The sequence below is a fragment of the Streptomyces sp. PR69 genome, assembly GCF_026420845.1.
Taxonomy (GTDB): domain Bacteria; phylum Actinomycetota; class Actinomycetes; order Streptomycetales; family Streptomycetaceae; genus Streptomyces.
The window spans coordinates 1-57671 of the sequence record NZ_JAOWCB010000023.1 but is presented as its reverse complement, the minus strand read 5'-3'; the positions used below and the strand labels follow the sequence as shown (position 1 = coordinate 57671).

The following is a 57671-nucleotide window of genomic DNA, read 5'->3' as shown; positions in this document are numbered from 1 at the left end:
GGCCCTGTAGTCGCCGAGCTCCAGCTTCTGGTCGCTCCAGGCCCCGAAGCGCGGATTGACGTCGATGTCGAGCGACTCCGCGGCGGCGGTGAAGGCGTCGTTCAGCTTCTGCTGGCCCTCGGGGGTGTTGGTCGCGCCGATGGCGGCGGCCAGCTTGTTGACCATGACATCGCGGCGTACGACATCGTCGATCTGGCCCGGAGCGACGCCGCGCTGCTGCAGATACATCGCGGCCAGCTGATCGGCCCCGCCGGCCTGCCGCTCCAGCGCGGACCGCGCCTCCTGCACCTCCTTGCGGGTGACCTCCACCCCGGCGTCGTCCGCGGCGCGCCGCACCACCTGGTCGACGATCAGGTCGTACAGCTTGGCGCGGGTGAGCCGTCCGCTGTCCTTGATCAGCTGCGCGGACTGCGGGGAGCGCTCCTGCGCGGCGCGCACCTCCTTCACCTGCGCCTGCACGGCGGCCACCGGGATGCGTTCGCCTCCGACGACGGCGGCCGCGCCGGGGTGCGCCTCATTGCCGCAGGCGGCGAGCAGGGGAGCAGCGACGAGAAGCGCGGCGGAGACGGAGAGCGCGGTGCGGCGACGGCGGTGCAAAGGGGCCTCCTCAGGAGATTGTGCGACGGTGCACAAAGCCTTGCGGTGATCGATGGTAGGCAGTCTCAGTGGTGTGGGCCACTGATTCGACCAACGATTCGGCCACCGGTTCGGATGTGCCCGCCCCGACCCTCACCGCCCGTTCACCCGCCGCTCACGGCGATGTCAGCGGCCCGACCGGAAGTCCGCCCTAAGGTCGGCCGGTGACCACGCTCTCCGTCATCGTCCCCTGCTACAACATCGAGGCGTACGCGGCCAACACCGTGAGAAGTCTGATGAACAACGCTCGGGAGGACTTCGAGTTCATCTTCGTCGAGGACTGCTCGAAGGACGACACATACGACGCCCTCCAGGCGCTGACCGAGCGGCTGCCGCGCAGCGCCGTCATCCGCCACAAGGAGAACCAGGGCCTCGCCACCGCGCGCAACACCGGGATCGACCGGGCGCAGGGCCGCTATCTCGCCTTCCTCGACGGGGACGACTGGCTGGGCCCGGGCCATCTCGCCGCGCTGACGGACACCGCCCAGCGGCTCGGCGTCGACTTCGTCCGCACCGACCATGTCCAGGTCACAGGCGTACGGCGGAGTCTTCACCGGGCTCCGGAAGGGCGGCGCGACGAGGTGCTCGACCCGCGCTCGTCGATCCTCCCGGACCATGACTCGACGATGGTCGACTACCCGTACGCCTGGGCCGGGATCTACCACTCCCGGCTGCTGGACAAGGGACTGCTGCGGTTTGCCGACGGGCTGCGCACCGCGGAGGACCGGCCGTGGATCTGGCAGCTGCATCTGCGGGCCGCCTCGTACGCCGTCACCCCGCTGCACGGGATCTTCTACCGGAGGGGTGTGGCCACCTCGCTCACCCAGATCGGCGATGTGCGGCAGCTGGACTTCATCCGCGCCTTTGACCAGGTGCTCAGCGAGGTCGAGGCCGATCCGGAGGCGGACCGCTTCCGCACGAAGGCGATTCGCAACTACTGCGCCATCATCGCCCACCAGCTGAAGGAGCAGCGGCGGTTCGAGCGTCCCGTGGCGCGTGAGCTGCGTATCCGGGTCGGCGCTGCGCTGCGCCGCATCCCCGGCGCGGAGCTGGACACGGCCCTCGCCGGACTGGACGAGGAACGGAGCACCCTGTTGAGGAAGGCCGCCGCGGCATGACCGTGCAGATATTCAGCGCCGCCGGTCCCGAGGCCGCGGCCGTTCTCACGGCCTCGTTGCGCTCCGGGCTCTTCGGGCCGCGCTCGGAGCACCGCCGGGTTCTCGTCGTCAGCGATGTGTCGCCCGCGCCGGAGCTGAGCACGCCGCTGGACCGGCTGCCCGGATCCGGGGTGCTGACCGAGCAGTTCGACGAGGTCCGCTCCTGGAACGAGACGATCCATCCGCACCATCCGGCAGGCTGGTCCCCGCGTCACCAGGACATCCCGCTGTGGGAGAAAAGCCTGCGGCTGGCCTGGCGGCTGGGCGGCGAGCGGGTGGAGGTGGTGTGCGACTCGGTCAGCGCCGATCCCTCGCGGGCGATCGCCGCGATCTTCGCCGACAGCCCCGTGCATGTGTACGCCGGGGGGCTCACGGCCTATGGGCCGACGCCCAGCCGGGTGCGGCTGCCCCTGAGCAGCCGCATCCGCCGGCTCCTCCATGTGGATCTGGCGCCCGGGGTGCGTCCGCTGCTGCTGTCGGAGTGCGGTGTGGAGCCGGTCGCCGTTCCGGAGAGCGCGATCCGGGCGGTGCTGAGCGAGCTCGGCGCGGCGGCCGGGGCCGATGCGGGCGGCTCGACCGCTCTGCTGCTGGGTCCGGCGCCGTCCGTTTCCGAGGGGCTCGGCCATGATGAAGCGCAGGCGCTGCGGCTGAGGATGGTGCGCGCCGCCGCGGCACTCGGTCATCGTGCGATCGCCGTCCAGCCCGGTCCCGGCGACCCTGCCGACGCGGTGTCCGCGCTGGCGTCCGCGGCCGCCGGGCTGGAGGTGACGCTGACGGCGCTGCCCGCCTCCGTGCCCGCCGAAGCCTTCTATGAGCGGGCGCGGCCCGCCCTGGTGGTGGGCTGCTCCCCTACGGCGCTGCTGACGGCGGCGGCCCTGTACGGCATCCCGGCCGCCCGGGTCGGGACGGAGCTGCTGCTGGAGCGGATCGCCCCCTACCAGCACCCCGACCGCGCCCCGCTGACCATCGCCGATGTGCTGCTCCCCGACGCGGAGACGGACGGGCGGCGGGCCGGACAGCCGGTCGATCTGGCGGACGCGTCCGCGGAACAGTCCCTGGAGGCGCTGTTGCGGGCGGTGGCGTACTGCATGCAGTCCGAGTCGTACCCGCATCTGCGGCCGGAGGCCGAGTCCCTGCTCGCGGTGCTCCCGCCCGACCGGCTCACCCGCTACTTCAAGCGGCATCGGCTCACCGGTCTCGGCCTGCCGGGCGGGCGGCCGGTGCGAGCGGCGGCGCTGCGGCGTCATCCGGCGGTGCGGAAGGTCGTCCGGAAACTGCGGTGAGGCCCTCGGCCCGGCTGCCGTGCCGGTCTCCGCTGTCGGGCCGCAGCATGATCGTACGGGAGACGGCGAAGGTCACCGGGATCGCCGCGGCGGCCGCGAGCAGCGGGGCGTATCGGCTGCCGAAGTGCAGGACGTCCACCAGGAGGTAGACGCCTGCCGTGGTGACGGTGAAGTTCGCCAGGTTGGTGAGGGGAAAGAGCAGGAACTTCCGCCAGGTCGGCCGGGTGCGGTAGGTGACATACGACGTCAGGAAGAACGAGCCGACCATGCTCAGGGCAAAGGCGGCGATATGCGCGGCTATGTACGGCAGGACGGCGAGCAGCGCCAGATAGCAGCCGTAGTACGTCCCGGTGTTCACCACGCCCACCAGGGCGAACCGGACCAGCTGGGCCTGGACCGTCATCGGCGTACGAGCTCCTCATGGGTTCGGCGGGTTCGATTGGTTCGGCGGCTGCCGACTGGGGAGGCCCGTGTCGGCGGCCTGCACCAGGAAGGGCGGAGGGCGTTTCACCTCATATTGAACCCCGGGGGCACGTTCCGGGCGTACTGCTCGCGTCGGCGCTCACGGGCGCTGCTGCGTTCTGCACGCACATGCCTTCGTCGCCGTGCCGCCATGAAGACTTCACCCGCACAGCACTCAAGTGTGGTGTGTGCGGCAGGAGTTCACGCGTACGTTCCCGGCATGCCCTCTCTCCTGCGCAGCCGCCTGTCGAAGCGAGTCCTCCGCCCCGCCGTCAGTCTCGTCGAGCAACGCATAGAACAGCGTGTCAATAAACGTGTGGAACGCACCACACAGCCGCTGCTCGGCGAGATCGAGGCGCTGCGCCGCGAGCTGGCCGACATGCGGAACCGGCAGCACGCGCTCGGGCTGCTGCTCGACAGCACCGGCCGCGGCACGCACCGGATGCCGCCCGCCACCGCGATCGACGCTCTCGTCCGCGAGATACAGAATCTCGGTGAGGGCGGTGAGCACGCCCGCCGCAGCGTGGTCGTCGCCTATCGCACGGTGGTGGCGCTGGAGGCGCTCGGCGTCGGCCGCCTCGCGGGCTCGACGTCCAACATCTGCGGCAAGCTGGCCACCGTGCCGCTGCTGTCCCCGCCGAACGGCAGCATCCTGGAGATCGGCACCCTGTACGGGCTGTTCGCCACCGCGCTGCTGCGGATGGTGCACCGCGCCGGCATCGAGCCGGATCTGACGATCGTGGACCCGCTGGCGGGCCTTCAGCTCCAGCCGGGCGCCAAGCAGGGCGCAGACCCCACGGGGACGCCGGTGCGGGAGGACGTCGTCCGCGCCAATCTGGCGCTGGGCGCGAGCCGCGCGGCGCTTGAGGCCCGTATCCAGCAGGGCTTCTCCTCCGACCCCGAAGTGCGGGCCGCGGTCTCCGACCGGGCGTACGGGGTGGTCATCGTGGACGGCGACCACTCCATGGAAGGGGTCACGGCCGACCTGGAATGGGTCGAGGAGATCGTCGCGCCGGGCGGGATCGTGGTGCTCGACGACTACGGCGACAACAAGTGGCCGGGGGTCCAGGAGGCGCTGGACAAGCATCTGGCGGCCGGGGAGACCCGGCTGAGGATGCTGGGACGGGTCTCGACGTCGGCGTTCCTGCGCGCCGAATGACCTTCAGCACACCCGCCATTCAGAAGGGGAACCAATTCCGCGGCCCGCTCCTCGAAATGACGACGTCACGAAGGAAGCATGAAGCGCAACGCGAAGAGCCGGTGGCCTTTTCCCCTTCTCGCGCTGTCCGGCCTGCTGGCCACCGGCTGCGCGGGCATCGGCAGTGAGAAGACATGCACCGCGATCGGCGGCGAGTCAGGGGTCGCGGCGGCCTGGGAACCAGCCGACTTCGCCGCCTCGGCCTCTGGGACTTCACCCGCGGACCCGAGGTCGCTCGTCGCCGAGCTGTGCGCACATGAGATCTGCGAGACCAAGACGGTGGCGAAGGCCAGCGGCGATTCGTCGCCCCTGCTGAGCAGCGTGGTGCTCGACGAGGACACCGGCGAGGGGAGCGTGCCGGTGCGGTTCACCGTGACCTCGCAGGACGACGGCAGGCGTGTGCTCTTCGACCAGCGCACGGATGTCGAGCTGCGCAAGTACCAGCCCAGCGGGAGGGACTGCCCCTCGGCGTTCCTCCGAGCCACACTCACGGCTGCCCCAGGGCAGGGACTGGCCGTCAATCCCGTCTCAGCGACGTCCCGCGACTCTCGGTCGTGATTCCGCACTGCCGACGGAACTGCTGTGCCTTGAATGACCTCGCGTTGTGGGGTCGCGGCGGGGCTACCCTTGTCGTGAGGTGAGTGTCGATGACCACAGGGTTGGCTGACAACATCCGGAAGTACCGGCGCACAGGCGGACTGAGCCAAGAGGGATTGGCCGAAGCGGCCGGCCTCTCCCTGAGCACCGTTCGCAAGGTGGAGCAAGGCGGAGACGTGCGCGTCGAAACGCTGCACGCCCTTGCCCGCGCGCTGGGCGTCTCCACGTCGGCGCTGTTCGCCACCGAAGCGCCCCGATCCGTTGTCGGCCCCCAGGACGATGCCAACCGGCGTCATCTGGTGGAGCTGCGGCGCGCACTCATGCCACCCATCGGGCTTGCCGCCCCCCTCACAGCGGCCCCGGAGGAACCCGGGGGACTGGACACGACGTGTCAGCAGGTTCGGGACGCTCGGGCACTGTATGAGCAGGACCGGTACTCATCCGTTGCCAAGTTGCTCCCCCCGCTGCTTCGCTCGTCTGAGGCAGCGGTGAACGCCCTTGAGGGGGAAGAGCAGCGACTCGCGATGACGGCGCGCTCACAAGTGCTGTTGATGACCGGGCAGTTCCTCACGCAAGTACGGCAGTACGACATGGCGTACTACGCGCTGGCGGAAGCGATCCGGCTTGGGCGGGAGACCGGTCAGACTCTCACAGCGGCTACCGGGGTCGTCGGCATGTGCTGGTTGCTACTGAGGCAAGACCGTTTCGACGAGTGCGAGCAACTTGCCGCGCAGACAGCAGCGGAGATCGAACCCCGGCTGTCTGAGGCCGCTGCGGATCATCTGGCCGTGTGGGGTGAACTGTGGCTGAGAGTTGCGGCGTCCAGCGTCCGCAACAACCGGCCGGACGTGGCGCAGGAGGCCCGCAGGATGGCAGCGACGGCAGCAAGTGCCATGGGCCGCGAAGACAACGGGTTCCCGAACCACTGGGGCGGATTCGGTCCGGCCACGGTGGAGATGAAAGCGATTGAAGACCTCTCGCTGACTGGGGACCAGCGCGGAGTGCTGCGGCGCTCCGACGAAGGTCCGGTAAGCCCCAATGGTTTGCGCAGTCTCGGCGGGGTCACCTCGAACAACTGGAACCGTCATCGGCTGGACGTGGCCAAGGCGTACGTTGCGACCGGTGAACATCAGGAAGCCATGGCTGAATTGATGCAGATCAAACAGCGCGCAAATGGCTGGATCACTCATCAGCCCATGGCTCGGTACGTCATGGCCGACATCCTCAAGACCCGCAAGCGGACACTGACGGAAGAGATGCGCAGCATGGCGGCTCACCTCGGCGTCGCCGGCTAAGCACTGCGGAGCACAGCGGTTCGCCGCACCAGGCGGCTCAACTGCCCTGCTTCGCATGTTGTTTCAGCCCCCATGCGCTCGTACGGTCCCCTTTACGTGCCAGCGGTGAGGGGAACCGTAGTCATGCGGAGAACGGAAGGCGACAGGCAGCGGCGGCAGAGCCTTGCCGACATTGCTTCGGGGCACCATGCGCGATTGCTTCCATGGACGACGGAAGGCGGCAAACCGTGCTTCCTGAGCACGCACAGCGAGTCGCGCGGAATGCGCCTGCCCGTGCCGGATGCCGAAGCGGACGAGGACCACTCCGAGAGCCCCGATGAGGTTTGCGCATGAACACACGTGCCGTATACCGCTTCGTAAGCCATTCCATCCGGCACGCACCGGAAGGCGGGATCACGTTCGAAGCCTTCTGCGCGTCCGGCTGTGACGAGGAGTCCGGACCGCAGAGCGAGCAAGATGCCGCTCAGGACTGGTGTCTTCGGCACACCGGCCGCACAGGACACAGCCCCCGGTCACCGTCATCGACGCCGGGGCCACCGCCTCCACGGTCCCCCCGGCCCGTATACGCACCCGCAGCCACGGGTCGTGCGGCAGGCCGTCCGCCTCTCGGGCGCGGTGCGCATACTCCTCGATCAGCGCCTCCGGCTCCAGACTCTTGGCGCTGGGCCGCACGGGCGCGAGCAGCTCGCCGAAGCCGAGGCGCCGTACGTTCTCCCGCATCGCCGCCAGCATCCGGCCGGATATCCCCTGCCCCAGCCGGTCCCGCGCCACGGTGATCTCAATCGCGCTGACCGTGTCCGGCTCCCGCCCGTGCCGCAGGTCGGAGAACGCCCACAGCAGCACCTGGTCCCATCCCCGCTCGGGCAGCACCCCGCGCCCCTCGGCCGCCATCCGGAACGGCACGCTGAACCCCCGGGCCACGACGCGCCCTTCAGGGTCGGTCGCCACCAGCACATACTCCGGCAGGTCCGCCATGATCCGCCCGACGTTCGCCCAGCCGACGGGGTCGTGCAGCATGAACTCCGGCCAGGTGTCGAGCATCTCCCACACGGGGGCGGCGAGCCCGGGCCGCTTTCCGGAAGGCTTCAGCCGGAGCACTGCCGGAGCATCGCCTGCTTGTCCGCGGCCGTGACGGGCAGCTCGTACTTGATCGCCACCTGCGCGAAGCGCACCGCGTACGAGCAGCGGATCCGCTTGTTCGGCGGCAGCCAGGACGCGGGCCCGGAGTCCCCCTTGGCGCTGTTGGCGGGACCGTCCACCGGCAGCAGGTTCAGCGGATCGTTGGCCAGTTGCTGCCGCTTGGCCTTGTCCCAGCGGGCCGCGCCCAACTGCCAGGCGTACGACAGCGGGACGACATGGTCGATCTGCACGGAAGCGGCCTTCTTCTTCGTCCAGTCGAGGGTCTTGCCGGTGTACGGGTCGACCAGCTTCATCGACACGACGACGCAGTCCGACCCGGAGCGGAGCCGGATGTCCGTGCCGTCACGGGCGAGCAGGTCGTTGCGGGTGTCGCACCCGTTGCGCGCGAGCGGGATGCCGTCGGCGCTGTCCATCCACGCATAGCCGAACTTGTCCCGCTTGTAACCGGTCTTCGGCCCCCGCCCCTTGGTGCGCACCTTCTCGATCAGCTCATACGCCCCCGAGTCCATCAGCCCCTTCGGTATCGGCCCCAGCCCGGGCTTGGTCCCGTCCGGATTGTCAAGCGGACTGACCCCACCGCCCGCGGGGGCCTTGGCGGCGTCCTTGGCGTCTTTGCCGCCCGTGTCCCCGATATCCGTGCAGCCTGCGAGCAGTACGGCGGGGACGAGGACGGCGGCGGTCATGGCGACGGTTCGTTTCACGCCGCGCAGCTTATGAGCCCTGTCGCGGAACTAGCGAGGCGGCGGGGCGATGCGCACGCGGGCGCCGCCCTCGCGCAGCGCCGCGACTTCCTCCTCGTCCACGCCGGAGTCGGTGACGATCTGGTCGAACGCGTGGAGCGGGGCGAGCAGATAGGGGGCGCGGCGGCCGAACTTGGCGTGGTCCACCAGCAGGATCGAGCGATCGGCGCATTCCATGAACGCGCGCTTGACCTCGATGGTCGACTCCGACCGGTGGTAGCAGGCCCCGGCGCTGACCGCCGTGGTGGACATGAACAGCAGGTCGGCCCTCAGATTCCGGATGGCCTGGGCGGTCTGGTACCCGAGGCACGCCTCCTGGAGGGGGAAGTAGCGCCCGCCGAGGGTGATCACCTCGATTCCCTTGACGGCGCCGAGGGTCCGGACGAGCGGGAAGAAGTTGGTCACCACCGTGAGCGGTGCGGCGGCGGCCAGGTGGGGGTGGAGGGCGAGGGCCGTGGTGCTCTCGTCGACGAAGACGGTCTGCCCGCGGTGGAGTGATTCGGCGGCGACGGCGGCGACGGCTTCCTTCTCGGCGTTGAGCGCCGCCGTCCGCTCCCGCACCCCCGCCTCCAGCAGGGCGGAGGGGTTGGCCGTCGCACCGCCCCGGACCTTGGTGAGCCATCCCTCCTCGGCCAGGGCGTCCAGGTCCCGGTGCACCGTCATGACGCTCACCTGGAGTACCCGGGCGAGGTCGTCGATGCGTGTGAAGCCCTGGCGGAGCACCTCACGACGTATCACATCGCGCCGCTCGTTGAGACCGAGACCGGGCCGTTCGGTGTCCTCCGCCGCGACGGATCTCTTGTCGTCCATGCACTTCAAGGTACCTGCCGGAGGGCTCGGCGGGCACCGGTGGGCCTCATGCGCATTGCGAAGACATAACAGAGAACCCCACAAGGCTTGTCAGATTTAACACTGGCGAAGTTATATTTCACATAACCCGCTGGGTGGCGCCGCTGAACACCGGGCCTCCCGAGGCAGCCGTCCCCCCGCTCCACGAAAGCGGCCGGGACCGGTCTGACACCGCGGGCTCCTCATCCACCAGGTCCGGGGCCTTAAGACACCGCTCCCCACGGCCGCACACCACGTGCAGCGCCCCGGCCACGCCCCAGCCGCTCCGGCGGCGGCGAAGGAGAATCCGATGTTCAAGCACCGCGCACTGAAGGCAGCAGCAGGCGTGACGGCGGCAGCCGCCCTCGCCTCCCTCACCGCGTGCAGCGGCGGCGCGTCGGGCTCCGGCTCGGAGAAGATGAAGATCGCCTTTCTGATGCCGGACATCGCATCCACCCGCTACGAGCTGTTCGACAAGCCGCTGTTCGAGGCGAAGCTCGCCTCGCTCTGCGCGGACTGCGAGGTGGTGTACGCCAACGCGAAGGCCGATCCGTCGACACAGCAGAGACAGGCGGACTCCGCGCTCGCGCAAGGCGTCAAGGCGCTGGTGATCGACCCGGTCGACTCGGCGGCGGCGGTGACCGTCGTCGGCAACGCCCAGGCACAGGGCGTGCCCGTGATCGCCTACGACCGCCCCATCCCCGGCGGCAAGGCCGACTACTACGTCTCGTTCGACAACGAGAAGATCGGCCAGATGATCGCCCAGTCCCTCGTGGACCACCTGAAGGAGAAGGACGCCAAGGGCGGGCTGCTCCAGGTGAACGGGTCCCCCACCGACGCCGCGGCGGGCCTGATCAAGAAGGGCATCCACAACGCCGTCGACCCGAGCGGAATCGAGCTGCTCGACGAGTACGACACCCCCGGCTGGGACCCCACCAAGGCACAGAACTGGGTCAGCTCCAAGATCACGCAGCACAAGGGCAAGATCGCGGGTGTGGTGGCCGCCAACGACGGCACGGCAGGCGGCGCGATCGCCGCCTTCAAGGCCGCGGGAGTCGCCGCGGTGCCCCCGGTCACCGGCAACGACGCCGAGCTGGCCGCGGCGCAGCGCATCGTGGCGGGCGAGCAGTACAACACCATCTCCAAGCCGATCAGGACCGTGGCGGAAGCGGCGGCCGAGATCGCCTACCAGTTCGCCAAGGGCAAGACCCCCTCCGCGGAAACCCTGATCTTCGACACCCCCGCCCGGCTGTACGAGCCGACGGTGGTCACCGTGGACAACCTCGCCGAAACGCTGATCGAGGACGGGCCCTTCAAGGCCTCCGAGATCTGCACCCCCGCCTACGCCGACGCCTGCCGCAAGGCCGGCATCAACTAGTCATCCAGCCCACGGTTCGGCCGGTCCGCCCGTGCGGGCGGACCGGCGGCCCCAGACCCATGCGAGGCAGGCACATGCCCACCACCGCAGCCGCCGGGAGCCGCGGCGCCCCCGCGCCCGTGCTGTCCCTGCGCGGGATCAGCAAGACCTTCGGCGCGGTCGCCGCTCTCACCGACATCGACCTGGACGTCCACGCGGGCGAGATCGTGGCGCTGGTCGGGGACAACGGCGCCGGCAAGTCCACCCTGGTCAAGGTGCTCGCGGGCGTCCACGCCCCGGACGCGGGCGGCGCCATCTCGTTCCAGGGGCGCCCGGTCGTCCTTCCCAACCCGAGCGCCGCCCAGAAGCTGGGCATCGCCACCGTCTACCAGGACCTCGCACTGTGCGAGAACCTCAACGTCATCCAGAACCTGTTCCTCGGCCGTGAGCTGCGCTTCCACCGGCTCGCCGAGGTCGAGATGGAGACCCGCTCCTGGGAGCTCCTCGGACAGCTCTCCGCGAAGATCCCCAGCCTGCACACCCCGGTCGCGTCCCTGTCGGGAGGGCAGCGCCAGACGATCGCCATCGCACGGTCGCTGCTGGGCGACCCCAAGATCGTCATTCTCGACGAGCCCACCGCGGCTCTGGGGGTCGCGCAGACCGCGGAGGTCCTCAACCTGATCGAGCGCCTGCGTGAGCGCGGTCTCGGCGTGATCATGATCAGCCACAACATGGCCGATGTGAAGGCGGTCGCCGACCGCGTGGCCGTGCTCCGGCTCGGCCGCAACAACGGCGTCTTCGACGTGGAGTCCGTGACCGCCGAGGACGTCGTCGCGGCGATCACCGGAGCGTCCGACAACGTCGTGGCGCGCCGGGCCGCGAACCGCTCCGCCGCCCTGGCCTCCGCCCACACCTCAGAGGTGACCCCATGAACGACACTGCTTCCGACGTCCGGCCGGTCGCCGTCGACCTGCGCGACGAGCGACTGCGCGTGCACACCGGGATACGGGGGACGGCCCGCGGCGTCCTCGACCGGCTCCGGTCCGGGGACCTGGGCGTCTTCCCCGTGGTCGCCGGGCTGCTCGTCATCTGGACGGTGCTCCACACGGCCAATCCGACCTTTCTGTCCAGCGCCAACCTGGGCAACCTCGCCATGGAGAGCGTGCCCGTCGGCGTGATGGCCCTCGGGGTGGTCTGCGTGCTGCTCGTGGGCCAGATCGACCTCTCGGTCGGCTCCGTCAGCGGACTGGCCGCGGCGGGCATGGCCGTCATGTTCGTCAACCAGAACTGGCCCTGGCCCCTGGCCGTGCTCGGCGCCCTCGCCGCGGGCGCGCTGATCGGCTGGTTCTACGGCCAGGTGTTCAACCGCCTCGGGGTGCCCACCTTCGTGATCACCCTGGCGGGGCTGCTCGGCTTTCTCGGCATCCAGCTCGGCGTGCTGGGAGAGCGCGGTTCGATCAACATCCCCTTCGACTCGGCCCTGGTCCACTTCGCCCAGACGGCGTATGTCCCCGCGTGGCTGTCCTACCTCCTCGCCCTGGGCGCGGCGGCCGGGTACTTCCTCAGCGGCTGGGCGCGCTCCCGGGAGCGCGCTCTGGCGGGGCTGTCCGCCCGCCCGCTGCGGCTGATCGCCCTGCGGTCCGGCGCGCTGCTGGCGCTGCTGGAGTTCGCCGTCTGGTACCTCAACCTCTCCCGGGGCGTCGGCTGGATGTACGTGGCCTTCGTCGCCCTGGTGATCGCCGCGCACTACGTCCTCAGCCGCACCGGGTGGGGCCGCGCGCTGTACGCCGTGGGCGGCAACGCGGAGGCGGCGCGCCGGGCCGGCATCAACGTACGGCGCGTGTACACGGCCGCCCTGGTCACCTGCACCACCCTGGCGGCACTCGGCGGGGTGCTGGCCGCCGCCCGCCTCGCGTCGGCGAACCAGAGCAGCGGCGGGGGCGATGTGAACCTCAACGCCATCGCCGCGGCGGTCATCGGCGGCGCGAGCCTCTTCGGCGGCCGGGGCACGGCCTTCTCGGCCCTGCTCGGGATCACCGTCATCCAGTCCATCGCCAGCGGCCTGACGCTGCTCAGCCTCAACTCCGCGTACCGCTTCGCCGTGACCGGAGGGGTCCTGCTCCTCGCGGTGGCACTGGATTCGGCGGCCCGCCGCTCGCGGGTCTCGCACGGACGCGGGTGACCGACCGGTCCCCGCCCGGCCAGTCAAGCTGGAGACGTGGGACAGCACACCTGCCCACCCGGAGGACCGGGCGCCGCACGGCGGCCCGCGCGTCCCCCCTCACTCAGCGGCACGCTGAGACAAGGAGCGATCACCCATGTCAGTGCTCGCCGTCGACGTCGGCACTTCCATGATCAAGACCGTTGTCCTGGACGATGAGGGCAACGAGGTGGCCGTCGCACGCCAGGCCACCGCCGTCCAGCGTCCGCGGCCCGGCTGGGCCGAGCAGGACATGACCGCGGTGTGGCAGGCCGTCGTCGCCACCATCCGGTCCGCCCGAAGCCATGTCGCGGACGGCGTGCGGTTCATCGCGTTCACCGCGCAGGGCGACGGCTGCTGGCTCGTCGACGACAAAGGCGACCCCACCGGCCCTGCGATTCTCTGGTCGGACGGGCGCGCCGCCCCGGTCGTCGAAGGCTGGCGGGCCTCCGGAGTGCTCGACGAGGCGTTCCGCCGCACGGGGTCGCTGACATTCCCCGGCCTGCCCAACGCCATCCTCACCTGGCTGGCCTCGCACGATCCGGACCGGCTGGCCCGCTCGTCCGCCTCCCTGTACTGCGGAGGATGGCTCTTCCTGCGCTTCACGGGCCACACCGCCGTCGACGAGTCGGACGCCTCGGCGCCCTTCCTCGACCCCCGCACCCGCCGCTACTCCCCCGAGATACGCACGCTGTTCGGCCTGGACTGGGCCGAGCGGCTGCTGCCGCCGGTGCGGGGCAACGGGCGGCGAGTCGGGGAACTCACCGACCGGGCCGCGCGCGAACTGGGCCTGCCGGCCGGACTGCCCGTGGTGATGGCCCCGTACGACATCGTCTCGACGGCGATCGGCGTCGGCGCGACCGCCCCCGGCCAGGCGTGCACCATCCTCGGCACCACGCTGTGCACCGAGGTGGTGCGCGACACGCCCGACACCACGGGCCGGCCCGCGGGTCTGACCATCGTCGAGGACTCGCGCGGCCGCCTGCTGCGGGCCTTCCCCACCCTCGCGGGCACCGAAGTGATCGCCTGGGCGGTGTGCACGCTGGGCCTGAGCACCCCGGCCGAGCTCGGCGAGCTCGCCGTCCAGAGCCCGCCGGGCGCCCGCGGCCTGGTCTTCCTTCCCTACCTCTCACCGGCCGGTGAACGCGCCCCCTTCCTCGACCCGCGCGCCCGCGGCGTCTTCTGGGGAATGAGCCTGGACCACCGTCCCTGCGACGTCGCCCGGGCCGTACTCGAAGGGCTCAGCATGGTCATCCGCGACTGCCTCACCGCCTCCGGCGCCGCGGCCGGCGAACTGCGCCTCTGCGGCGGCGGCGCGGCCAGCGACGCCTGGTGCAGGCTCCTCGCCGACGTCACCGGGCTGCCCACGGTGCGGTCCGCCGACAGCGAGGTCGGCGCCAAAGGCGCCTTCCTGACCGGACTGGTGAGCCTCGGCGAGGAACCCGACATCACCGCCGCCGCCCGCCGCTATGTGCGGACCCGGCCGGCCGACGAACCGGATGCGGAGCGGAGCCGGTTCTACGCCTCCCGCTTCGACACATTCCTCGCGCTGCGCGAGGTGTCCGCCGCGGGCTGGCAGGTGCTCGCCGACTCCCCGCCCGGGCCCGGCGCCTTTGCCGCCCCGACCCGTACGACCGCCGCCGGAGACCCGCATGCCTGAACCCAACGATCATCCCGAGGTGTGGCTGGGCATCGACCTGGGCACCCAGAGCGTCCGCGTGCTCGCCGTCGACGCGGCAGGAGGCGTGCGCGGATCGGGCGCCGAGCAGCTGCGCAGCCGCCGGGCGGGCCCCCGGCACGAGCAGAGCCCCGACCAGTGGTGGAGCGCGGTGCGCACCGCGTGCCGCCGTGCGCTGGACGGCGTGCCCGCCGCCTCGGTGCGGGGGGTCGCGGTGTGCGCGACCTCCGGCACCATCCTGCTCGCCGACCGCAGCGGACGTCCGCTGACCCCGGGCCTGATGTACGACGACTCGCGCGCCGTCGGGGAAGCGCCCCTGGCGGCTGAGGCCGGCGCCGCCCTGTGGGAGCGGCTCGGCCACCGGCCGCAGCCCTCGTGGGCACTGCCCAAGCTGATGTGGCTGCTCGCCCACCACCCCCGGCTGCCCGCCGGGGCCCGGCTGGTCCACCAGGCCGACCACATCGCAGAACGGCTCACCGGGCACCCCGTGGCCACCGACTCCAGCCACGCCCTGAAGACGGGCTACGACACGGAGCGCGAGACCTGGCCCGCCGCGCTCCTGGAGGACCTGCGGGTTCCCATGGCGCTGCTGCCCGACGCCGTACGCCCCGGAACCGTGCTCGGCGCCGTGTGCGCCGAGGCCGCCGAGGCCACGGGCCTGGCCGAGGGCACCCTGGTGGTCGCCGGCATGACGGACGGCTGCGCGGCGCAGATCAGCGCGGGCGCCCTGGAACCCGGCGCGTGGAACTCGGTCCTCGGCACCACACTCGTCCTCAAGGGGGTGACCGCGCAGCGACTGCGCGACCCCCTGGGCGTGGTGTACTCGCACCGCGCCCCGGACGGGAACTGGCTGCCCGGCGGCGCCTCCAGCACCGGCGCGGGGGTGCTCTCCCACGCCTTTCCCGGACGGAACCTCGCCGCACTCGACGCCCGGGCCGAACGGTACGAACCGTCCAGCCTGGTGACCTACCCGCTTGCCTCCAGAGGCGAACGCTTCCCCTTCCTCGCGCCGGAGGCCGAGGGGTTCACCCTGGGAGACCGGCACGCCGCCGCGGAGGCCGACTACCACGCCTCGCTGCTGCAGGGCGTCGCCTTCGTCGAGCGCCTCTGCTTCGACTACTTCGGGCTGCTGGGCGCGCCCCTCGACGGCCCGGTGACTTTCACCGGTGGCGGGGCCCGCAGCCGCTACTGGTGCCAACTGCGCGCCGACGTGCTCGCCCGACCGGTCACCGTGCCGGAGAACGCCGAGGCCGCGCTGGGGATGGCCATCCTCGCCCGCGCGGGCACCACCCACCCGCTCAGCGCCACGGCCCGCGACATGGTGCGGCTGCGCACCGTGGTCGAACCACGGCCAGAGCACACGCGACGCCTGCTTGAGAGCCATCTCAGACTGGTCGACGCACTCGAAGAACACGGCTGGCTGCCCGCGGCCGTCGCCCGGCACGCACGAAGGAGAACGCAACTGTGACCGATCTCGTACTGGTCCGCCACGGCGAGACGATCTGGCACGCCGAGAACCGCTACACGGGGCGCAGCGACATTCCGCTCACCCCGCGCGGACGCGAGCAGGCCGAGCGGCTCGCGGTCTGGGCCAAGCAGGCGTGCCCCGACGCCCTGTGGGTCTCCCCTCTGCTGCGGGCCCGCGACACCGCCCGCCCCGTCGCCGAGGCGACCGGCCTTGAGCCGCAGGAGGACGCCAGACTGCGGGAGGTCGACTTCGGGCGCGGCGAAGGGCTCACCACCGCCGACATGCGCGACGCGTTTCCCGAGCGGCTCGCCGCCTTCCACGCCGACCCCTCGCACCATCACCTGCCGGACGGCGAGCGTCCCGCGGACGCCGTCGAGCGGGGCATGGAATGCCTGCGGGAAATCCACCGCCGCCACCCGGAAGGCCGGGTCCTGGTCGTCGGACACAGCACCCTCAACCGGCTGCTCCTGTGCCGGCTGACGGGCGTGCCGCTGTCGGAATACCGGCGGCTGTTCCCGCTGATGCGCAACTGCGCGATCACCGAGGTCCGCTTCAACGGCGCGGACGGCGCTGCGGACAGGGCGTCGCTGCTGCAGTTCAACACCCCGGCCGAAGCCTGCGGCGACTTCCCCGCGCCGTCCGCCGCCGGTCCCGAGGAGGAAACACCGTGACCGTCAAGATCCTCGCCGCAGGTGACCACTTCGTCCAGGCCGGCCTGCTCGCCGACGCGCTGCGCGCCGAACAGGACAGGATGCCCGGGCCGTTGCAGATCGGCGAACTCCATCTGCCGTGGCCCATCGAGCCATTCGGCGACGTCGCCGAAGTACATGAGGCGTCCGGCACCGAGGAACAGCTCATCGAGGCCCTCCAGGGGGTGCGGATCTGCGTGACCCAGATGGCCCCGCTCACCCGGCGGGTCCTTCAGGCCTGCCCGGACCTCGAACTGTTCGCCGTCGGGCGCGGCGGGCCGGTCAACGCCAATCTGGAGGCCGCCACGGAGCACGGCGTCGCCGTGACCTTCGCTCCCGGCCGCAACGCCACCGCCACGGCCGAGCACACCGTCGCCCTGCTGCTCGCCGCCCTGCGCCGCATCCCCCACACCCACCGCGAACTGGCCCGGGGGATCTGGCGGGGCGACTACTACCAGTACGAGGAGGTCGGCATGGAGCTGGCGGGCGCCACGGTGGGGCTCGTCGGCTATGGCGCCATCGGGCACCGCGTCGCCCGCATCCTCGGCGGCTTCGGCGCGCACGTCCTCGTCCATGACCCGTATCTCCACGGCGGCGCAGACGCCGCCGTGGAGAGCGTCAGCCTGGACGAGCTGCTGGCCCGGTCCCGGGTCCTGTCCCTGCACGCCCGGCTGACGGCGGAGAACCGGGGCATGATCGGCGCCGCGCAGATCGCCGCGATGCCTCCGGGCTCCGTGATCGTCAACTGTGCGCGCGGCGGGCTGCTCGACTACGACGCGGTGTGTGACGCCCTCGACCGCGGGCATCTGTTCGCCGCGGCGTTCGACGTCTTCCCGGAGGAGCCCGTCCCGGCCGGCTCACGGCTGCTGCGCACCCCCGGCATCGTGATGACGCCCCACCTGGCGGGAGCCAGCAAGCAGACCGCGCACCAGGCCGCCGGGATCTGCGCCGCGGAGACCGCCCGCTATCTGCGGGGCGAACCGCTCGCCCACTGCGCCAACCCGGAGGCGCTCCCCGGCCGCGGGGGAGCCGGCGAGCACCGGTAAGGGGCGGCCAGGCGGCTGCCGGAGCCCTTCGCCTTCGCCCGCACCTCGGGAAGGCCCGTCTTCCGGCGAGCCCGGCGGCCGCCCCGCCTTGCGGACCGCCCCCCGGCGGTTCGCGTCGCGACCGGCCCGGTGCCACGATGGTGGTGACGGGGGCGGCCGTCTCCGGGAGGCTCAGCGTGGGCGTCGACGCCACCACAGGCCGCGGAGTGCCGCACGGCGGCGCGGGGACCGGCCGTGTGGACGCGGTGGTGTTCGACATCGGCGGCTCGATCTACGACGACGAGCGCTTCGTCGAAGCCCTCTACCGCGCGGTCCACGAACTGGTCGGCGAGGTCGACGAGCGTGAGTTCTGGTCGCTGTACGAGGAGGAGCGCGAAGGCGGCGCCGGGCTGCGGGAGGCGTTCGCCCACAGGTTCCTCCACGACGACGTCGGCATCCTGCGCACCCATATCGCCAAGCACTGGGCCTACCCGGTCGAGTCCCTCTACCCCGACGTGGCTCCGGTGCTGCGGGCGCTGGCCGACGACTACCGGCTCGGCATCCTGTCCAACTCGCCGCCGCAAGTGCGGGACGCGCTGCGGCGCGACGGCCTCGCCCCGCTGTTCGGCGCGATCGTCCTCGGCGGCGCCGACTCCGCGGAGAAACCCGCCGCCCAGGCCTTCCGCACCGTGCTCGACAGGCTCGGCACAACGGCCGAGCACACCGTCCACGTCGGCAACCGGCTCGACACCGATGTACGGGGCGCGCGGCGAGCGGGGCTGCGCAGCGTGTGGCTGCTGCGCGGCGAGGCCCCGCCGGCGCCTTCCCGGGACGACCTGGCGGAGGCGGACGCGGTCGTGACCTCTCTGACGGGCCTGCCGACGGCGCTCTCCCGGCTGGCCGGCGGCGCCCCGCCGCCGCAGGTGCGCAGGACCGCCCCCGCGGCTCTCGACATCACCGGTCAGTACCGCACCCGGCAGCGGCTCGCGGTCATGAACGCCGCGAGTGTCCGGCTGGGCACGTCCCTGGACGTGTCCAAGACCGCGCGTGAACTGACGCGGGTGGCCATCGGCCACTTCTCCGACTTCGCCGCCGTCGACCTCTTCGAGGACGTCGTGCGCTCCGGCGGCCCGGCGTCCCGGCCCGCCGCGCCGCCGCTGCTCCGCGTCGCACAGGACTCGGTCCTGGAGGGCTGCCCCGAGTCGGCCGCCCGCCCCGGTCAGCCGTGCCGGCACCACCCGCTGTCGCCCATGGCGCGCGCCCTCGCCGCGGAAGCGCCGTCAGGGCACTGGACGGACGACCGGGACATCCGTGAGTGGTTCCACCACGATCCCCCGGCCGCCGGAACCCTCCGCCTCCTCCGCGTCCACTCCCTCATCGCCGCGCCCCTGCTCGCCCGCGGGACCCTCCTCGGCGTCGTGCACTATCTGCGCCACCGCACACCGGACCCGTTCGACGCCGACGATGTGCTGCTGGCCCGCGAGATCACCACGCGGGCCGCGCTCGCCATCGACAACGCCCGCCGCTACGCGCGAGAGCGCAGCACGTCCCTGGCCCTGCAGCGGAGCCTGCTTCCGCGTCACGAGGCGCGGCTCTCGGCGGTGGACGTCGCCAGCCGCTACGTTCCCGCGGAGTCAGGCGCGGGAGTCGGAGGCGACTGGTTCGACGTCATCCCCCTGTCGGGGGCGCGTGTGGGGCTCATGGTGGGGGACGTCGTGGGACACGGCATCGCGGCGTCCGCGACCATGGGACGGCTGCGAACGGCCGCGCTGACCCTGGCCGACATCGACCTTCCCCCGGACGAACTGCTGACCCACCTCGACGACCTCGTCCTGCGCCTCGACGAGGAAGAGCCCACGCCTGCCGGGCACGCGACGCCGGAACAGCACACCCACACCCCGGTCGCCGGAGCCACCTGCCTCTACGCGGTGTACGACCCGGTGTCCCGGTGCTGCACCATGGCCCGTGCCGGCCACCCGCCCCCGGCGGTCGCCTCCCCCGACGGCACGGTTCGCTTCCCCGACCTGCCGAACGGTCCGCCGCTGGGCGTCGGCGGGCTGCCCTTCGAAAGCGACAGCCTCGAACTGCCCCCTGACAGCGTCATCGCGCTCTACACCGACGGCTTGCCGCACTCCGGCAGCCGCGACCTCGACGAGGGACTGCGGCTGCTCGGCGAGCTGCTCACCGGTCCCGCGGCCTCACTCGAAGAGCTCTGCGACCGGGTGCTGCACGGCCTCTCCCCGGGGAAGCACGAGGACGACGCGGTCCTCCTCCTGGCGCGCACCCGGGCGCTGGACCCCTCGCTCGTCGCCACCTGGGAGGTCGCCGCCGACCCCGCCGAGGTCGCGCGGGTCCGTCATCTCGTCACCGGCCGGCTGACGGAGTGGGGGCTGGAAGAGCTTGCGTTCACCACGGAGCTCGTGGTCAGCGAACTGGTCACGAACGCGATCCGCTACGCGCGGCCCCCGCTGACGCTCCGTCTGATCCGGGACTCCGTGCTGATGAGCGAGGTGTCCGACGCCAGCAGCACCACGCCGCACAGGAAACGGTCGCGCGCCTTCGACGAGGGCGGACGCGGACTCCTCCTGGTCGCCCAGCTCACCCGGCGCTGGGGCACGCGGTACACGCCGAGCGGCAAGACCGTCTGGGCCGAACAGGACGTATGACGCATACAGTGCCGCAACCAGGGCATCCCGGCTGGTCGTCACATACGAGCCGACGGACTCTTCCACCAGGGTCGCATCCGGCACAGGCATGGGACTCATCTAGAGTGCGCTCGAACATGCGGCCAACCCACCAACGAGCCGGGAGAGCGACAGCACGTGACAGGCATATCCGAGGACGCGGACAGACAGGCGACCAGCGGATCGTCTCCGACTCCGGACGACCCAGGGGCGGGAAGGAGCCGCGCCCGCTCACTGGGCCGGTACACGGTCACGGGTCTGGCGGGAGTGCTCGTCGGGGCCGGCGCGGCCTCCGCGCTGTGGGCGACCGGGCTGGTGACCTACGGGCAGACTCCGGACACCAAGGGGTACGCCGCGACCAGCGATCTGTGCGCCGATGCCAAGCTCAAGGCGCTCGGCGGCGCGCTGGGCGATCCGACGTCCCCGGAGGGTGACCACTGGGAGCATGATGCGCTGGACATCTCCACATGCTTCCTGCGACTGGAAAGTGCCGGAGAAGAGCAGCCGTACAACGCCCTCATCCACTACCGGCTGCACAAGAAGACCGATCCGGCCGCGGAGTTCGAGGTCTATGCCACCGACCCCGGCTACCTCGCCCCGGAAGACGCCGAGTTCCGCGCCGAGCCCCTCGGCGGGCTGGGCGATGAAGCCATCGAGCTGGTCGCCGACGACGGAAGCGGAATCAAGACCTCGGTCCGCGACGGCGGCGCCGTGCTCAGCCTCACCGTGTACCCGTCCCACCAGCAGCACAGCATCTCCGAGGACAGCCGCGAGCTCATCAAGTCCGACCTCGCCGATCTGCTGGCGGCGCTGAAGAAGTGAGTCGGTCCGGTGGAGGCGCGCGGGCGCGCCTCCACCGGATCAGGGGTCAGGAGCCCAGGATGGTCGTCAGGAACTCGCCCGTCCATGCCAGCAGTTCGCGGCCCACGACCGGCTTGCCGCCGATTTTGCCCGTGGTGGGGCGGGGGACCAGGACCTGGTGGACGGCGGGCTTGATGACCGTGCGCGGATAGAGGCGCTTGAGGCGGAGCTCCTGGGATTCGCGGAGGTCGACCGGGGCGAAGCGGATGTTGGGGCCCTGGAGGACGATCTCGGTGACGCCGCAGGCGCGGGCCAGCATGCGGAGGCCGGCGACGAGGAGGAGGTTCTCGACCGGTTCGGGGAGCTTGCCGTAGCGGTCGGCGAGCTCCTCGCGGACCGCCTTGATGTCCTCCTCGGAGTTCGCGGAGGCGATCGCCCGGTACGCCTGGAGGCGCAGCCGCTCGCCGGGCGCGTAGTCGTGCGGGACGTGCGCGTCGACCGGGAGCTCGATCTTGACCTCGAGCGGGGGCTCCTCCGCCCCGCCGCCTTCGAGCGAGGCGCGGTAGTCGGCGACCGCCTCGCCGACCATGCGGACGTACAGATCGAAGCCGACGCCCGCGATATGGCCGGACTGCTCGCCGCCGAGCAGATTGCCCGCGCCGCGGATCTCCAGGTCCTTCATCGCCACGTACATGCCCGCGCCCATCTCCGTGTGCTGGGCGATGGTGGCGAGCCGCTCGTGCGCGGTCTCGGTCAGCGGCTTCTCCGGCGGGTAGAGGAAGTAGGCGTAGCCGCGCTCGCGGCCGCGGCCCACCCGGCCGCGGAGCTGATGGAGCTGGGAGAGGCCGAAGTTGTCGCCGCGCTCCACGATCAGGGTGTTGGCGTTGGAGATGTCGATGCCCGACTCGACGATGGTCGTCGAGACGAGGACGTCGTACTTCTTCTCCCAGAAGTCGACGACGACCTGTTCCAGCGTGGACTCGGACATCTGGCCGTGGGCGGTGGCGATCCGCGCCTCCGGCACGATCTCGCGGAGGCGGGCGGCCGCCCGGTCGATCGACTCGACGCGGTTGTGGATATAGAAGACCTGGCCCTCGCGGAGCAGTTCACGGCGGATCGCCGCGCCGATCTGCTTCTCCTCGTACGGGCCGACGAAGGTGAGGACCGGGTGCCGCTCCTCCGGCGGGGTGGTGATGGTGGACATCTCCCGGATGCCGGTGACCGCCATCTCCAGCGTCCGCGGGATGGGGGTGGCGGACATGGTCAGCACGTCGACGTTGGCGCGGAGCTTCTTCAGCTGCTCCTTGTGCTCCACGCCGAAGCGCTGCTCCTCGTCGACGATGACCAGGCCCAGGTCCTTGAACTTCGTCTCGGACGAGAACAGCCGGTGCGTGCCGATGACGATGTCGACCGCGCCGTCCCGCAGCCCCTCCAGGGTGGCCTTCGCCTCCGTGTCGGACTGGAAGCGGGACAGGGCCTTCACCGCGATGGGGAACTGCGCGTACCGCTCGCTGAAGGTGCCGAAGTGCTGCTGCACCAGCAGCGTGGTGGGGACCAGGACCGCGACCTGCTTGCCGTCCTGCACCGCCTTGAAGGCCGCGCGGACCGCGATCTCCGTCTTGCCGTAGCCGACGTCGCCGCAGACCAGCCGGTCCATCGGGACCGACTTCTCCATGTCTTCCTTGACTTCGGCGATGGTGGAGAGCTGGTCGGGGGTCTCCGCGTACGGAAAGGCGTCCTCCAGCTCCCGCTGCCAGGGCGTGTCCTGGCCGAAGGCATGGCCGGGGGCCGCCATCCGCGCCGAGTAGAGCTTGATGAGATCGGCCGCGATCTCCTTGACCGCCTTCTTGGCGCGCTGCTTGGTCTTGGTCCAGTCCGCGCCGCCCAGCCGGTGCAGCGTCGGGGCCTCGCCGCCCACGTACTTGGTGACCTGCTCCAGCTGGTCGGTGGGGATATAGAGCCGGTCGCCTGGCTGGCCGCGCTTGGCCGGGGCGTACTCGACGAGCAGATACTCACGGGTCGCGCCCTGCACGGTGCGCTGCACCATCTCGATATAGCGGCCCACGCCGTGCTGCTCGTGCACGATGTAGTCGCCCGCCTGGAGGGTGAGCGGGTCGATCTGCTTGCGGCGGCGGGCCGGCATCCGCTGGCCGTCCCGGCCGGCGGCCTTCTGGCCGGACAGGTCCGTCTCCGTCAGGACGGCGATTTTGAGGCCGGGGTCGATAAAGCCGTGCTCGATCGAGCCGCACGCCACATGCACGAGGGAGGGCGAGATCTCCGCCAGCGCGCCGTCGAGGCGGGCCGCGATGCCCTCGCCGCCGAGCACCTCGACGGTGCGGGCGGCGGGGCCGTGGCCCTCGGTGACGTACACCGTGCGCCAGCCGTCCGCGAGCCAGCCCTTGGTGTCCGCGAGGGCGCGGGCGGTGTCTCCCCGGTATGACTCCGGGGCGTGCATGCCCAGTTTGAGGGTGTCCCCCGCCGCGTCAGCGGCACATGTCTCCGCGAGTTCCTCGTCGGCGGCGAACGGCGACACCGACCACCACATCATGCCCAGCTCACGCGCCCGGTCCCGGACGTCCGCGATGCCCCACAGCGAGGCCGCGCCCACGTCGATCGGGGCCTTGCCGCCGCCGGCGCTGGCCGCCCAGGACGCCTGCAGAAACTCCTGCGAGGTGGCCACCAGGTCCGCGGCCCGGCTGCGCACCCGCTCCGGGTCGCACACCACGGCCATCGCCCCGGCGGGCAGCACGTCGAGCAGCAGCTCCATATCGTCGACGAGAACGGGCGCGAGGGACTCCATGCCCTCGACCGCGATCCCCTCGGCGATCTTGCCAAGCAGTTCGCCCAGCTCCGGGTGGGCCTCGGCGAGCTCCGCCGCCCGCTGCCGCACGGAGGCCGTGAGCAGCAGCTCACGGCACGGCGGCGCCCACAGCCCGTGCTCCGCCACCTCCAGGGAGCGCTGGTCCGCCACCTTGAAGTAGCGGATCTCCTCGATGTCGTCGCCCCAGAACTCCACGCGCAGCGGATGCTCCTCGGTCGGCGGAAAGACATCGAGGATGCCGCCGCGGACCGCGAACTCACCGCGCTTCTCGACCAGCTCCACCCTTGAGTACGCGGCGGCCGCGAGCGCGTCCACGACCTCTTCGAGGTCCGCCTGCCGCCCGCTGCGCAGCGCCACGGGCACCAGCTCGCCGAGCCCCTTGACCTGCGGCTGGAGCACGGAGCGCACGGGCGCGACGACCACGGACACCGGCCCGGCGGCCGGGTCGTCAGCGCTGGGGTGGGCGAGGCGGCGCAGCACGGCGAGACGGCGGCCGACGGTGTCGGAGCGCGGTGACAGCCGCTCGTGCGGCAGCGTCTCCCACGCCGGGTACTCGACGACGCCCTCCTCGGGCAGCAGCGAGCGCAGCGCGGCGGCCAGATCCTCGGCCTCACGGCCGGTGGCGGTAACGGCCAGCACGGGGCGCTTCGCCTCCCGGGCCAGCGCGGCCACGGTGAAGGGGCGGGCGGCGGGCGGGCCGACCAGATCGACGTGCATCCGGTTTCCGTCGGCGGCCGCCTTCACCGCCTGGGTCAGCGCGGGGTCGGCGACGACGGCATCGAGGAGACCGTGCAGGCTCATGGACAGATCCATCCCGTGGGTGAGGCTGGCGGGGCGAAGCGCGGGGGCAACGCGAAGGGCCCGACGCGTAGGACGGGCCGGGGTCCTCCAGCGTACGACGGCGGTGTGACAGCCGCGTCCGGAATGCCCGCGGGGGTCCCTGCGGGGGCTGTGGGGGGCGGTTCTTCCGCGCGGCGAGCGGAGTGGAGCGGCACCGCGTACGGGTGTGAGCGCGGGCGTCCCCTGCGGATACGGACCGCCGGGCCGCCGATGCGCACGGCGGCGCGCGGGGCCGCCGCACCAGGCCGTACGCGCACGCGCGCAGGCGAGCCCGATGGGGCGGGTCATGGGGCTGCCTCCGTACTGCCCGTCTCGGCCCGCCCGCGCGGGCGGGCCGAGACGGGCCGGAGCCCGAGCGCGGCCCCTCGGGCCCGTACACGCACGCGCGCAGACAGGCCAACATACGCACGGCGGCGCGCCCTGCACACGCGCGCGTACGGGCCCCAGAGTCGTCACCGGCTGGCCGCCTTCGGCGTCCCCGTTACACGCGCGCACGCGGGCAGGCGTCCTGTCCGGTCCTGACCGTCCGTGTCTAGCCGGTACGCGCACGCGGGCGGGCGGGCCCAGTTCGGGAACGGCCGTGGCCGCGGCGGCCCCGTACACACACGCAGGGCGGGCCCGGACCCCCCGTCGGCTGCGCGGGCGGGCCCAGCAGTGCGTTCAGCGCGAGCAGCATGCCGCGGACGCGCGCGGGCGGGCCGGCTCCGGTGGCCGGGCCGGCACCACCGCCGGCCCGGGCTTCCGCCACGCGGCGCATCGGCGCAGACGGGTCCGCCGCGGACTACTCCGTCGCGATCGCGTTCAGCACATTCATCCGGCCCGCGCGGAACGCCGGCACCAGCGCCGCGAACAGCCCCACGAAGGCCGAGCCGATGAACACCGTGACGATCGTCGGCCACGGGATCTCAAGGACCTCCAGGCCCTCCAGCGCCAGCAGCTTCTGCGCGGCCGTGCCCCAGCCCATGCCGAGCCCGAGGCCGAGCAGCGCGCCGAAGAGGGCGATGACCACCGACTCCAGGCGGATCATGCGGCGCATCTGGCGGCGGGAGAGGCCGATCGCCCGCATCAGGCCGATCTCACGGGTGCGCTCCACCACCGACAGGGCCAGGGTGTTCACCACGCCCAGCACCGCGACGATGATCGCGAGCGCCAGCAGACCGTAGACGATGTTCAGCAGCTGGCCGATCTGGTCCTTCAGGTCCTGCTTGAAGTCCGTCTGGTTCTGCACCTTGTAGGTCGGGTAGTCGGCGATGGACGCCTTGAGCGCGCTGTACGCCTCCTTCTCCTGGCCGTCGACGGCCTTGGCGAACAGGAAGAAGTTCTGCGGCATCTTCTCGGCGGGCAGATGCCGCGCGGCGGTCGTGATGTTCATATACATCGCGCCTTTGTCCACGTTCGTGTCGTCCGAGGTGATCGCGGCGACCTTCAGCTGCGCGCTCTGACCGCCCTTGAAGGCGACGGTGAGCGTGTCGCCGACCGTGACGCCGTGCTCCTCGGCGTACGAGTCGCCGACGGACATCGCGTTCTTCCCGTAGGCCGCGGACAGCTCGCCTGCCACCGTCGTACGGCGCAGATCCTGTGCGTACGTCGGGTCGGCGGCGACCAGGCTCTCGTCCTCGGTCTTTCCGTCGGGCGAGGTCAGCTTGGCGTCGACGATGCGGTACTCGGTGACATGCGCGATGCCGGCGGTCTCCTCCAGCGCCCGCTGCACCTGCGGCACGATCGGCTGACCGCCCTCCGAGGAGACGATGAAGTCCGCGCCGACCGACTTGTCGAGTTCCTCGGTCGCGGAGGCGACCATCGAGGAGCCGACGACGGACAGGCACGCCACCAGCGCGAGGCCGATCATCAGGGCCGCGCCGGTCGCACCGGTGCGGCGCGGGTTGCGCAGCGCGTTGCGTTCGGCGAGCCGGCCGACGGGGCCGAGGAGCCGCAGGGTCGGCGCGCTGAGCATCCGTACGACGACCCCGGCGAGCAGCGGGCCGATCACGATGAATCCGATGAGCGTGAGGACGACTCCGAGGCCGAGGAACATCGACCCTTCGCTCGCCTTGTCCGCACGGGCGGCGGTTGCGAGCGCCACGGCTCCGACGCCGGTGAGCAGCAGACCGGCGACGGCCCGGACGCGGCCCGACGTGGCGTCGGCGGGCATGCCGGCGTCCCGCAGCGCGGCCATCGGCGAGATCTTCCCGGCCCGGCGGGCGGGGATGTACGCCGCGACGACGGTGACGACGACGCCGAGGACCAGCCCGGCCACCGGGGTCGTCCACTTCACGGTGAGGTCCCTCGTGGACAGCTCCATGCCGACCGAGCCCATCAGCTCCATCAGTCCGACGGCCAGACCCACGCCCGCCGCGACGCCCACGGCCGAGCCGACGACGCCCAGCAGCAGGGCTTCGAGAAGCACGGAGCGGTTGACCTGCCTGCGGCTGGAGCCGATGGCCCGCATCAGGCCGATCTCCCGGGTGCGCTGCGCGACCAGCATGGAGAAGGTGTTCACGATCAGGAAGACGCCGACGAGAACGGCGATTCCGGCGAAGCCGAGCATCGCGTACTTCATCACGTCGAGGAAGGAGCCGACCTCCTCACGGCCCGCGTCGGCCGCCTCCTTCGCGGTCTGCAGCTTGTACGGGGCGTCCAGGGCCGCGGCGACGTTCTTCTTGAGCTGCTCATCGCTGACGCCGTCCGCTCCGGTGGCCAGCACATGCGTGAACAGGCCCTCTTTGCCGAGCAGTTCGCGCTGCGCGGTGGCGGTGTCGTAGTAGACGACGGCCGCGCCCGGGTTGGTCACCTTGAAGGAGGCGATGCCGGAGATCTTCGCGGTGAAGTCGCCGGTGACGGCGATGGCGCGCAGCTCGTCGCCCAGCTTGAGACCGTGCTTGCCGGCGGTGTCGGCGTCGACCATCACCTCGGCAGGACCGCGCGGGGCGTGGCCGGAGGTGATCTCCATCGCCTTGAGGTCGTTCTGCGTCCAGTTGCCTGCGATGGTGGGCGCGCCGGTGCTGGAGCCCATGTTCTTGTTGTCGGCGTTGACGACGGTCACGCTCATCGACATGACCGCGCCTTCGGCCCGCTGGACTCCGTCGGCCTTGGCGACGGAGTCCAGGACCGAGGCGGGCATTGACTCGGGCTTGCCGGTCCGCGGGTTGTCGTCGGTGTCGTCCGCGTCCTTGGGGCTGACGGTGACATCGGCGGCGGTGACGGAGAACAGCTTGTCGAATGTCGTGTTCATGGTGTCGGTAAACACGAGCGTTCCGCAGACGAAGGCCACCGACAGCAGCACGGCCACCGCGGAGAGCGCCATCCGGCCCTTGTGGGCGAGGAAGTTGCGCAGCGAGGTCTTGAGCACGGTCACGACGTCCGTCCCTGCGCGTCGAATTCGGAGGTCTGGTCGAATTCGGAGGTCTGGGGGTGTCCCCCGGAAAAGCACCGCATACGGTCCAGCACGGCGTCGGCGGTGGGCCGGAGCATCTCGTCCACGATCCGGCCGTCGGCGAGGTAGAGGACGCGGTCGGCGTAGGCGGCGGCGACCGGGTCATGGGTGACCATCACGATGGTCTGGCCCAGCTCGTCCACGGAGCGGCGCAGAAAGCCCAGCACCTCGGCGCCGGCGCGCGAGTCCAGATTTCCGGTCGGCTCGTCCCCGAAGATGATCTCGGGGCGGGCGGCGAGGGCCCGCGCGACGGCGACCCGCTGCTGCTGGCCGCCGGACAGCTGCGCCGGGCGGTGCTTGAGGCGGTCGCTCAGACCGACCGTCTCCACCACCCTGTTGAGCCAGGCGGCGTCCGGCTTACGGCCCGCGATGTCCATGGGGAGCGTGATGTTCTCCAGGGCGCTGAGCGTGGGCAGCAGATTGAACGCCTGGAAGATAAAACCGATCCGGTCCCGGCGCAGCTGGGTGAGCTTCTTGTCCTTGAGCTTGGTGATCTCGGTGTCATCGAGATGGATCTCGCCCGAGGTGACGGTGTCGAGCCCGGCGAGACAGTGCATCAGCGTCGACTTGCCGGACCCGGACGGGCCCATGATCGCGGTGAACTGACCGCGGGCGATGTCGACGTCCACATGGTCGAGCGCGACGACGCGGGTCTCCCCCGCGCCATACGCCTTGACGACCTGCCGGGCTCGCGCCGCGACGGCCGTACCCCCTCCGGTCCCCCCGTGCGCGGGAATGGTGACAGCCGTAGTCACGGTATGACTCCTCGGTAGCGGATGGACGGCAGGCATGACGGCCTGACCGTTGCTCTGAGTCTTCCGGCAGCAGTGGCCTGATCGCGCTGGTGCACGGTGCAGTTCCGGCCCGGGGGTTTTCCCCACCCTCCCCCGGCGGCGCCTGCCTCGGCTGCGCCTGCTGCGGCCTTAAAGACAAGCTAAAGAACCGCCTCCTCCATCTCGTCGTCCGCCGGGACGAACGGCCCCTGGCCAGAAGTAGGGAGTAGCCCCTAAGGGATCTCCCCCTGAAGGGGGAGACGGAGAAAGCCTGAACCCTCCCGTGGCGTGAGGCGCAAGTGAGAAGGTGTGCCCGAGGCGATAAGCGCAGACTGAAAGGAACGGGGAGTGGCAGGAGCCGGCGACACGGAGGAGGGCGTGGACGGCGGCGGCCAGCGCTCACGGCCCGCCGCCTGGGCGCGGCGCTGTTCGGCGCCGTCGCCAACGCCGTGCCCACCGCGCACCTCGGCGCCGCGGGCGGCGATCTGGACGCCGCCGCCCGCGCGCTCGACGACCCCTCCTCACTCACCGCGGACGCCGCCGACCGGCTGCGCCGTGCGGTCGACGCCGCCGTGGACCACGTCTGCCAGGGCGCGGCCGCCGCGGCCGCCCTCTCCCTGCTGGTCCTGCTCACCTTCGCCCCACGGCGTTTCCCCGTCCTGACGGACGAGCCGACGGACAGGTGACGGACGAGGACCGACGTCGCGCCTGTTCACCCCTCCGCGGGAGCGCGGCCCGTCAACGCCGCCAGGCTGTTGCGGATGTGCGTCATCGTCGCCTGCATCTCCTCGCGCGTCTGAAGGTGTTCCCGCAGCAGGCGTTCGGTGTCACGGGAGATCCGCTCCGCGCGCAGCCGCGCCGCGGCCTTCAACTCCGCGCCGCGGGCCTCCGCGTCCTCCTGGGAGTGACGGGCGCTCTCCTCCGCCTCGGCCAGGGCGCGCCGGGCCTCCGAAAGACGGGCCTCGGCATGGGCCGTCAACTCCGTGTGGCGCGCGTCCAGTTCCGCCTCGTCCTCGGCGAAGCCGCGCTCGGCGGCCTCCCAGCGCTCCGCCTGTTCCTTGCCCAGCTCGGTCAGCATCGCCTCGGTGCGCCGGTGCATCTCCTCCAGTTCTGCGGCCGCCTTGCCCCGCAGGTCCTTCGCCTCCCGCCGGGCTTGCGTGTACAGCGCCTCCGCCGACCGCTGGGCCGCGAGCAGCGTACGCCGGGCGCACTCCTCCGCTTCGGCGCGCACCGCGTCGGCGTGGGCCTGGGCGGCGGCCCGTACGGCGTCGGCCGCCGTGCCCGCCTCGTCCGCGAGCGCCTGCGCCTCCTCGCGGGCCGCCGCGTCCAGCGCCTCCGCCTCCTCAAGGACCAGCGCCAGCAGATACTGGGCGCGGCTGCCCAGCGTCTCGTAGGTCTGCGGGGGCAGCTGCGCGACGGTCTCCCGCAGCCGCTCCGTCTGCGCGGCCATCTCCTTGGCCAGGACGGTCAGCCGCGCGGCACGCTCCCAGGCCTCGTCGCGCTCCTGCGACAGGGCCGAGACACGGGCGTCGGTCTCCGCCATGCGGTAGCCACGGCGCACGACGGCGAAGCCGTGGGGTGACATCGATGCAGCGCTCATCCTTCAAGCCCCTTTCCGGCACACAATGCGATTCGGCGCACATCCTGGTGGATCAAAGGGAAGCGGCCATACCGCGACACTCCCCCCGCCCTCACGGGTCAAGGATGCGCCATACGACAGCAAACGCCCGGCCCGGTTCCCTGCGGTATGCACCGTTATGGAACCGGGCCGGGCGCAGGCGCCGAAGCGCCAACGGGCCGAAGGGGCGTGCGCGCCGGGCTTCAGCGTGGCAACGCCGGCGGGCTCAGAGCAGACCGTCCCACATCTGCTCCAGCAGCACCGACCACCAGCTCTCCTCAGACGCCAGCGCCGCCGGGTCCAGCGCCGCCAGCTGCGCCTGAAAGTCGACCGTCCAGCGGCCCGCCTGCTCCTGGTTCAGCCCGTACCGCAGCCGCCACATACGGCCCAGAAGCGCCAGGCAGCGGACGAACTCCGGCATGCCGCTGTTCACGAACTGCGGCGCGACCGGCTGGCCGCCGGGCCCCGCCTCCACCGGCACCGCCACGATGTGCGCCGTGCCGTACTGGACGCAGACCGCCCGGCCGAAGTCCGTGCCCACCACCAGATACGAGCCGGCGTCGGACGCGGGCCGCACACCGCGCTGCGCGGCCAGCTCCGCCAGCGTGGGCACCACAGGCTGCGGCGGCTGCGCCCAGAAGAACGGGTTGAAGTCCCCCGGCAGCCCCGCCCACACGAGCGTCGCCGCCACCAACTCGGGCACCCCCTGGCGGGAGACCGACCGCTGGTCGAAGCGGCAGATGCCCTGCGGGCCGAACGCGGCCGCCAGCTCCTGCGCGATCGCCTCCGGCGGCGCGGGCGGGGCGGGCCGCACCTGCGGCAGCGGGGCGCGCACCGGGGCGGGGCGGGCGGGGCCGTCCGCGACCTGGTGCAACTCGCCCTGATGCGCGAGCAGCTGCCGCATGCCCTGCTGCCGTGAGGCATGGTCCCGGCCATACGGGGCGATCGAAGTGATCCGCGCCTGCGGCCAGTTGTCCCGGATCATCCGTGCGCAGTACGCGCCCGGAAGCTCACAGGACTCCAGCTCCGTATGCAGCTCCAGCACCTGGTCCGGCGGTACGTTCAGCGCACGCAGCTCATGGAAGATCTGCCACTCCGGGTGCGGGGTGCCGGGCGCCGAGCGGCGGATGAGCTGCTGCTCGGAGCCGTCGGGCGCGCGGTAGCGCAGCACGGCCTGGTAGCCGGGGCCGACGGTCGGCAGCCCGCTCGGCTGCGGCGGATAGCCGTACGAGGGCGGGCGGCCGCCGCCGTGAGGGGGCTGCGGCTGGTGCGGCTGATGCGGCTGCGGTGCTCCGGGCGGCGGCCCGGGCGGTCCCGGCGGGCCGGGCGGCTGCGGCGGCTTCGGACCGAGCTGACCGGGGTCCGCCAACACGGTCGCGGCATGGTGCACCCCACCCTGCGGCGGCGGAGCCGCCCCCGGAGCAGCCGGAGGCGCAGGCGGCCCAGGCGGCTGCGGCGGCTTCGGACCCAACTGACCCGGATTCGCCAACACGGTCGCAGCATGATGCACCCCACCCTGCGGCGGCGGAGCCGCCCCCGGAGCAGCCGGAGGCGCAGGCGGCCCAGGCGGCCCCGGAGGACCAGGCGGCTGCGGCGGCTTCGGACCCAACTGACCCGGATTCGCCAACACGGTCGCAGCATGATGCACCCCACCCTGCGGCGGCGCGGGCGGGCCGGGCGGCTCCGGCTGCCCCGGCTGCTCCGGCTGCTGCGCGGGCTCAGGGTCGAGTTGGGAGACGAGCTGCGTCGGCAGATACCCGCCCGCCGGAGCGCCGGGCGCGCCCGGCCCCGACGGGGGAGGCGTCGGGTTCCCGGACGGAGCGGGCGGGGCGTCCGCCGGCCGTTCCAGTCCCGCGTCACCGGCCCCTTCGGGCCGCACGGCGGGGGAGATCGCCGTGGGCGGCAGCTGGCTGCCTCCCGACATCAGCGCCGTCGGGGCGTCCGCCGGGGTGCTCGGCGGCGGAGTGTCGTCGTCATCGGCGCCCGACAGCGGCGGGGCGAACACCGTGGCCGGCAGCGGGACGGAGCCGTCGTCCGAACCGCCCCCGCTGGTGTCCGTCCAGCCCGCCGTCTGCGACGACGCGGCGTCGGAGGGCAGCGTGGACTCCTCCGTGTGCCCGCCGGAGGGGGCGGAGGCGCTGGGCCACAGCGAGCTGCTCTGCGAGACGTTGCCGCCGGACGACGCGTCGGCGTCGGGGCGGCCGGACCCGCCCATCGGCGTGACGCCGCCGCCCGCCTGCGAGGCTTTGCCCCCGCCGGATGTCGCGGAGGACGCCTCCAACGACTGCGCGTCCGGGACGCTCTCGCCCTGGGAAGCGTGCGCACCGGCAGGCCCGGCGGCCGGTACGGGGGTGCCCTGCGGCGACGCGGCATATGACGCGCGGCTGCCAGCGCCGCCGGGCACAGCGTCAGAGCCCGCCTCCGCGGCCCGGGGGACGCCGTCGTCCGCAGCACCCGAACGGGAGGCTTCACCCGAGGCGCCGGAACCGGGCGACTCCGCGACCGTACGCGCGTCCGCCCCAGAGGAGCCCCCCGCGCCGGACGGCGCGGAACTCGAACCCGCGGCAGCGGGGCCTGCCCCACCCCCGCCCCCAGCAGCCGCACCCGCCGCATCCGGAGCGCCGGACGGCGCACCCGAGCCCTCGCCAGAAGGCACAGCACCCGGAACCGGACCGCCGACGCCGAGTCCCCCAGCACGGGACGACCCCGCGCCGGCGGCCGATGAGCCGGTGCCCGCGCCGGACGGCACAGCACCCGAACCCGCAGCGGCGGAGTCAGCCCCGCCCCCCGCATCCGGGACACCCCCGGACACACCCGAGCCCGCGCCAGGCGGCACAGAACCCGAACCCGCGCCCGCATCCCGCACGCCGGACGGCACAGCACCCGCCCCCACAGCAACGGAACCAGCCCCACCCCCCGCATCCGGGACGCCCCCGGACACACCCGAAGCCGCGCCGGACGGCGACCCCGCGCCCGACACGCCCCCGGCAGCCCCCGTACCCACCGCGTCCGGATCACGCCGCGGCGCGCCCACGCCGGGGCCCGCATGCGCATCCCCCGCGCGGGACGGCGCGCCCGCGCCCGGACCCGCAGCCGCGGGACCCGCTCCGGCAGACCCCACAACCGCGCCGGACGGCGACCCCGTGTCCGGGATGCCCATCCTGTCCGCCGCGTCCTGAAGCCACTCCGGCGGCGTCAGCAGGAACGACGTCTGATTCAGATCGATCCGCTGCGGCGGCTCCGGCGCGGCCGGAGCCGCGTCCGCCGCCGCCGACCCGTACTCCTCCTCGTACCGGCGGATGACCTCGCCCACCGGCAGCCCGGGCCACAGCGTGGCCTCCCCGCTGTCCCGGGCGATCACCAGCCGCTGCCGGCCGCCGTCCGAGACGGGGCCTCCCTCGCGGTCCTCCGCCCACACCACAAAGCCCAGCTCGAACTCCCGCACCCGCACCTCGCGATGCTGATACGCGGGCACATCGCCGTTGATCCACTCTTCGGCGCGCTCCTGCGCCTGCGCGAACGTCACCATCGGACCGTCACCCCTCGTCCGAGACCGGGACGGCGCGCGCGAAGCCGCCGTCCACCATCAGGTTCGCCACCGTCTGAAGTTCCGGCGGGCTGCCCGCCAGCCGCCGCAGAAAGCCGTCGAAGTCCTCGCCGCAGGGCAGCAGCAGCCGCTCCACACGCTCCTGCACGGTCCAGCCGTCCTGGTCACGCGCATCGTCGTACGCGCAGAACCACACCGACCCGGCCCCCGGGCCCTTCACCTTCACGGCGATCAGCCCGCCCTGGACGAAGCCGACGCCCAGATAGTCCTTCGTCAGATGGTCCCGCAGACACTTGTTGACGTACACCAGGTCATTGACGGCGGCTTCATCGCGCACGGTGAAGAACGGCTGGTCAACCAGCAGCCCCAGCTCCGCGTCCAGCGCCACCCCGGCCGGCGCGCAACCGCCCGCCGCCTTCAGGAAGGAGCGGTACGCGCCCGGCAGCCGGTAGCCCAGATCCTCCTCCACGCCCCGCAGTTGCTGCTCGCTCACCGGCAGCGCCCGCTTCGGCAGGGCGAAATGAGCCGGCCGCGTCTCCTGCAACGGGCGCGTCCCGCGCTTGCCCTGGTCCACGGCGGCCGTGGCCAGTCCGCCGTGGTGCCGCAGCAGCGCCTTCACCTCGGCCGGGATCAGTTCGAGCCGGCGCGTGCCCGGCACGTGATGCCATGTCCAGCCGTGCGGCGTCGCCACCGGAGCGACCGTGTCCCACAGCTCGTGCCCCGCGGCGTGCAGCGCCGCGTTCGCCGACACGTAGTCCGTGAGCCGCAGCTCGTCCACGCCGAAGCCCTCGGGCGGTTCCGCGATCTCCGCGGCGGCGCGCGCGTACGGAGAGAAGTCCGGGTAGCCCTGTTCGTCCACGCGCACACCTCTGGGGTGGCGGGAGGCCCGGACCGGGTCCGGGAAGTGCACAAGCTGCCCGGCGTAGGCCGCGTTCGGCGGCGCGGCCCGGCGCCCGAGCCGACCTGTCGTCATGGCGGTAGCCCCCTGCTGCGTCTGGCTGGTTCCGCACAGCCTAAGCGGTACGGTGACGGCCGCCCCCGGCCCGCCGCCCCGGTCACCGGCAGTCACAGCCGGACCCCCGCGCCCGGCTCACGGCGGAATGCGAACGCACCCCCTCAACACGCCCGCCGACACGTATAACCGACCCCGCTTCCACACCAGCCGCCCCATTTGGCAGGCTGTCTAGGCAACTCGGGGGATTGCAGAGGGGACGAGACACCATGCACACAGCGCAACAGGGCACTTCAGGTGATCCACGTCTCAGCTGGAGCAGCACCGAAACGGGCATACCGCCCGCGCTCCACCACCGCAGGGACGGCATACTCCCGGCCGTCGCCGCCGCCCTGTCCGTCCGCGGGCGGACGCTGACCTGCACCGCGGGCAAGGGCGATGAGCCGCCCGCGCTCCATCCGCTCGTACAGGACTTCCTCGACACCCTCACCAGCGGACAGCGCGAACGCTTCACGGGCCGCTGCCCCGAAGCCATCCTGCTCTCCCGGCACCTCGCCTCGGCGGAGAGCCAGCGCTCCAAACGCGCCCAGCGGAAACCCCTCACCCACGGGGAGGCACGGCGCTCGCTCAAGCACGCGAAACTCACCGCTCGCCGCATCCGGGAGGACGGCGACCCGCTCCACGGCAGCTACGCCGCGCCCTGCCGCTCCTGCGCGGCGCTCCTCGACCACTTCGGCGTACGCCCTGTAGACCCGGCCGCCGCCCTTCCCGAGAACGGCTGAACGCGACCCCGATGCCCGACTACCCCAATCTGAGCACCACCCGCTTCCCGGTGGCCGTCGACGCCGCCCTGCGCACGGCCGGCTGGCAGCCCGGCCGCTGGGACATCAAGCTCGCCGAACACTGGGCCGACGCCCTGCGCGCCCATGTCTCCCCCGCGGGCCACCGGCACCAGGTGTTCCCCGCGGCCGTCGAAGCCTGGGCGGAGTTCGGCGGACTGCGCATCGTCCCGCCGGGGCCGGGCCGCCAGACCGCCCCCAGCGCCGTACGCTTCGACCCGCTCGCGGGCCTCCATATGGCCCGTACGCTCTCCGACCTCGGGCGCGCGCTCGACACCGAACTCGCGCCGCTCGGCGAGGAAGACGGCCATATGGGCGTGCTGGCCATCGACGCGGTCGGCCGCGTCTACACCGTCGACCACACCGGCGACTGGTATCTCGGACCCACCCTGGACCACGCCCTGTCCACGATCGTGACCGGGCTGCTCCCCACTCGCCTCACCTCGCCGTAAGCCGCGGCGACGCGCACGGCGCGAGGCTCCCCGCGGCACCGCCGGCGCCCCGCGGCACACCTGGTGTCCGCGGCATACCCGGCACCCGCGGCCCGCACCGCCCGGCCCCGGCACGAGACCCGGCACGCAGGCACGGCCGCGGCGGCAGGGGGCAGGGGGCAGGGGGCAGCGTGACAGGACGGCAAGCACGGGGCCGGCCGGTCAGGCCGCGCCCTCGGGCAACCTCTGGCGGCCCCCCAGGAGGGCCGTGCCTCAGGCCGCGCCCTCGCCCGCGTCCGCCGCGGGCAGCACCGCCGACACCCGGAAACCGCCCGCGTCCGTCGGCCCCGACACAAACACACCGCCCAGCGCGGTGACCCGCTCCCGCATGCCCACCAGGCCGTTGCCGCCGCTCGGCAGACCGGCGTCCGCCGCCCCGGCGGACGCGTCCGGCTCGCTGTTCTCCACCTGCATGGCCACCTCCGCGCCCCGGTGCGCCAGCCGCACCGTCACCCGCGCGCCCGCCGCATGCTTGTGGACGTTCGTCAGCGCCTCCTGCACCACCCGGAACGCGGTCTGCTCCACCTCCGGCGCATACTCCCGCGCCTCCCCCTGCACGGACAGCTCCACCACCATCCCCGTCTGCCGGGACTGTCCCACCAGGGACTCGATGTCCGCCAGGCACGGCCCGTCGTCCGCGGCCGCGGCTGCCGCGGCCGCTGCCGCCGCCGCGCCCACCGCCGCCAGCGGCGCGGGCGCCTCAGCAGGGGGCCCGGCGAAGGCCCCGGCGGAGGCTTCGCCGGGGCCTTTGCCGGGAGCCGCAGCGCCTGCCGCGGCGGCGGGCCGGGGCGCCAGCACATCCTCCCCGGACCGCAGCACCCCCAGCATCTCCCGCAGCTCGGTCAGCGCCTGCCGCCCCATGTCCCCCACCAGCGCGGCGTTCTTCACCGCCTTCTGCGGGTCCTTCAGCGCCACCGCCTGCAGCGCGGCCGCATGCACCACCATCAGGCTCACCCGGTGGGCGACGACGTCGTGCATCTCGCGCGCGATCCGGGTGCGCTCCTCCTGGCGGGCCCACTGCGCACGCTGCTCCGCCCGGTCCGCCAGCAGCGACAGCTCCTGCTCCAGACTGTCCGCCCGCTCCCGCAGGCTCTCCATCAGCCGCCGCCGCGCCCCTATGTAGAGGCCGAACAGCACGGGCGGCGCGGTCAGCCCCAGCGACACCAGACCGGCCATCAGCGGCACATACCAGGGCCCCGGGTCAAACTCCGTCGTGTCCACGCCCTGGCGGACGTCCACGAACGTGACGATGAAGGCCGCCGCGAGCTGTGTGCCGGCCAGCAGCGCGGTGATCCGCCGGGGCACCTCGGACGCGGCGAGCGTGTAAAGGCCGACGACGCCCAGCAGAAAACCGATCTCCGCGGGCGTGGTCGCGATCGACACCAGCACCACGGCGATCGGCCACCGCCGCCGTACGACCAGCACGGCCCCGACGAACAGCCCGAACAGCACGCCGAACGGCACCGGCAGCGCCGCCTTCTCGGCGAACCCCACGCCTTCGAGCCCGCACTCCAGGGCCGACAGAACCCCCAGCCCCACATCCAATGCGACGGACCGCCGCCGCCCCCACCACAGCCAGGCCCGGTCGGGCGTGCCCGCAGCGTCCTGGTGTGCCCCCGTTGTGGTCATGCCTCCCAGCCTACGGGCGGCCGCGAATCGTTTTCCGGGCAGTCCGGGCGGCCCTCCCGGACGGGGCTCGGCTCCCGGCAGGGGCACGGCGGAGGGGGCACGGCCGAGAGGCGGGAGCGTCGCATCGGAGGGCGGCGGTACGGCATAGTAGGGGCTGCGTCCGCAGCCGATCACCTGAATCGGACATAGCGGCAATCCCGGGTCGTCTAAGGGCAAGACGTCAGATTTTGGTTCTGATCATGGGGGTTCGAGTCCTCCCCCGGGAGCACATCCGTTCAGCGCCTGCCTCCCGTTCGGCTCCTGACCTCCGCGTCAGGGCCCGCCCGCATTTCCCGGATCAAACCCCCCGGTATCCTTCGGATGTCCACCACCCGAAGCCGAAGGGCATTTCCCGTGAGCGCCAACCGCCCGGCCGCCGTCGTCGTACTCGCAGCGGGTGAAGGCACCCGCATGAAGTCGAGGACTCCCAAGGTTCTGCACGAAATCTGCGGGCGTTCGCTCGTCGGACATGTGGTGTCCGCGGCACGCGAGCTGGGGCCCGAGGAGCTCGTCGTGGTCGTCGGGCATGCGCGTGAGCAGGTCGAGGGGCATCTCGCCGAGCGCTGCGCGGGGACCAGGACCGCCTTCCAGGCCGAGCAGAACGGCACGGGGCACGCGGTGCGGATGGGGCTGGAGGAGCTGGGGCGGACGCCCGAGGGGACCGTCGTGGTCGTCTGCGGCGACACTCCGCTGCTGTCCGGCGCGACGCTGGGCGCGCTCGCAGAGGTGCACGCCTCCGACGGCAACGCGGTGACCGTGCTGACGGCCGAGGTGCCGGATGCCACGGGGTACGGGCGCATCGTGCGCGATCCGGCCACCGGCGCGGTGACCGCGATCGTGGAGCACAAGGACGCGACCGAGGAGCAGCGGGCGATCCGGGAGATCAACTCCGGGGTGTTCGCGTTCGACGGGCGGCTGCTGGCGGATGCGCTGGGGAAGGTGCGCACGGACAACAGCCAGGGTGAGGAGTACCTCACCGATGTGCTGGGGATTCTGCGTGAGGCCGGGCACCGGGTGGGGGCGTCCCTGGCGGGCGACCACCGGGAGATCCTGGGGATCAACAACCGTGTGCAGCTCGCTGAGGCGCGCCGGCTGTTCAATGAGCGGCTGCTGCGCGAGGCGATGCTCGCGGGCGTCACGGTGGTGGACCCGGCGTCGGTGCAGCTCGATGTGACGGTGACGTTCGAGCAGGACGCGGTGGTGCATCCGGGGACGCAGCTGCTGGGGTCCACGCATCTGTCGGAGGGCGCCGAGGTGGGGCCGAACTCCCGCCTGAGGGACACCTCGGTGGGTGCGGGCGCGCGCGTGGACAACACGGTGGCGGACGGCGCGGTGATCGGCGGGGGGGCGACGGTGGGTCCGTTCGCGTATCTGCGGCCGGGTACGCGGCTGGGTGTGCGGTCAAAGGCGGGCGCGTATGTGGAGATGAAGAACGCGTCGATCGGCGAGGGGACGAAGGTGCCGCATCTGTCGTATGTGGGGGATGCGACGATCGGCGATTATTCGAATATCGGCGCGGCCAGTGTCTTTGTGAATTACGACGGTCAGACGAAGCATCACACGACGATCGGTTCGCACTGCCGTACTGGTTCGGACAATATGTTTGTGGCTCCTGTCACGGTCGGGGACGGTGCGTACACCGCGGCCGGTTCGGTGATCACAAAGGATGTGCCGCCTGGTTCGCTGGCTGTCGCCCGTGGCCAGCAGCGGAATATCGAGGGCTGGGTGGCCCGCAAGCGGCCGGGCAGCGCCGCCGCGGAGGCGGCGGCCGCGGCAACGGAACGGGTACGCGACGAGAACTGACCGGAAACAGGTGCGCCGATCTCGGCGTACCGTGATACGTGCACACAATTTCGGCTGGCTCGCGCCGAGGACTCTCGCGGCCAGGGATCACGTCTGAGGAGACAGTGCTGTGACCGGGATCAAGACGACCGGCGAGAAGAAGTTGATGCTCTTCTCCGGCCGCGCCCACCCCGAGCTGGCCGAGGAGGTTGCGCATCAGCTGGGCGTCGGCCTCGTGCCGACGAAGGCCTTCGACTTCGCCAACGGCGAGATCTATGTCCGGTTCCAGGAGTCCGCGCGCGGTGCGGACTGCTTCTTGATGCAGAGCCACACGGCGCCCATCAATAAGTGGATCATGGAACAGCTGATCATGATCGATGCTCTGAAGCGGGCCTCCGCGCGGAGCATCACCGTGATCATCCCCTCCTATGGCTATGCCCGTCAGGACAAGAAGCACCGTGGCCGTGAGCCGATCTCGGCGCGGCTGATCGCGGATCTGCTGAAGTGCTCGGGTGCGGACCGGATTCTCACGGTGGATCTGCACACGGACCAGATCCAGGGCTTCTTCGACGGCCCGGTGGACCATCTCTCCGCGCTGCCGGTGCTGGCGGACTATGTGGGCGCGAAGGTCGACCGGGACAAGCTGACGGTGGTCTCGCCGGACGCGGGCCGCGTCCGGGTGGCGGACCGCTGGTGCGACCGGCTGGACGCCCCGCTGGCGATCGTGCACAAGCGCCGCGACAAGGACGTGGCCAACCAGGTGACGGTGCACGAGGTCGTCGGCGAGGTCGAGGGCCGGGTGTGTGTGCTGGTCGACGACATGATCGACACGGGTGGCACAATCTGCGCCGCGGCGGAGGCGCTGTTCGCGCATGGCGCGGAGGATGTGATCGTGACGGCGACGCACGGCATCCTGTCCGGGCCGGCCGCGGACCGGCTGAAGAATTCCAAGGTCAGCGAGTTTGTGCTGACGAACACCCTGCCGACGCCTGGCGAGCTGGAGCTGGACAAGATCACCGTGCTGTCGATCGCTCCGACGATCGCCCGCGCGGTGCGCGAGGTGTTCGAGGACGGCTCGGTGACGAGCCTCTTCGAGGAGCAGGCATAACCGCCGTCTGCCTCTGACTGAGCGGCGGAGGGCCGTCCGGGTGCGCACGCCCGGACGGCCCTTCGGCGTTTTTGGCAGCCGGGAGACTGATCGGCTCAGACTGATCGACTTTGGGCCTGTTCGGGGCGCGGGTAGACTGGCGGGGTTGCTCGGCGAGGGAGGCCGCATCCTGATCGGTGCGGCGGTCCGTTATCGACGCGCTCTTCGTAGCAGGCCAGTCGTGGCCGGGTGACCGCCACCAGTCTCTGTCTTACGAGGAGTGCATATGTCCGAGGTGAAGCTCACCGCCGAGCTCCGTGCCGATTTCGGCAAGGGCGCCGCCCGCCGTGTCCGCCGTGAGGGCAAGGTCCCGGCCGTCGTCTACGGCCACGGCGCCGCGCCGCAGCACATCGCGATCGACGGCCACTCGCTGATGATGGCCCTGAAGACCCCGAACGCCCTGATCCGCCTGGACGTCGACGGCAAGAGCTCGCTGGCCATCCCGAAGGACGTCCAGCGCGAGGCCATCCGCGGCTTCCTGGTCCACGTGGACTTCCTGGCCGTGAAGAAGGGCGAGAAGGTCTCCGTCGAGATTCCGGTCCACGCCGAGGGCGACCTCGCGCCGGGCGGCAACCTGCTTGAGCACGTGCTGAACACGCTGCCGGTCGAGGCCGAGGCCACCCACATCCCGGAGTCGGTCACCGCCTCCATCGAGGGTCTGGAGGCCGGCGCCTCCGTCCTGGCCAAGGACGTCAAGCTGCCCGAGGGCGTCACGCTGGCCATCGACGGCGACGAGGTCGTCCTGCACGTGGTCCACGCCCAGGCCGAGGAGCCGGCCGCGGCCGGGGCCGAGGGCGAAGAGGCCGCCGAGGCCTGAGCCGTACGCTCTGCTTGACGGGGTGGCGGGCTGCGGCCCGCCACCCCGTTCCCTTTGCGACCCGAGGAGATGTGAGAGGCAGATGACGACGGACGCAGCCGCCCCGTGGCTGATCGTGGGGCTCGGCAACCCGGGCCCCGGCTATGCGGGCAACCGCCACAATGTGGGCTTCATGGTCGTCGACCTGCTCGCCGAGCGTATCGGCGGCTCCTTCAAGCGGGCGCAGAAGACACAGGCGCAGGTGCTGGAGGGCCGGATCGGCGCTCCCGGCCCGGCGAGCCGCCGGGTGGTCCTGGCCAAGCCGATGTCGTATATGAATCTGTCCGGCGGCCCGGTCACGGCGCTGCGGGACTTCTACAAGCTGCCGACGGCGAACATCGTGGCCGTCCATGACGAGCTGGACATCGACTACGGCGCGCTGCGGCTGAAGCTGGGCGGCGGCGACAACGGACACAACGGTCTGAAGTCGATGACGAAGGCGATGGGGCCCGACTATCACCGGCTGCGGTTCGGGATCGGCCGTCCGCCGGGCCGGATGCAGGTGGCGGACTTTGTGCTGAAGGACTTCTCGTCGGCGGAGCGCAAGGAGCTGGACTACTTCGTGGACCGGGCGGCCGACGCGGTGGAGTGCCTGGTGTCGGAGGGCCTGGAGCGGGCGCAGAGCGCATACAACTCGTGACCGGGGCGGCGTACGAGCGGCGTACAACTGGGGACAACACCGGTCAAGCCGCCGACCGAGGTTGACCGAACGCGGTCGGGTGGCCAAGGATCACGCCCCATGAAGCGTGCCTCGAAGCGGACTGATGCGCTCCTGTACGTCCAGCGGGCGGCGATGGCGCTGGTGGCCGCGCTGCTGCTGGCGGCCGGCTGCTGGTCGTCGTGGGGCACGGCACAGCATGTGATCCTGTCCAAGGGCCGTGAGCACGGCACGCTTACCGTCACCGGCTGTTCCGCGGACGTCTGCACCGGCCGCTACGCCCCGGACGACCCGGCGGCGCCCCGCGACAAGGTCACCATCGAGAAGTCGGTCGCCGTGGACAAGGGCGCGGTGCTGTCGGTGGTGTTGAAGCCGGGCACGGCCGAGGCGGTGCGCACAGGGCCGGCCGGTACGCTGCACGCCTGGCTGCCGCTCGCGGGGGCGCTGGTGCTGGCCGCGCTGGTCATCGGCGGCGGGCTGCGGATGACGCGTACGGCATGGACGGCGGGGGCCGTGGGCGGAGTGCTGCTGGTGGGCACGTTCTTCGCGCTCTGAGCCCAATCGTTACCCACGATCTTTCCTGCATAACGGGCATGGCGCGCATCAGCTGACGTCTGTCCCTTGACCGGAAACAGCCGTCGGCTGGAAGCTGAGCCGCCACCTCCCACGGCACATGCATATCCACCTGCCACAGAGGTATCCCTCATGCCCACTTTCCGGAACCGTTGGGCCACTGCCGCCGTTCCCGCGGCCGCTTCTCTGCTCCTCGTCGCCGGCGGCGCTCCCGCGTTCGCCGCGGACGGCGACGGCCTCTACAGTCCCACGCTGCGCCAGCAGCTTCCGCGCACGGCCACCACTCAGGACGACGGCGCCCCGCAGGAGAACGACTGCGCGGACATCCCCGCCGACATGGACGGCTGGCACTTCGTACTGCCCGGCAACAAGGCGGACTTCGTCAAGCTGACGGTGACGTTCGAGCCCGGCGGCCAGCAGGTGATCACCGACTTCGGCCCGCCGTCCGGCATGCACGCGTATGTGGCCTCCCAGCCCGGCGCGACCCTCGTCTCCGTCGTCGCCGAGGTCAAGGGCGGCGGGCTGGAGAAGTTCAACCTCTCGCACACCTGCCCCGCGGGCGCCGAGCCGGTGAAGCCGGAGCCGGACGACACCCCGGACGGCGACGAGACGCAGACCACCGAGCCGTCGCCGAGCAGGACGTCGAGCGAGACGACCGACGGGAAGCCGTCCGCCACGCCGTCGAAGACCGCGTCCGAGACCACATCCGAGACCGCGTCCGAGACGGGGAAGCCGTCGGCGACCCCGTCCCCGGACGCTTCTTCCCCCGCCGCCTCCATGCCCGCCGAGGAGGGCGGCAGAGGTGCGGGCGACCTCGCGGAGACGGGCTCCAGCACGCCGGTTCTGGCGCTGTCCGCCGTGGCCGCGGCCCTTGTCGCGGGCGGCGGCTTCCTGGTGCTGCGCCGCCGCAGGGCCGCGTCGCAGAACTGACCGCCGACCCGAAACGACCACACGGCGACGACGACGGCACAGCGGCCACGACGGCCGGTGAACCGGCCCCGGAAACAGGGGTGCCCCCGCGCCGCCCTTCCGGCGCGGGGGCACCCCCATGTCCTGGGGCATGGGGCCGTACGGCCCGCCGTGTCAGCCGGTGTTGCGCAGCCCCGCCGCGACGCCGTTGACCGTCAGCAGCAGCGCGCGCGACAGCAGCGGGTCCGGCTCCTCACCCCGCTCGGCGGCGGCGCGCTGGCGGGCCAGCAGCGAGACCTGGAGGTAGGAGATCGGGTCGAGGTAGGCGTCGCGGATGGCGAAGGTCTGCTGGAGGACCGGGTTGGAGTCCAGCAGCTTCTCGCCGCCCGTCACCTTCAGCACCTCGCTCACCGTGAGGGCGTGCTCGGCTTCGATGGTGTCGAAGACATGCCTGAGGTTCTCGGGCACCAGCGTGTCGACGTAGTGCCGGGCGATCCGCAGATCCGTCTTGGCGAGCGTCATCTCCACATTCGCCAGGAAGTTGCGGAAGAAGTGCCACTGCTCGTGCATCTCGCCGAGCACACTCTCCAGTCCCGCCTCCCGCAGCGCCTTGAGCCCCGACCCGACGCCGAACCAGCCGGGCACGATCTGCCGGGACTGCGTCCAGCCGAAGACCCACGGGATGGCCCGCAGCCCGTCCAGGCCGGCCCCGCTGTCCGGGCGGCGCGAGGGCCGCGAGCCGAGGTGCAGTTCGGCGAGCTGGTCGACGGGGGTGGAGGCGAAGAAGTACGCGGGCAGGTCCGGGTCCTCGACCAGCCGCCGGTAGGCGGCGTGCGCGGCGTCGGATGCGGTGTCCATGGCCGCGTCCCAGCGGGCCAGCGCCTCGTCGGACTGGCGCGGCGCGGTGTGCAGGGCGGACGCCTGGAGGGTGGCGGCGACGGTCAGCTCCAGGTTCTCCCGGGCCAGGGAGGGGATCAGATACTTGTCGGAGATCACCTCGCCCTGCTCGGTCACCTTGATCTCGCCCTCCAGCGTGCCCCAGGGCTGCGCGAGGATCGCGTCGTGCGTGGGGCCGCCGCCGCGGCCCACGGTGCCGCCGCGGCCGTGGAAGAGCCGCAGCCGCACCCCGTACCGGTGGGCGACGTCGCGCAGCCTCCGCTGGGCGCGGTGGATCTCCCACTGGCTGGTGGTGATGCCGCCGAACTTGGAGGAGTCGGAGTAGCCGAGCATGACCTCCTGGACGTCGCCGCGCAGGGAGACGAGCCGCCGGTAGGAGGGGTCGGCGAGCATCTCGTCGAGGATGACGTCCGCGGCGCGCAGCTCGTCGGTGGTCTCCAGCAGCGGCACGATGCCGATCTTCGCCCAGCCGGCGTGCAGATCGATCAGCCCGGCCTCGCGGGCCAGCACGGCGGCGGCGAAGACGTCGTCCGCGCCCTGGCACATGGAGATGATGTACGACTCGATGACTTCCGGGCCGAACCGCTCGAAGGCTTGCTTGACGGTGTGGAAGACGCCGAGGGTCTTGGCCCCGGCGGCGTCGAGCGGCGCGGGGGTGGGGGCGAGCGGGCGGCGTGAGCGGAGCTCCTTGGCGAGCAGCTTCCGCCGGTACTCGCGCGGCATGTCCGCGTACCGCCAGGACTCCTCGCCGAGCCGGTCGAAGAGCTGGCCCAGCGCATGGTGGTGGGCGTCGGCGTGCTCGCGCACGTCCATGGTGGCCAGCTGGAGGCCGAAGGCCGCGAGGGTGCGGATGGTGCGGTCCAGCCGGCCGTCGGCGAGCAGCCCGCCGCGGTGTTCGCGCAGCGAGGTCTGGATGAGGGTGAGGTCGTGCAGCAGCTCTGCGGTGCCCAGATAGTCGCGGCCCGGCTCGTGGGCGGTGCCCTTGGCGAGCCGCTCGCGGGTGTTGACGAGCTTCTGCCGGACGCAGGTGGCCTTCAGCCGGTACGGCTCCTCGGCGTTGAGCCGCTTGTAGCGGGGGCTGATCTCGGGCAGCCGCTCCAGGTCGCTCTGCAGCGAGCTGAGCAGCTCCTCGGTGGCCCCGGCGTAGCGGATGGAGTTGGACAGCAGTCCGCGCAGCTCGTCGGTCATCTCGATGGCGTCGGCGATGCCGTGCTCGTGCTGGAGAATCAGCACCTCCCAGGTCACCTCGGGGGTGACGTTGGGGTTGCCGTCGCGGTCGCCGCCGATCCAGGTGCCGAAGGTGAGCGGGCGGGTGCCGGGCGGCAGCTCCACGCCGACGCGCTCCAGCTCTGCGGCGAGGTCCTCCAGGACGTCGCCGACCGCGCCCGCGTGCAGCTCGTCCAGGTAGTAGATGGCGTTGCGGGCCTCGTCGGCGGGCTCCGGGCGGACCACGCGCAGCTCGTCGGTCTGCCAGATCAGGTCGATGTTCTCGGCCAGCCGCAGATCGTGGCGGCGGCGGTCGGCGGCGTTGCCCGGCTCCTCCAGCAGCGCGGCGATGCGCCGGAGCTTGTTGAGGACGGAGCGGCGGGCGGCCTCGGTGGGGTGGGCCGTGAAGACGGGCCGTACGTTCAGATGCTTGACGGTCTCCCGCAGATGGTCGGGGTCGGCGTCCTTGAGCCGGTCCGCGGTGCGGGAGAGCAGCCCGCCCTCTGCGGCGCGGCGGCGGCGCATCTCATGGCCGCGGTGCACCTGCTCGGTGACGTTGGCGAGGTGGAAGTAGGTGGAGAAGGCGCGCACCAGCTTGGCGGCGGTCTCCAGGCCGGTGTCGCCCAGCAGCGCTGCGGCTGCTTCGCCGTCCTCCCGGGTCAGATGGCGGACCCGTTCCACGAGCTCAAGCAGCTCGGGCCCTTCCTGGCGGACGAGCGTCTCGCCCAGCAGATCGCCCAGTCGGCGGATGTCGGCGCGCAGTGCGGCGTCGACGGCAGGGGTCTCGGGGGCGGCGGAGGTCTGGTCGGCACTGCTCACAGGTGCGGCTCCTTGCAGTGTTCTAGCACGTCTGGAGGGGTACTGGAGGCTTGCGGACCGCGCTGTCCGACGTCACCCAGGATAGGTGGCCATTTCCCTGACGTTATCCACAGGTCTCTTGCCCGCGCCCTGTGCGCTGCCATACTTACGTCGGCGTAGGTTACGGAACCGTAGCCAGGTCACTCGTGTGCTCTCGGGTGTCTTGCGCCCCGTCCCCCGCCCGTTCGCACCCCACAGGGGATACTTCATGACGACAAGTCCCGAGCTGCTAAACGATGCCTCGAAGCCTCCGTCGGCCGCCGCCCCGCCGCAGAGCGGCGGCGAGCCTCTTCCCTCCGCCACCCTGGGCGGGGACAGCAAGCGCTCCATCGAGCAGATGGCCCTGCTGCTCTTCATCACCGTGCCTTTTCTGGCCCTGGTCGCGGCGGTGCCGCTGGCCTGGGGCTGGGGGGTGAGCTGGCTGGATCTGGGGCTGCTGACGGCCATGTACTTCATCGGCTGCCACGGCATCACGATCGGATTCCATCGCTATTTCACCCATGGCTCCTTCAAGGCGAAACGGCCGCTGCGGATCGCGCTGGCGATCGCGGGCTCGCTGGCGGTGGAGGGCCCGCTGGTGAGGTGGGTGGCCGATCACCGCAAGCACCACAAGTTCTCGGACGCGGAGGGCGACCCGCACTCTCCGTGGCGGTTCGGTGAGACGGTCCCGGCGCTGCTGAAGGGCCTGTGGTGGGCGCATATCGGCTGGATGTTCGACGAGGAGCGGACGCCGCAGCAGAAGTACGCCCCGGATCTGATCAAGGACCCGGCGATCCGGCGGATCTCCCGTGACTTCGTCTTCTGGACGGTGCTGTCCCTGGCGATCCCGCCGCTGATCGGCGGTCTGGTCACGATGTCGTGGTGGGGCGCGTTCACCGCGTTCTTCTGGGGGTCGCTCGTGCGGGTGGCGCTGCTGCACCATGTGACCTGGTCGATCAATTCGATCTGCCACGCCGTCGGCAAGCGTCCGTTCAAGTCGCGGGACCGCTCGGGCAATGTGTGGTGGCTGGCGGTCCTGTCGTGCGGCGAGTCCTGGCACAACCTCCACCATGCGGACCCGACGAGCGCCCGGCACGGGGTGCTGAAGGGCCAGCTCGACTCCAGCGCCCGGCTGATCCGCTGGTTCGAGAAGCTGGGCTGGGCGTATGACGTGCGCTGGCCCAACGCCTCCCGGATCGACTCCCGCCGTGTCGCGGCCCAGGCCGGCCAAGCCCCCGGCGAGAGCAAGGCCGCCGACGCGGCATGATGGAGGACGTGGCGATCGACGGCAGCAGCAGCAGCGAGAAGCCCCGGCGGGGGCGCAGGGTCCGGATGACGGGCGCGGAGCGCCGTGAGCAGCTGCTGGACATCGGCCGCACGCTCTTTGCGGAGAAGGGCTTCGAAGGCACGTCGGTGGAGGAGATCGCCGCCAAGGCAGGCGTCTCCAAGCCGGTGGTGTACGAGCACTTCGGCGGCAAGGAGGGGCTGTACGCGGTCGTGGTGGACCGGGAGATGCGCCAGCTGCTGGACATGGTGACGGGGGCGCTGACGGCCGGGCATCCGCGGGAGCTGCTGGAGCAGGCGGCCTTCGCGCTGCTGGACTACATCGAGAGCTACACCGACGGCTTCCGCATCCTGGTCCGCGATTCGCCGGTCGCCCAGTCGACGGGCACGTTCGCCTCACTGATCAGCGATATCGCCACCCAGGTCGAGGACATCCTGGGCCTGGAGTTCAAGGCCCGCGGCTTTGACCCCAAGCTGGCCCCGCTGTACGCCCAGGCCCTGGTGGGCATGGTGGCCCTGACGGGCCAGTGGTGGCTGGACGTCCGCCGCCCGAAGAAGGCGGAGGTGGCGGCGCACCTGGTGAACCTGGCGTGGCACGGGCTGGACGGCCTGGAACAGAAGCCGCGCCTGATAGGCCACCGCAAGAACTGAATTCCGGGGGCTCCGCCCCCGAGCCCCCGGGTACGGAAACCACTGGCGCCCCGTCGCTCTCGCGTGAGCGGCGGGGCGCCTCGTATGCCCTGTCCGGCCGGTGGATCGCCGGCCGCGGCCGTGGATATGGCCGCGCCGGCTAAGCCGGCCAATCAGGCCCCCTTCCGGGCGACCGCGAAGACTCGGCGGAAGGGGAACACCGTGCCGTGCGGCCCGGGCGGATACGCCTTGCGGAGCAGATCGCGGTACTGGGCGAGGAACTCCGCCTCCGCCGCCGGGTCGTCGGCCAGTTCGGTGAGGACGGGGCGCAGGGCCGTGCCCTTGACCCAGTCCAGCACCGGGTCCTCGCCGGTGAGGAGCTGGAGGTAGGTGGTCTCCCAGGTGTCCGTCTCACAGCCCAGGTCGGTCAGCCGCATCAGATACTCCGCCGGCTCCAGGATGTGGACATAGCGCCGCCCGTGGTCGCTGAGGCGGGCGCGCCACTGCGGGGCCTCGCAGAGTTCGCCGAGCAGCGCATGGCTGGGCGAGGTGAAGTTGCCCGGCACCTGGAAGGCGAGCGTGCCGCCGGGGGTGAGCCCGTCGATCCAGTCGGAGAAGGATTCGGGGTGGTTCGGCACCCACTGCAGCGCGGCATTGGAGACGATCAGGTCGTATGGCTCGTCCGGCGTCCAGTGCGCGGCGTCGGCGGGCCTGAAATCCAGCCAGCCGCCGCCGGCCGTGGTGCCCGCGTACTCCTTGTCGGCCAGCGCGAGCATCTCCGGTGACAGGTCGAAGCCGGTGATATGCGCGGTGGGCCAGCGCTCCGCGAGCAGCGCGGTGACGTTTCCGGGCCCGCAGCCGATATCGGCGATGCGTACCGGCTTGCCCCGGTCCGGCAGCTCTCCTATCCGGGCAAGGAGATCCAGGAACGGCCGGGTGCGATGACCGGCATGGCGAAGATACTGATAGGGATCCCAGATCGGGACGGAATGCATGTTCGAGCCCCCTCGCAGGAACGGTCTACCGAAGCGGAATAAGGTTCCGGCCCGACCATGCCCACGTAGGGGCCTGAATATATCTTGACATCAAGAGACTTCATGTCGACAGACCCTCTACACTGATCGATATGGAGGACGAGGTCGATCGACTGGTCGCAGCATGGCGCCGTGAGCGCCCCGACCTCGACGTGGAACCGCTTGAGGTGCTCAGCCGCGTCTCCAGGCTGGCCCGCCATCTCGACCGGGCCCGCCGTCTCGCCTTCTCCGAGCATCAGCTGGAGCCCTGGGAGTTCGATGTGCTCACCTCGCTGCGGCGGGCGGGCGCACCGTACCAGCTGTCCCCCGGCCAGCTGCTCACCCAGACGCTTGTCACCTCCGGCACAATGACCAACCGCATCGACAGACTGGCCAAAAAGGGCCTGGTGGAGCGGCTGCCGGACCCCAGCGACCGGCGCGGAGTGCTGGTCCGTCTCACTCCCGAGGGCCGGGACCGCGCCGATCAGGCGCTGGCCGGGCTGCTCGCCCAGGAGCGGGCGATCCTGGCCCAGCTGTCCCACGCGCAGCGCGGCGAACTGGCGGATCTGCTACGCCAGCTGACCGCCCCGTTCGACAACGTCCCCGGCTAGATCGGCGGGGCCGACCCCCGCCCTGCGCGCCAGCGCGACCGCCGCGAGCGTGGAGTGCACACCGAGCTTTCCCAGGACGTTCTGCATATGTGTGCGAACAGTGTGAGGCGAAAGAAAAAGGCGCTCGGCGACGGCCTTGCGCCCCAGTCCCGCGACCATGCAGCGCAGTACCTCCCGCTCGCGCGGCGTGAGCGACTCCACGAGCCGTTCACTCTCGGTGCGGTGCTTGCGCGCCGCGGTCAGCTCGCGCAGAACGCCGGTGAGCAGCGCCGGCGCGACATAGGTCTCATCGCGCAACACCCCGCGGATCACGGCGAGGAGCCGCTGCAGCGAGCAGTCCTTGGCGACCCATCCGGAGGCCCCGGCCTGGAGTGCGAGGGCGGCCCGCCGGGGGTCGTCCTTCTCCGCGAGCACCACGGCCCGTACCCCGCCCTGGCCCGAACGCACGCCCGCGACCAGGGAGATGCCGTCGACGGCCCCCTCCACGGCCTTCGCGCCGCCCGTGCCGTTGTCCGCCTCCGAGGCGGGGTGGGAGGCGGAGGCCGTACGCGCGCCGGGCACGCTCTGGACACCCTGGACGCTCCCCCGGGCGCCCGGCGCGGCGGTGCGCGCCGCCGCCTGGCCGGCGCTTGCCCCGGCCCCCGGAGCCGTCAGCGCGCCCAGATCGGCGTCGACGAGCAGGACGTCGAATCTGCGCCCCTCCGCGGCCGCGCGCTCCAGACAGCGCATCGCCGCGGGGCCGCTGCCCGCGGCAGCCACATCGACATCGGGCTCCGCCGCGAGAGCCGCCGCGAGCGACTCGGCGAAGATGCGGTGGTCGTCCACCACCAGCACACGGATACGAACCACAGACACCCCCAGTGTCGGAGGATGGACCAACGCGGGCACGACGCCCGGGATATGGGGTGGCACAGCGCTCGCTCGGCCGCCGCCGTGCTGTTGCTGATACCCCCGCCCCGGGCGTCGTACCCGGCTGTCTCGCCCCCTGATCGACACCGGCCCCCACCGGTGCTGAGCATCAGCGTACGGACGCGGGCCCGCACGGGAAGGGTCTTTGCAGAACTGACTGGCCAGGGTGTTTTCCGTGTGCCTGGTGTTCACAGGGGGGGCGGAAGTCGACAGAGATCGACAGCCTGCCAGGCCGGAATCGATCACTCCGAAACCGGCCGGACAAGCGGCCGGCCCTGTGGCCGGACCCGCGGCCGGACCGGATCGCTCAGGAGAGCCGGACCGCTCCTCCGGAAGGCTGCGCCGGAAAGATCCGCGGGGCGGCCAGCCCGGTCGCCGCGAACGCCTCCGTCAGCCCCGCCGTCTGCGCCGCCGCCCCGGCCGGGCCCTCCGCCTCGGCCAGCACGACCGCCGAGCCGCCGAAGCCGCCGCCGGTCATCCGCGCGCCCAGCGCCCCGGCCCCGAGCGCCGTCTCCACGACCAGGTCCAGCTCCGGACAGGAGACCCCGAAGTCGTCGCGCAGCGAAGCGTGGCCCTCGCTCAGCAGCGGCCCGACCGCCCGGACGTCGCCCGCCCGAAGGTGCGCCACCACCTGCTCCACCCGCCGGTTCTCGGTCACCACATGCCGGACCAGCCGTCTGGTCTCCTCATCCGTCAGCCGGGCCAGCGTCTCGTCCAGGCCCTCGTACGGGATGTCGCGCAGCGCCTCGACCTCCAGGACCGCCGCGCCCGCCGCGCAGCCCGCCCGGCGCTTTCCGTACGCCCCGTCGCTGTGCGCATGCCGTACCCCGGTGTCGACGACGAGCAGCGCCAGTCCGTGCGCGGCCGGGTCGAAGGGGATCTGCCGCTGGGACAGATCGCGGGTGTCCAGATGCAGCGCATGACCCGCCGTGCAGCAGGCGGACGCCGTCTGATCCATGATCCCGGTGGGCACGCCGGCGTAGACGTTCTCGGCGCGCTGGCACAGCCGCGCCAGCCGCCAGCGCTCCAGGCCCAGTTCGTACAGGTCGTTCAGGGCGAGCGCGGTGACCACCTCCAGCGCGGCGGAGGAGGAAAGCCCCGCCCCCATGGGCACGGTTGAGGTGAAGGCGATGTCCACGCCGCCGACCGCGCCCCGGGTGGCTTCCCGCAGCGCCCAGACGACGCCCGCCGGATAGTCGCTCCAGCCGGCGGGCCCCGTGCCGGGCGCGAGGCCGGCCACGCGGAGTTCCACCGGATCGCCGGGCGCGTCCGCCGAGCGCAGCCGCAGCAGCCCGTCGTCCCGCCGCGCCGCGGTCGCCACCACGGTGTGCGGCAGGGCGAAGGGCATGACGAAACCGTCGTTGTAGTCGGTGTGTTCGCCGATCAGATTCACCCGTCCGGGTGCTGCCCACACGTCTTCTCTCATCAGGCGTCATCCCCCGTGTGGGCGACCCGGCGGGCGAAGTCCCAGGCGTCGGAGACGATCCCGGCCAGGTCGGCTCGGCTGGGCCGCCAGCCGAGCCGCTGCTGGGCGACGGCGGCGGAGGCGACGAGGACGGCCGGGTCGCCGGGCCGGCGGGCGGCCGTCACCTCGGGGACGGGATGCCCGGTGACCTTGCGGACGGTCTCGATGACCTCCCGCACCGAAAAGCCGTTGCCGTTGCCGAGGTTGCAGATCAGATGCTCGCCGGGGGCGGCGGCGTCGAGCGCCAGCAGATGGGCTTCGGCGAGGTCGGCGACATGGATGTAGTCGCGGACGCAGGTGCCGTCGGGGGTCGGGTAGTCGTCCCCGTACACCGAGATCGACTCGCGTTTGCCGAGGGCGACCTGGAGGACGAGCGGGATGAGATGCGACTCCGGGTCATGGCGCTCGCCGCAACCGCCGTACGCGCCCGCCACGTTGAAGTACCGCAGGGAGACCGCGGCCAGCCCGTGGGCCGCCGCCTCTCCGCTGATCATATGGTCGACGGCGAGCTTGGACGCACCGTAGGGGCTGGTGGGAGCGGTGGGGTCGGTCTCGGCGATCGGCGTCGAGACGGGCTCTCCGTATGTGGCTGCCGTGGAGGAGAAGACGAGGGTGCGCACCCCTGCCGACCGCATGGCGGCGAGCAGCTCCAGTGTCCCGCCGACGTTGTTCGCCCAGTACTTTTCGGGCTTGGCGACCGACTCTCCGACCTGCGAGAAGGCGGCGAAGTGCAGCACCCCGTCATAGGAGGGGTCGAGATGCCGGGCCGCGTCCTGGACACGGCCCTCGATGAACCGGGCCCCGCCGGGGACTCCCTCGCGAAAGCCGGTGGAGAGGTCGTCGAGGACGGTCACCGTGTGCCCGGCCTGAAGCAGATGCTGCGCCACCACGCTGCCGACATATCCCGCGCCACCGGTGACCAGGTACTTCTTGCTCACTTGCTCGCTACCTCTCGCAGTCGTTCGGCCGCGGTCTCCGGCGGCACATCATTGATGAACACGCTCATACCGGATTCGGAACCCGCGAGGAACTTCAGCTTGCCGGAAGTGCGGCGGATGGTGAAAAGCTCGAGATGGAGCCCGAACTCCCGTCTGTCCACGGCCTCCTTGTTCGCAGCCTCCTCGTTCGCGGCTTCCTTGCTGGCCGTGCCTCCGGCGCCCGGCCCGGTGAAGGGGGCCTGATGCCAGGCGGAGACATAGGGGGTGGGCGGCGCGCCCTCGCCGAAGATCCGGTCGAAGCGCTTCAACAGTTCCAGATAGATCTGTGGAAACTCTGTGCGTGCCGGCTCGTCGAGCGCCGGGAGGTCCGGGACGCGCCGCCGCGGGTACAGATGCACCTCGTACGGCCAGTGGGCGGCGTACGGCACGAAGGCGACCCAGTGCTCTCCTTCCAGCACCACGCGGGTGCGCTCGGCGAGTTCGCGTCCGACGACGTCGTCGAAGAGATTGCGGCCGGTCGCCGCCAGATGCCGGGCCGTGGAGCGCAGCATCAGGGCGGTGCGGGGGGTGACGAAGGGATAGGCGTAGATCTGGCCGTGGGGGTGGCCGAGCGTCACCCCGATCTCCGCGCCGCGGTTCTCGAAGCAGAAGACCTGCTCGGCCTGCGGGAGCGCGCCGAGTTCCGCCGTGCGGTCGGTCCATGCGGCGAGCACCAGGCCCGCCCGCTCCTCGCTGAGGGAGGCGAAGGAGGCGTCGTGGTCGGAGGTGAAGCAGACGACCTCGCAGCGGCCCGCTTCTCCGCTCAGGGAGGGGAAACGGTTCTCGAAGACGACGACCTCGTAGTCCGGGGCCGGGATCTCGGTGAGGCGTCCGCCGTGGGACGGGCACAGGGGGCACTCGCCCGCGGGCGGGTGGTAGGTGCGGTCCTGCCGGTGGGAGGCGATGGCGACGGCGTCGCCGAGCAGCGGATCGCGGCGGATGTCCGCGGCGGCGGTGACGGCCGCCGGGGCGAGTGGCCGGCGGTCGCGCAGGGCGCGCCAGTCGCGTACGGCGTCGTCCCGGGAGTCGTAGTACAGCAGCTCACGGCCGTCGGCCAGCCGGGTGGAGGTCTTCTTCACCGCGGCAGCCCGGGTGAGCGCCGCTCCTGGCCCGCCGGCGCGAGGGTGGGCGCGGCCGCGGGTGCGCGGTCCAGCAGGCCGGTGCGGGCGGCGAGGGCCGCGGCCTCCAGCCGTGAGCCGACGCCCAGCTTCATCAGCACCCGCTGCACATGGGTGCGGGCGGTGCTGGGCGCGATGCCCATGCCCGCCGCGATCAGCCGGGTGTCCTCGCCTTCGGCGACCCTGACCAGCACCTCGACCTCGCGCGGGGTCAGCAGCCGCAGCAGCCGCTGCCCCTCGTCGTCGGGCTGGGCGGCCGGGTTGAGCAGTTCGGCGAAGGCTCCCTGGAGCAGCTGCGGGGCCACCACGGCCTCTCCGGCGCGTGCCTTGACCATGGCGCGCTCGACGCCCTCGATGCGTTCGTCATGGCGCACATAGCCGGAGGCCCCGGCGGCGAAGGCCGCGGCGATCCCGCGGGGGCTGGGCACCGGCCCGAGGACCACGACGGCGATCTGGGGGCGCTCCCGCTTGATCCGTACGACCGGGTCAAAGGCTCCGGGCTCCGCGGGCGCGGCCGTGCCCAGCAGGCACACCTCCGGCGAGCGGCTCACCACCAGCTCGGCCGCTCCGGCGGCGGGGGCGGCCGCCGCGAGCACCCGGTGCCCGCGCAGCTTCAGGGCCGAGGCGAGCGCCTCGGCGAGCAGACGGTGATCGTCGACCACCATGAGCCGCACGCCCATAGAGAGAAACCCCCATCCCCGCCGGACCCGGCCTGGCCCCCCGGCCCTCCCTGCCCTGCGTCCTGTCTGCCTGTCTGCCCCTGCCTCCTGACCCGGCAACGTACACGCTTGTTCGACGTCGCGCGCCCCTAACTCGGCAGAAGCCCCCCAGAATGCCGAATTCTTCGTGAAACAGGGCTACTTAACGGGTGGAAGCGGGTAAAGATGTGGCCCGGCGCAGGAGTGCGCCGGGCCCCATACATGCCCACTCAGCGGGCGGTGCAGTCAGTTCTTCGTGGTGAAGACGACGGCGAGGTACCGCTTCTGGGAGGAGGACGAGGTGGACAGCCGGTCCGCGGAGATGTAGAAGGTGCCGTCCCGGTACAGATACTCGCTGCCGTTGACCGAGCGGCTGGTCTCCGCGTCACGGATCGTTCTGTCCGCGGGGTTCTCCAGCAGCACGGTCTGCTTGAACGTCGCGCCGTCGATGCTGACGATCTGACCGCCCTTGTTGTACGGCGGGTACTTGTAAGCGATCACGTTTCCGCCGTCCATGCGCAGCGGGTAGAGCGTGTACTTGGGGCCCGCGTCGGCGCGGTCGCCGGTCGCCTTCCCGGTGGCGAGGTCGAAGGAGACGATCTCGTTGGTGCGGCCGTAGTCCTCACCGGGCGCGTCGTGCTCCTCGGTCGGCAGATAGATCCTGCCGTTGCCGACGACGACGAACTGGCAGCCCTCGACGCCGTCGCTCGCCGCACAGCGTGCCAGGTACTTGTCGCCCGGAGCCACGATCTTGGCGCGCAGCTTGCCGGTCTTGCCGTCGATGGAGAAGAAGTCGGAGATGCCAAAGGTGCCGGTGTCGCCGACGTCGGCCGCGACGACCAGCGGGTCGCTGGAGACGATGCGCGCGCCGTCGACTCCCGCGGGCAGGTCGTACGACCACTGGGGGCTGCCGTCCGGCTTCAGCATCTGGATGCTGACCTGGGGGTTGTCGTAGGAGCCGCATCGGCGGACGGCGACCAGCGCGGGGCCTCCGCCGTAGCCGATGTCACGGCACTGGTTGGTGTCGACCTTCGGCTTCCACAGGACTTTGCCCGAGTCGAGGTCAAAGGCCGCGCCGCCGGACAGATCCCCGGCCGCGACGATCTTTCCGCTGAGTGTGACCTCGGAGAATCGTGCCTTCTTGTCGCCTGAGGAGCCGCCGGTGACGGACGTGCTCCACAGCAGCTTGCCGGTGTTGAGGTCAATCACGCCGACCTCGGTGCACTGCTGGTAGTTCTTCGGCGGGGTCCGCTTCTCGGCCTCGAAGGCGATGGCGGTCTTGTTGTCCTCGGTGACATGGCGGGAGGCGGCGCAGATCTGTCCGGGCAGCGGCAGCTTCCACAGCTCGTTGCCCTTGGCGGGGTCGTACGCGGAGATCGACTCGACGCCCGGCTTGATGAACGCCTTGTCCGTGACCCAGGAGCCCACGACGTCGGTGAGGTCCGTGATCTCGGGCTGGGGCAGCTGGAACGCGACCTTGGCGGCGGTGCTGCCGGGGGCCTTCTCCTTGCCGGGGCCGTCGGGGGCGTTGCCCCCGCCGTCCTCGCCGCCGCCCTTGGCGCCGCCGTCCGCGCTGTTCTTGGCCTCGTCCTTCTTGCCGCCGCCTTCGTCGTCCTTGAGGAGCGAGTAGGCGACGCCGCTGCCGATGATCAGCACGATGGCGACGGCCGCCGCGATGATGATCTGGAGCTGGGCGCTGAGCTTCCTGCCGCCGCCGGGCGGGACCGGCTGGGGCGGCATCGGCTGGGTGGGGTAGCCGTAGCCGTACGGTGCCTGGCCGGGAGCCTGGCCGGGATGCTGCCCCGGCGCCTGGGGGTAGCCGTAGCCGGCGGGCGCCTGCGGGTAGCCGTAGCCGGGCGCGCCGGCGGGCGGGCCCGCGGG

45 protein-coding genes, 1 tRNA gene and 1 pseudogene (1 of these 47 running past the window's edge) are annotated in these 57671 nt (G+C 71.7%); 27 read left to right on the top strand and 20 right to left on the bottom strand.

The genetic code is table 11. The features are described 5' to 3' along the window. On the bottom strand, positions 1 to 597 hold the 5' portion of the coding sequence (locus OF819_RS20975) for a SurA N-terminal domain-containing protein (protein WP_267245148.1). The gene continues 54 nt to the left of window position 1, outside the view; only the first 597 of its 651 coding nucleotides appear in the window; it begins with the start codon at positions 595 to 597; its stop codon lies beyond the left edge, outside the window. Between the two features lie 203 nt (positions 598 to 800). Here OF819_RS20975 and OF819_RS20970 point away from each other — a divergent pair, with 203 nt between their 5' ends. After that, a complete protein-coding gene (locus OF819_RS20970) occupies positions 801 to 1754 on the top strand; it encodes a glycosyltransferase family 2 protein (protein WP_267245147.1) in 954 nt (317 codons plus the stop codon). Beyond that, complete coding sequence (locus OF819_RS20965; protein WP_267245146.1) at positions 1751 to 3076, top strand: polysialyltransferase family glycosyltransferase; 1326 nt, start codon at positions 1751 to 1753, stop codon at positions 3074 to 3076. Before OF819_RS20970 ends, OF819_RS20965 begins: the two co-directional genes overlap by 4 nt. On the opposite strand, the gene OF819_RS20960 is transcribed toward OF819_RS20965, so the two are convergent. Next, the gene (locus OF819_RS20960) at positions 2982 to 3479 is read right to left on the bottom strand and encodes a GtrA family protein (protein ID WP_267245145.1); all 498 of its coding nucleotides are present in this window, start codon (positions 3477 to 3479) and stop codon (positions 2982 to 2984) included. The two genes, OF819_RS20965 and OF819_RS20960, sit on opposite strands and share 95 nt — an antisense overlap. 279 nt (positions 3480 to 3758) lie before the next feature. On the opposite strand from OF819_RS20960, the gene OF819_RS20955 reads away from it, so the two are divergent. The 3 genes from OF819_RS20955 to OF819_RS20945 all read left to right on the top strand — a co-directional run bounded on the left by OF819_RS20955 (position 3759) and on the right by OF819_RS20945 (position 6628). Next, positions 3759 to 4697, top strand: a complete 939-nt coding sequence (locus OF819_RS20955) for a class I SAM-dependent methyltransferase (RefSeq protein WP_267245144.1) — start codon at positions 3759 to 3761, stop codon at positions 4695 to 4697. Positions 4698 to 4775: 78 nt separating this feature from the next. Next, entirely contained in the window at positions 4776 to 5294 is a 519-nt protein-coding gene (locus OF819_RS20950) for a hypothetical protein (RefSeq protein ID WP_267245143.1), read from the top strand. Between the two features lie 89 nt (positions 5295 to 5383). After that, positions 5384 to 6628 (top strand): helix-turn-helix domain-containing protein, encoded by a 1245-nt coding sequence (locus OF819_RS20945; protein WP_267245185.1) that lies wholly within the window; start codon positions 5384 to 5386, stop codon positions 6626 to 6628. Positions 6629 to 7021: 393 nt separating this feature from the next. Here the strand turns inward: OF819_RS20945 and OF819_RS20940 are convergent, their stop codons facing one another. The 3 genes from OF819_RS20940 to OF819_RS20930 are packed head-to-tail and all read right to left on the bottom strand — an operon-like array spanning position 7022 to position 9318. Beyond that, complete coding sequence (locus OF819_RS20940) at positions 7022 to 7669, bottom strand: N-acetyltransferase (protein WP_267245184.1); 648 nt, start codon at positions 7667 to 7669, stop codon at positions 7022 to 7024. 44 nt (positions 7670 to 7713) lie between these two features. Beyond that, positions 7714 to 8451, bottom strand: a complete 738-nt coding sequence (locus OF819_RS20935; protein ID WP_416370587.1) for an HNH endonuclease family protein — start codon at positions 8449 to 8451, stop codon at positions 7714 to 7716. Between the two features lie 48 nt (positions 8452 to 8499). Beyond that, positions 8500 to 9318, bottom strand: coding sequence for a DeoR/GlpR family DNA-binding transcription regulator (locus tag OF819_RS20930; RefSeq protein ID WP_267245141.1), 819 nt, complete (start codon positions 9316 to 9318; stop codon positions 8500 to 8502). A 328-nt stretch (positions 9319 to 9646) separates the two neighbouring features. Here OF819_RS20930 and OF819_RS20925 point away from each other — a divergent pair, with 328 nt between their 5' ends. From OF819_RS20925 to OF819_RS20885, 9 genes are all read left to right on the top strand, one after another. Further along, on the top strand, positions 9647 to 10714 hold the full coding sequence (locus OF819_RS20925) for a sugar ABC transporter substrate-binding protein (RefSeq protein ID WP_267245140.1): 1068 nt from the start codon (positions 9647 to 9649) through the stop codon (positions 10712 to 10714). Between the two features lie 74 nt (positions 10715 to 10788). Further along, positions 10789 to 11625: an ATP-binding cassette domain-containing protein gene (locus OF819_RS20920; protein WP_267245139.1), complete on the top strand. Its 837-nt coding sequence runs from the start codon at positions 10789 to 10791 to the stop codon at positions 11623 to 11625. After that, positions 11622 to 12875: a sugar ABC transporter permease gene (locus tag OF819_RS20915; RefSeq protein WP_267245138.1), complete on the top strand. Its 1254-nt coding sequence runs from the start codon at positions 11622 to 11624 to the stop codon at positions 12873 to 12875. Before OF819_RS20920 ends, OF819_RS20915 begins: the two co-directional genes overlap by 4 nt. A gap of 136 nt (positions 12876 to 13011) precedes the next feature. Beyond that, positions 13012 to 14553 carry an FGGY-family carbohydrate kinase gene (locus OF819_RS20910; RefSeq protein ID WP_267245137.1) on the top strand — a complete coding sequence of 514 codons (1542 nt, stop codon included), beginning with the start codon at positions 13012 to 13014 and terminating at the stop codon, positions 14551 to 14553. After that, the gene (locus OF819_RS20905; RefSeq protein ID WP_267245136.1) at positions 14546 to 16039 is read left to right on the top strand and encodes an FGGY-family carbohydrate kinase; all 1494 of its coding nucleotides are present in this window, start codon (positions 14546 to 14548) and stop codon (positions 16037 to 16039) included. The genes OF819_RS20910 and OF819_RS20905 overlap by 8 nt, the downstream gene beginning before the upstream one ends. Next, complete coding sequence (locus tag OF819_RS20900) at positions 16036 to 16710, top strand: histidine phosphatase family protein (RefSeq protein WP_267245135.1); 675 nt, start codon at positions 16036 to 16038, stop codon at positions 16708 to 16710. Before OF819_RS20905 ends, OF819_RS20900 begins: the two co-directional genes overlap by 4 nt. Beyond that, positions 16707 to 17774 (top strand): 2-hydroxyacid dehydrogenase, encoded by a 1068-nt coding sequence (locus OF819_RS20895; protein ID WP_267245134.1) that lies wholly within the window; start codon positions 16707 to 16709, stop codon positions 17772 to 17774. Before OF819_RS20900 ends, OF819_RS20895 begins: the two co-directional genes overlap by 4 nt. Positions 17775 to 17911: 137 nt before the next feature. After that, the gene (locus OF819_RS20890; RefSeq protein WP_267245133.1) at positions 17912 to 20419 is read left to right on the top strand and encodes an HAD-IA family hydrolase; all 2508 of its coding nucleotides are present in this window, start codon (positions 17912 to 17914) and stop codon (positions 20417 to 20419) included. Between the two features lie 156 nt (positions 20420 to 20575). Then, positions 20576 to 21259 carry a hypothetical protein gene (locus OF819_RS20885; RefSeq protein ID WP_267245132.1) on the top strand — a complete coding sequence of 228 codons (684 nt, stop codon included), beginning with the start codon at positions 20576 to 20578 and terminating at the stop codon, positions 21257 to 21259. A gap of 46 nt (positions 21260 to 21305) precedes the next feature. Here the strand turns inward: OF819_RS20885 and mfd are convergent, their stop codons facing one another. The 3 genes from mfd to OF819_RS20870 all read right to left on the bottom strand — a co-directional run bounded on the left by mfd (position 21306) and on the right by OF819_RS20870 (position 29087). Continuing rightward, positions 21306 to 24860 carry a transcription-repair coupling factor gene (mfd, locus tag OF819_RS20880; RefSeq protein ID WP_267245131.1) on the bottom strand — a complete coding sequence of 1185 codons (3555 nt, stop codon included), beginning with the start codon at positions 24858 to 24860 and terminating at the stop codon, positions 21306 to 21308. An 820-nt stretch (positions 24861 to 25680) separates the two neighbouring features. Next, positions 25681 to 28254, bottom strand: a complete 2574-nt coding sequence (locus tag OF819_RS20875) for an ABC transporter permease (RefSeq protein WP_267245130.1) — start codon at positions 28252 to 28254, stop codon at positions 25681 to 25683. Further along, positions 28251 to 29087, bottom strand: a complete 837-nt coding sequence (locus OF819_RS20870) for an ABC transporter ATP-binding protein (RefSeq protein ID WP_267245129.1) — start codon at positions 29085 to 29087, stop codon at positions 28251 to 28253. The genes OF819_RS20875 and OF819_RS20870 overlap by 4 nt, the downstream gene beginning before the upstream one ends. A gap of 431 nt (positions 29088 to 29518) precedes the next feature. Between OF819_RS20870 and OF819_RS20865 the strand changes: the two are divergent. After that, a pseudogene (locus tag OF819_RS20865) lies at positions 29519 to 29791 on the top strand (MFS transporter); the annotation flags it as partial. A gap of 26 nt (positions 29792 to 29817) precedes the next feature. On the opposite strand, the gene OF819_RS20860 reads toward OF819_RS20865, so the two are convergent. The 3 genes from OF819_RS20860 to OF819_RS20850 form a co-directional block, all read right to left on the bottom strand. Then, on the bottom strand, positions 29818 to 30705 hold the full coding sequence (locus OF819_RS20860) for a cellulose-binding protein (protein ID WP_267245128.1): 888 nt from the start codon (positions 30703 to 30705) through the stop codon (positions 29818 to 29820). A 244-nt stretch (positions 30706 to 30949) separates the two neighbouring features. Next, the gene (locus tag OF819_RS20855) at positions 30950 to 34252 is read right to left on the bottom strand and encodes an SUKH-4 family immunity protein (RefSeq protein ID WP_267245127.1); all 3303 of its coding nucleotides are present in this window, start codon (positions 34250 to 34252) and stop codon (positions 30950 to 30952) included. Between the two features lie 7 nt (positions 34253 to 34259). Further along, on the bottom strand, positions 34260 to 35243 hold the full coding sequence (locus OF819_RS20850; RefSeq protein WP_267245126.1) for an SMI1/KNR4 family protein: 984 nt from the start codon (positions 35241 to 35243) through the stop codon (positions 34260 to 34262). 248 nt (positions 35244 to 35491) lie between these two features. Between OF819_RS20850 and OF819_RS20845 the strand changes: the two genes are divergently transcribed. Further along, positions 35492 to 36004 carry a YwqJ-related putative deaminase gene (locus tag OF819_RS20845; RefSeq protein WP_267245125.1) on the top strand — a complete coding sequence of 171 codons (513 nt, stop codon included), beginning with the start codon at positions 35492 to 35494 and terminating at the stop codon, positions 36002 to 36004. 11 nt (positions 36005 to 36015) lie between these two features. After that, positions 36016 to 36513: an SUKH-3 domain-containing protein gene (locus OF819_RS20840; RefSeq protein ID WP_267245124.1), complete on the top strand. Its 498-nt coding sequence runs from the start codon at positions 36016 to 36018 to the stop codon at positions 36511 to 36513. A 252-nt stretch (positions 36514 to 36765) separates the two neighbouring features. Here the strand turns inward: OF819_RS20840 and OF819_RS20835 are convergent, their stop codons facing one another. Then, entirely contained in the window at positions 36766 to 38181 is a 1416-nt protein-coding gene (locus tag OF819_RS20835; RefSeq protein WP_267245123.1) for a sensor histidine kinase, read from the bottom strand. A gap of 195 nt (positions 38182 to 38376) precedes the next feature. Here OF819_RS20835 and OF819_RS20830 point away from each other — a divergent pair. The 7 genes from OF819_RS20830 to OF819_RS20800 all read left to right on the top strand — a co-directional run bounded on the left by OF819_RS20830 (position 38377) and on the right by OF819_RS20800 (position 44166). Next, positions 38377 to 38447: transfer RNA gene (locus tag OF819_RS20830), tRNA-Gln, on the top strand. A 127-nt stretch (positions 38448 to 38574) separates the two neighbouring features. Continuing rightward, entirely contained in the window at positions 38575 to 40023 is a 1449-nt protein-coding gene (gene glmU, locus OF819_RS20825) for a bifunctional UDP-N-acetylglucosamine diphosphorylase/glucosamine-1-phosphate N-acetyltransferase GlmU (protein ID WP_267245122.1), read from the top strand. A 109-nt stretch (positions 40024 to 40132) separates the two neighbouring features. Next, positions 40133 to 41110 (top strand): ribose-phosphate diphosphokinase, encoded by a 978-nt coding sequence (locus OF819_RS20820; RefSeq protein ID WP_240140182.1) that lies wholly within the window; start codon positions 40133 to 40135, stop codon positions 41108 to 41110. Between the two features lie 265 nt (positions 41111 to 41375). Then, positions 41376 to 41966, top strand: coding sequence for a 50S ribosomal protein L25/general stress protein Ctc (locus tag OF819_RS20815; protein ID WP_267245121.1), 591 nt, complete (start codon positions 41376 to 41378; stop codon positions 41964 to 41966). Between the two features lie 82 nt (positions 41967 to 42048). Beyond that, positions 42049 to 42645, top strand: coding sequence for an aminoacyl-tRNA hydrolase (pth, locus tag OF819_RS20810; protein WP_267245120.1), 597 nt, complete (start codon positions 42049 to 42051; stop codon positions 42643 to 42645). Positions 42646 to 42744: 99 nt separating this feature from the next. Continuing rightward, positions 42745 to 43218 (top strand): hypothetical protein, encoded by a 474-nt coding sequence (locus OF819_RS20805; protein WP_267245119.1) that lies wholly within the window; start codon positions 42745 to 42747, stop codon positions 43216 to 43218. A 150-nt stretch (positions 43219 to 43368) separates the two neighbouring features. Next, complete coding sequence (locus OF819_RS20800) at positions 43369 to 44166, top strand: LPXTG cell wall anchor domain-containing protein (protein WP_267245118.1); 798 nt, start codon at positions 43369 to 43371, stop codon at positions 44164 to 44166. A 153-nt stretch (positions 44167 to 44319) separates the two neighbouring features. On the opposite strand, the gene ppc is transcribed toward OF819_RS20800, so the two are convergent. After that, complete coding sequence (ppc, locus tag OF819_RS20795; RefSeq protein WP_267245117.1) at positions 44320 to 47067, bottom strand: phosphoenolpyruvate carboxylase; 2748 nt, start codon at positions 47065 to 47067, stop codon at positions 44320 to 44322. Between the two features lie 247 nt (positions 47068 to 47314). Here ppc and OF819_RS20790 point away from each other — a divergent pair, with 247 nt between their 5' ends. Both OF819_RS20790 and OF819_RS20785 read left to right on the top strand, forming a co-directional pair. After that, entirely contained in the window at positions 47315 to 48352 is a 1038-nt protein-coding gene (locus OF819_RS20790; RefSeq protein WP_267245116.1) for an acyl-CoA desaturase, read from the top strand. Continuing rightward, the gene (locus tag OF819_RS20785) at positions 48352 to 49020 is read left to right on the top strand and encodes a TetR/AcrR family transcriptional regulator (RefSeq protein WP_267245183.1); all 669 of its coding nucleotides are present in this window, start codon (positions 48352 to 48354) and stop codon (positions 49018 to 49020) included. The genes OF819_RS20790 and OF819_RS20785 overlap by 1 nt, the downstream gene beginning before the upstream one ends. A gap of 152 nt (positions 49021 to 49172) precedes the next feature. Here OF819_RS20785 and OF819_RS20780 read toward each other — a convergent pair whose 3' ends face one another. Continuing rightward, complete coding sequence (locus tag OF819_RS20780) at positions 49173 to 49994, bottom strand: trans-aconitate 2-methyltransferase (protein WP_267245115.1); 822 nt, start codon at positions 49992 to 49994, stop codon at positions 49173 to 49175. Positions 49995 to 50125: 131 nt separating this feature from the next. Here OF819_RS20780 and OF819_RS20775 point away from each other — a divergent pair, with 131 nt between their 5' ends. Beyond that, positions 50126 to 50623, top strand: coding sequence for a MarR family winged helix-turn-helix transcriptional regulator (locus OF819_RS20775; protein WP_267245114.1), 498 nt, complete (start codon positions 50126 to 50128; stop codon positions 50621 to 50623). On the opposite strand, the gene OF819_RS20770 is transcribed toward OF819_RS20775, so the two are convergent. The 6 genes from OF819_RS20770 to OF819_RS20745 form a co-directional block, all read right to left on the bottom strand. Further along, complete coding sequence (locus OF819_RS20770) at positions 50582 to 51472, bottom strand: DNA-binding response regulator (RefSeq protein WP_267245113.1); 891 nt, start codon at positions 51470 to 51472, stop codon at positions 50582 to 50584. The two genes, OF819_RS20775 and OF819_RS20770, sit on opposite strands and share 42 nt — an antisense overlap. Before the next feature lie 367 nt (positions 51473 to 51839). Continuing rightward, positions 51840 to 52958, bottom strand: a complete 1119-nt coding sequence (gene galK, locus OF819_RS20765; protein WP_267245112.1) for a galactokinase — start codon at positions 52956 to 52958, stop codon at positions 51840 to 51842. Continuing rightward, a complete protein-coding gene (galE, locus tag OF819_RS20760) occupies positions 52958 to 53935 on the bottom strand; it encodes a UDP-glucose 4-epimerase GalE (protein ID WP_267245111.1) in 978 nt (325 codons plus the stop codon). Before galE ends, galK begins: the two co-directional genes overlap by 1 nt. Continuing rightward, positions 53932 to 55053 (bottom strand): galactose-1-phosphate uridylyltransferase, encoded by a 1122-nt coding sequence (gene galT, locus OF819_RS20755; protein WP_267245110.1) that lies wholly within the window; start codon positions 55051 to 55053, stop codon positions 53932 to 53934. Before galT ends, galE begins: the two co-directional genes overlap by 4 nt. After that, positions 55050 to 55772 (bottom strand): response regulator transcription factor, encoded by a 723-nt coding sequence (locus OF819_RS20750; RefSeq protein WP_267245109.1) that lies wholly within the window; start codon positions 55770 to 55772, stop codon positions 55050 to 55052. The genes galT and OF819_RS20750 overlap by 4 nt, the downstream gene beginning before the upstream one ends. Positions 55773 to 56036: 264 nt before the next feature. Next, positions 56037 to 57671: PQQ-binding-like beta-propeller repeat protein (locus OF819_RS20745; protein WP_267245108.1), on the bottom strand; the 1635-nt coding region annotated here is incomplete at its 5' end.

What these genes read in the sequence shown, in the direction of transcription:
- OF819_RS20965 (WP_267245146.1), top strand. Translation starts at nt 1,751, where the DNA reads ATGACCGTGCAGATATTCAGCGCCGCCGGTCCCGAGGCCGCGGCCGTT.
- OF819_RS20960 (WP_267245145.1), bottom strand. Translation starts at nt 3,479, where the DNA reads ATGACGGTCCAGGCCCAGCTGGTCCGGTTCGCCCTGGTGGGCGTGGTG.
- OF819_RS20955 (WP_267245144.1), top strand. Translation starts at nt 3,759, where the DNA reads ATGCCCTCTCTCCTGCGCAGCCGCCTGTCGAAGCGAGTCCTCCGCCCC.
- OF819_RS20950 (WP_267245143.1), top strand. Translation starts at nt 4,776, where the DNA reads ATGAAGCGCAACGCGAAGAGCCGGTGGCCTTTTCCCCTTCTCGCGCTG.
- OF819_RS20945 (WP_267245185.1), top strand. Translation starts at nt 5,384, where the DNA reads ATGACCACAGGGTTGGCTGACAACATCCGGAAGTACCGGCGCACAGGC.
- OF819_RS20940 (WP_267245184.1), bottom strand. Translation starts at nt 7,669, where the DNA reads ATGCTCGACACCTGGCCGGAGTTCATGCTGCACGACCCCGTCGGCTGG.
- OF819_RS20935 (WP_416370587.1), bottom strand. Translation starts at nt 8,451, where the DNA reads ATGACCGCCGCCGTCCTCGTCCCCGCCGTACTGCTCGCAGGCTGCACG.
- OF819_RS20930 (WP_267245141.1), bottom strand. Translation starts at nt 9,318, where the DNA reads ATGGACGACAAGAGATCCGTCGCGGCGGAGGACACCGAACGGCCCGGT.
- OF819_RS20925 (WP_267245140.1), top strand. Translation starts at nt 9,647, where the DNA reads ATGTTCAAGCACCGCGCACTGAAGGCAGCAGCAGGCGTGACGGCGGCA.
- OF819_RS20920 (WP_267245139.1), top strand. Translation starts at nt 10,789, where the DNA reads ATGCCCACCACCGCAGCCGCCGGGAGCCGCGGCGCCCCCGCGCCCGTG.
- OF819_RS20915 (WP_267245138.1), top strand. Translation starts at nt 11,622, where the DNA reads ATGAACGACACTGCTTCCGACGTCCGGCCGGTCGCCGTCGACCTGCGC.
- OF819_RS20910 (WP_267245137.1), top strand. Translation starts at nt 13,012, where the DNA reads ATGTCAGTGCTCGCCGTCGACGTCGGCACTTCCATGATCAAGACCGTT.
- OF819_RS20905 (WP_267245136.1), top strand. Translation starts at nt 14,546, where the DNA reads ATGCCTGAACCCAACGATCATCCCGAGGTGTGGCTGGGCATCGACCTG.
- OF819_RS20890 (WP_267245133.1), top strand. Translation starts at nt 17,912, where the DNA reads ATGGTGGTGACGGGGGCGGCCGTCTCCGGGAGGCTCAGCGTGGGCGTC.
- mfd (WP_267245131.1), bottom strand. Translation starts at nt 24,860, where the DNA reads ATGAGCCTGCACGGTCTCCTCGATGCCGTCGTCGCCGACCCCGCGCTG.
- OF819_RS20860 (WP_267245128.1), bottom strand. Translation starts at nt 30,705, where the DNA reads ATGAGCGCTGCATCGATGTCACCCCACGGCTTCGCCGTCGTGCGCCGT.
- OF819_RS20855 (WP_267245127.1), bottom strand. Translation starts at nt 34,252, where the DNA reads ATGGTGACGTTCGCGCAGGCGCAGGAGCGCGCCGAAGAGTGGATCAAC.
- OF819_RS20850 (WP_267245126.1), bottom strand. Translation starts at nt 35,243, where the DNA reads ATGACGACAGGTCGGCTCGGGCGCCGGGCCGCGCCGCCGAACGCGGCC.
- OF819_RS20845 (WP_267245125.1), top strand. Translation starts at nt 35,492, where the DNA reads ATGCACACAGCGCAACAGGGCACTTCAGGTGATCCACGTCTCAGCTGG.
- OF819_RS20840 (WP_267245124.1), top strand. Translation starts at nt 36,016, where the DNA reads ATGCCCGACTACCCCAATCTGAGCACCACCCGCTTCCCGGTGGCCGTC.
- OF819_RS20835 (WP_267245123.1), bottom strand. Translation starts at nt 38,181, where the DNA reads ATGACCACAACGGGGGCACACCAGGACGCTGCGGGCACGCCCGACCGG.
- OF819_RS20815 (WP_267245121.1), top strand. Translation starts at nt 41,376, where the DNA reads ATGTCCGAGGTGAAGCTCACCGCCGAGCTCCGTGCCGATTTCGGCAAG.
- pth (WP_267245120.1), top strand. Translation starts at nt 42,049, where the DNA reads ATGACGACGGACGCAGCCGCCCCGTGGCTGATCGTGGGGCTCGGCAAC.
- OF819_RS20805 (WP_267245119.1), top strand. Translation starts at nt 42,745, where the DNA reads ATGAAGCGTGCCTCGAAGCGGACTGATGCGCTCCTGTACGTCCAGCGG.
- OF819_RS20800 (WP_267245118.1), top strand. Translation starts at nt 43,369, where the DNA reads ATGCCCACTTTCCGGAACCGTTGGGCCACTGCCGCCGTTCCCGCGGCC.
- OF819_RS20790 (WP_267245116.1), top strand. Translation starts at nt 47,315, where the DNA reads ATGACGACAAGTCCCGAGCTGCTAAACGATGCCTCGAAGCCTCCGTCG.
- OF819_RS20785 (WP_267245183.1), top strand. Translation starts at nt 48,352, where the DNA reads ATGGAGGACGTGGCGATCGACGGCAGCAGCAGCAGCGAGAAGCCCCGG.
- OF819_RS20780 (WP_267245115.1), bottom strand. Translation starts at nt 49,994, where the DNA reads ATGCATTCCGTCCCGATCTGGGATCCCTATCAGTATCTTCGCCATGCC.
- OF819_RS20775 (WP_267245114.1), top strand. Translation starts at nt 50,126, where the DNA reads ATGGAGGACGAGGTCGATCGACTGGTCGCAGCATGGCGCCGTGAGCGC.
- galK (WP_267245112.1), bottom strand. Translation starts at nt 52,958, where the DNA reads ATGAGAGAAGACGTGTGGGCAGCACCCGGACGGGTGAATCTGATCGGC.
- OF819_RS20750 (WP_267245109.1), bottom strand. Translation starts at nt 55,772, where the DNA reads ATGGGCGTGCGGCTCATGGTGGTCGACGATCACCGTCTGCTCGCCGAG.